At 72.2% G+C, this 56,798-nt stretch carries 50 protein-coding genes (2 of these 50 cut by a window edge); 14 read left to right on the plus strand and 36 right to left on the minus strand.

Annotated features, from left to right (window positions below; all coding sequences use genetic code 11):
• On the minus strand, window positions 1-843 hold the 5' portion of the coding sequence (locus HNR40_RS57680) for an IclR family transcriptional regulator domain-containing protein (protein WP_184973827.1). 621 nt of this gene lie to the left of the window's left edge; the window shows 843 of its 1,464 coding nt (coding positions 1-843); it begins with the start codon at window positions 841-843; its stop codon lies beyond the left edge, outside the window.
• Window positions 844-936: 93 nt separating this feature from the next.
• Between HNR40_RS57680 and HNR40_RS47620 the strand changes: the two genes are divergently transcribed.
• From HNR40_RS47620 to pcaDC, 7 genes are read left to right on the plus strand one after another with little or no spacing between them, the layout of a single operon-like run.
• The gene (locus HNR40_RS47620; RefSeq protein WP_184973829.1) at window positions 937-1,683 is read left to right on the plus strand and encodes a CoA transferase subunit A; all 747 of its coding nucleotides are present in this window, start codon (window positions 937-939) and stop codon (window positions 1,681-1,683) included.
• On the plus strand, window positions 1,680-2,306 hold the full coding sequence (locus HNR40_RS47625; protein ID WP_184973831.1) for a CoA transferase subunit B: 627 nt from the start codon (window positions 1,680-1,682) through the stop codon (window positions 2,304-2,306). Before HNR40_RS47620 ends, HNR40_RS47625 begins: the two co-directional genes overlap by 4 nt.
• Window positions 2,303-3,448: a thiolase family protein gene (locus tag HNR40_RS47630; protein WP_184973833.1), complete on the plus strand. Its 1,146-nt coding sequence runs from the start codon at window positions 2,303-2,305 to the stop codon at window positions 3,446-3,448. Before HNR40_RS47625 ends, HNR40_RS47630 begins: the two co-directional genes overlap by 4 nt.
• 5 nt (window positions 3,449-3,453) lie before the next feature.
• Entirely contained in the window at window positions 3,454-4,185 is a 732-nt protein-coding gene (gene pcaH / locus HNR40_RS47635) for a protocatechuate 3,4-dioxygenase subunit beta (protein WP_184973834.1), read from the plus strand.
• On the plus strand, window positions 4,182-4,706 hold the full coding sequence (locus HNR40_RS47640) for a dioxygenase family protein (protein ID WP_184973836.1): 525 nt from the start codon (window positions 4,182-4,184) through the stop codon (window positions 4,704-4,706). The genes pcaH and HNR40_RS47640 overlap by 4 nt, the downstream gene beginning before the upstream one ends.
• Window positions 4,693-5,778, plus strand: coding sequence for a lyase family protein (locus HNR40_RS47645; RefSeq protein WP_281395851.1), 1,086 nt, complete (start codon window positions 4,693-4,695; stop codon window positions 5,776-5,778). Before HNR40_RS47640 ends, HNR40_RS47645 begins: the two co-directional genes overlap by 14 nt.
• Window positions 5,775-6,854 carry a bifunctional 3-oxoadipate enol-lactonase/4-carboxymuconolactone decarboxylase PcaDC gene (gene pcaDC, locus HNR40_RS47650; protein ID WP_184973838.1) on the plus strand — a complete coding sequence of 360 codons (1,080 nt, stop codon included), beginning with the start codon at window positions 5,775-5,777 and terminating at the stop codon, window positions 6,852-6,854. Before HNR40_RS47645 ends, pcaDC begins: the two co-directional genes overlap by 4 nt.
• Window positions 6,855-6,868: 14 nt before the next feature.
• On the opposite strand, the gene HNR40_RS47655 is transcribed toward pcaDC, so the two are convergent.
• Entirely contained in the window at window positions 6,869-8,086 is a 1,218-nt protein-coding gene (locus HNR40_RS47655) for a serine hydrolase domain-containing protein (protein ID WP_184973839.1), read from the minus strand.
• A gap of 118 nt (window positions 8,087-8,204) precedes the next feature.
• Entirely contained in the window at window positions 8,205-10,601 is a 2,397-nt protein-coding gene (locus tag HNR40_RS47660) for an alpha/beta hydrolase family protein (protein WP_184973841.1), read from the minus strand.
• A 161-nt stretch (window positions 10,602-10,762) separates the two neighbouring features.
• On the opposite strand from HNR40_RS47660, the gene HNR40_RS47665 reads away from it, so the two are divergent.
• The gene (locus HNR40_RS47665; RefSeq protein WP_221341700.1) at window positions 10,763-11,806 is read left to right on the plus strand and encodes a sialidase family protein; all 1,044 of its coding nucleotides are present in this window, start codon (window positions 10,763-10,765) and stop codon (window positions 11,804-11,806) included.
• A gap of 4 nt (window positions 11,807-11,810) precedes the next feature.
• Here the strand turns inward: HNR40_RS47665 and HNR40_RS47670 are convergent, their stop codons facing one another.
• A complete protein-coding gene (locus HNR40_RS47670; RefSeq protein WP_184973844.1) occupies window positions 11,811-13,145 on the minus strand; it encodes an aminotransferase-like domain-containing protein in 1,335 nt (444 codons plus the stop codon).
• 89 nt (window positions 13,146-13,234) lie between these two features.
• Between HNR40_RS47670 and HNR40_RS47675 the strand changes: the two genes are divergently transcribed.
• Window positions 13,235-14,008 carry an enoyl-CoA hydratase-related protein gene (locus tag HNR40_RS47675; protein ID WP_184973846.1) on the plus strand — a complete coding sequence of 258 codons (774 nt, stop codon included), beginning with the start codon at window positions 13,235-13,237 and terminating at the stop codon, window positions 14,006-14,008.
• On the opposite strand, the gene HNR40_RS47680 is transcribed toward HNR40_RS47675, so the two are convergent.
• The 11 genes from HNR40_RS47680 to HNR40_RS47730 all read right to left on the minus strand — a co-directional run bounded on the left by HNR40_RS47680 (window position 13,928) and on the right by HNR40_RS47730 (window position 27,966).
• Window positions 13,928-16,414 carry a GH116 family glycosyl-hydrolase gene (locus HNR40_RS47680; RefSeq protein ID WP_221341701.1) on the minus strand — a complete coding sequence of 829 codons (2,487 nt, stop codon included), beginning with the start codon at window positions 16,412-16,414 and terminating at the stop codon, window positions 13,928-13,930. The genes HNR40_RS47675 and HNR40_RS47680 overlap by 81 nt on opposite strands.
• Window positions 16,411-17,220 (minus strand): carbohydrate ABC transporter permease, encoded by an 810-nt coding sequence (locus tag HNR40_RS47685; RefSeq protein WP_184973847.1) that lies wholly within the window; start codon window positions 17,218-17,220, stop codon window positions 16,411-16,413. Before HNR40_RS47685 ends, HNR40_RS47680 begins: the two co-directional genes overlap by 4 nt.
• Window positions 17,217-18,101 carry a carbohydrate ABC transporter permease gene (locus HNR40_RS47690; protein ID WP_221341702.1) on the minus strand — a complete coding sequence of 295 codons (885 nt, stop codon included), beginning with the start codon at window positions 18,099-18,101 and terminating at the stop codon, window positions 17,217-17,219. The genes HNR40_RS47685 and HNR40_RS47690 overlap by 4 nt, the downstream gene beginning before the upstream one ends.
• Window positions 18,098-19,408, minus strand: coding sequence for an ABC transporter substrate-binding protein (locus HNR40_RS47695; RefSeq protein ID WP_184973849.1), 1,311 nt, complete (start codon window positions 19,406-19,408; stop codon window positions 18,098-18,100). The genes HNR40_RS47690 and HNR40_RS47695 overlap by 4 nt, the downstream gene beginning before the upstream one ends.
• Before the next feature lie 14 nt (window positions 19,409-19,422).
• A complete protein-coding gene (locus HNR40_RS47700; protein WP_184973851.1) occupies window positions 19,423-20,496 on the minus strand; it encodes a glycoside hydrolase family 172 protein in 1,074 nt (357 codons plus the stop codon).
• 124 nt (window positions 20,497-20,620) lie between these two features.
• Complete coding sequence (locus tag HNR40_RS47705; protein WP_221341703.1) at window positions 20,621-22,372, minus strand: glycoside hydrolase family 183 protein; 1,752 nt, start codon at window positions 22,370-22,372, stop codon at window positions 20,621-20,623.
• Between the two features lie 70 nt (window positions 22,373-22,442).
• Window positions 22,443-23,423 carry a LacI family DNA-binding transcriptional regulator gene (locus HNR40_RS47710; protein WP_184973853.1) on the minus strand — a complete coding sequence of 327 codons (981 nt, stop codon included), beginning with the start codon at window positions 23,421-23,423 and terminating at the stop codon, window positions 22,443-22,445.
• Between the two features lie 310 nt (window positions 23,424-23,733).
• Entirely contained in the window at window positions 23,734-25,512 is a 1,779-nt protein-coding gene (locus tag HNR40_RS47715; RefSeq protein WP_184973855.1) for an ABC transporter ATP-binding protein, read from the minus strand.
• Window positions 25,509-27,233, minus strand: coding sequence for an ABC transporter ATP-binding protein (locus HNR40_RS47720; protein WP_312896801.1), 1,725 nt, complete (start codon window positions 27,231-27,233; stop codon window positions 25,509-25,511). Before HNR40_RS47720 ends, HNR40_RS47715 begins: the two co-directional genes overlap by 4 nt.
• A gap of 80 nt (window positions 27,234-27,313) precedes the next feature.
• Window positions 27,314-27,676 (minus strand): RNHCP domain-containing protein, encoded by a 363-nt coding sequence (locus tag HNR40_RS47725; RefSeq protein ID WP_184973858.1) that lies wholly within the window; start codon window positions 27,674-27,676, stop codon window positions 27,314-27,316.
• Complete coding sequence (locus HNR40_RS47730; protein WP_312896802.1) at window positions 27,676-27,966, minus strand: RNHCP domain-containing protein; 291 nt, start codon at window positions 27,964-27,966, stop codon at window positions 27,676-27,678. The genes HNR40_RS47725 and HNR40_RS47730 overlap by 1 nt, the downstream gene beginning before the upstream one ends.
• Window positions 27,967-28,272: 306 nt before the next feature.
• Between HNR40_RS47730 and HNR40_RS47735 the strand changes: the two genes are divergently transcribed.
• Window positions 28,273-28,986 (plus strand): hypothetical protein, encoded by a 714-nt coding sequence (locus HNR40_RS47735; RefSeq protein ID WP_184973860.1) that lies wholly within the window; start codon window positions 28,273-28,275, stop codon window positions 28,984-28,986.
• Here the strand turns inward: HNR40_RS47735 and HNR40_RS47740 are convergent.
• The 8 genes from HNR40_RS47740 to HNR40_RS47775 are packed head-to-tail and all read right to left on the minus strand — an operon-like array spanning window position 28,983 to window position 38,320.
• Window positions 28,983-29,141: a hypothetical protein gene (locus HNR40_RS47740; RefSeq protein ID WP_184973862.1), complete on the minus strand. Its 159-nt coding sequence runs from the start codon at window positions 29,139-29,141 to the stop codon at window positions 28,983-28,985. The two genes, HNR40_RS47735 and HNR40_RS47740, sit on opposite strands and share 4 nt — an antisense overlap.
• Before the next feature lie 7 nt (window positions 29,142-29,148).
• Window positions 29,149-30,762, minus strand: coding sequence for a GMC family oxidoreductase N-terminal domain-containing protein (locus tag HNR40_RS47745; protein ID WP_184973864.1), 1,614 nt, complete (start codon window positions 30,760-30,762; stop codon window positions 29,149-29,151).
• Window positions 30,759-31,499: an SDR family NAD(P)-dependent oxidoreductase gene (locus tag HNR40_RS47750; protein ID WP_221341704.1), complete on the minus strand. Its 741-nt coding sequence runs from the start codon at window positions 31,497-31,499 to the stop codon at window positions 30,759-30,761. The genes HNR40_RS47745 and HNR40_RS47750 overlap by 4 nt, the downstream gene beginning before the upstream one ends.
• Window positions 31,492-32,988 carry a sugar ABC transporter ATP-binding protein gene (locus HNR40_RS47755; protein ID WP_184973868.1) on the minus strand — a complete coding sequence of 499 codons (1,497 nt, stop codon included), beginning with the start codon at window positions 32,986-32,988 and terminating at the stop codon, window positions 31,492-31,494. Before HNR40_RS47755 ends, HNR40_RS47750 begins: the two co-directional genes overlap by 8 nt.
• A gap of 3 nt (window positions 32,989-32,991) precedes the next feature.
• On the minus strand, window positions 32,992-34,026 hold the full coding sequence (locus HNR40_RS47760; protein ID WP_184973870.1) for a sugar ABC transporter substrate-binding protein: 1,035 nt from the start codon (window positions 34,024-34,026) through the stop codon (window positions 32,992-32,994).
• A 32-nt stretch (window positions 34,027-34,058) separates the two neighbouring features.
• Entirely contained in the window at window positions 34,059-35,021 is a 963-nt protein-coding gene (locus HNR40_RS47765) for an ABC transporter permease (RefSeq protein ID WP_184973872.1), read from the minus strand.
• 9 nt (window positions 35,022-35,030) lie between these two features.
• Complete coding sequence (locus tag HNR40_RS47770) at window positions 35,031-36,476, minus strand: benzaldehyde dehydrogenase (protein WP_184973874.1); 1,446 nt, start codon at window positions 36,474-36,476, stop codon at window positions 35,031-35,033.
• Between the two features lie 35 nt (window positions 36,477-36,511).
• Window positions 36,512-38,320, minus strand: coding sequence for a thiamine pyrophosphate-dependent enzyme (locus HNR40_RS47775; protein ID WP_221341705.1), 1,809 nt, complete (start codon window positions 38,318-38,320; stop codon window positions 36,512-36,514).
• Between the two features lie 142 nt (window positions 38,321-38,462).
• Here HNR40_RS47775 and HNR40_RS47780 point away from each other — a divergent pair, with 142 nt between their 5' ends.
• Window positions 38,463-39,281, plus strand: coding sequence for an IclR family transcriptional regulator (locus HNR40_RS47780; protein ID WP_184973876.1), 819 nt, complete (start codon window positions 38,463-38,465; stop codon window positions 39,279-39,281).
• 165 nt (window positions 39,282-39,446) lie between these two features.
• On the opposite strand, the gene HNR40_RS47785 is transcribed toward HNR40_RS47780, so the two are convergent.
• The 6 genes from HNR40_RS47785 to HNR40_RS47810 all read right to left on the minus strand — a co-directional run bounded on the left by HNR40_RS47785 (window position 39,447) and on the right by HNR40_RS47810 (window position 46,632).
• Entirely contained in the window at window positions 39,447-40,142 is a 696-nt protein-coding gene (locus tag HNR40_RS47785) for a B3/B4 domain-containing protein (protein ID WP_184973878.1), read from the minus strand.
• Window positions 40,143-40,217: 75 nt separating this feature from the next.
• Window positions 40,218-41,123 carry a dihydrodipicolinate synthase family protein gene (locus HNR40_RS47790; RefSeq protein WP_184973880.1) on the minus strand — a complete coding sequence of 302 codons (906 nt, stop codon included), beginning with the start codon at window positions 41,121-41,123 and terminating at the stop codon, window positions 40,218-40,220.
• Window positions 41,120-42,136, minus strand: a complete 1,017-nt coding sequence (locus HNR40_RS47795) for an oligopeptide/dipeptide ABC transporter ATP-binding protein (protein ID WP_184973882.1) — start codon at window positions 42,134-42,136, stop codon at window positions 41,120-41,122. Before HNR40_RS47795 ends, HNR40_RS47790 begins: the two co-directional genes overlap by 4 nt.
• Complete coding sequence (locus HNR40_RS47800) at window positions 42,129-44,081, minus strand: dipeptide/oligopeptide/nickel ABC transporter permease/ATP-binding protein (RefSeq protein WP_184973883.1); 1,953 nt, start codon at window positions 44,079-44,081, stop codon at window positions 42,129-42,131. Before HNR40_RS47800 ends, HNR40_RS47795 begins: the two co-directional genes overlap by 8 nt.
• Window positions 44,078-45,037: an ABC transporter permease gene (locus HNR40_RS47805; RefSeq protein ID WP_184973885.1), complete on the minus strand. Its 960-nt coding sequence runs from the start codon at window positions 45,035-45,037 to the stop codon at window positions 44,078-44,080. Before HNR40_RS47805 ends, HNR40_RS47800 begins: the two co-directional genes overlap by 4 nt.
• Complete coding sequence (locus HNR40_RS47810) at window positions 45,034-46,632, minus strand: ABC transporter substrate-binding protein (RefSeq protein WP_221341706.1); 1,599 nt, start codon at window positions 46,630-46,632, stop codon at window positions 45,034-45,036. The genes HNR40_RS47805 and HNR40_RS47810 overlap by 4 nt, the downstream gene beginning before the upstream one ends.
• 164 nt (window positions 46,633-46,796) lie before the next feature.
• On the opposite strand from HNR40_RS47810, the gene HNR40_RS47815 reads away from it, so the two are divergent.
• Both HNR40_RS47815 and HNR40_RS47820 read left to right on the plus strand, forming a co-directional pair.
• The gene (locus HNR40_RS47815) at window positions 46,797-47,498 is read left to right on the plus strand and encodes a FadR/GntR family transcriptional regulator (RefSeq protein ID WP_184973889.1); all 702 of its coding nucleotides are present in this window, start codon (window positions 46,797-46,799) and stop codon (window positions 47,496-47,498) included.
• Window positions 47,495-47,851, plus strand: a complete 357-nt coding sequence (locus tag HNR40_RS47820) for a hypothetical protein (protein ID WP_184973891.1) — start codon at window positions 47,495-47,497, stop codon at window positions 47,849-47,851. The genes HNR40_RS47815 and HNR40_RS47820 overlap by 4 nt, the downstream gene beginning before the upstream one ends.
• On the opposite strand, the gene HNR40_RS47825 is transcribed toward HNR40_RS47820, so the two are convergent.
• A complete protein-coding gene (locus HNR40_RS47825; protein ID WP_221341707.1) occupies window positions 47,842-48,696 on the minus strand; it encodes an esterase-like activity of phytase family protein in 855 nt (284 codons plus the stop codon). The genes HNR40_RS47820 and HNR40_RS47825 overlap by 10 nt on opposite strands.
• Window positions 48,657-49,019 carry a hypothetical protein gene (locus tag HNR40_RS54005; protein ID WP_221341708.1) on the minus strand — a complete coding sequence of 121 codons (363 nt, stop codon included), beginning with the start codon at window positions 49,017-49,019 and terminating at the stop codon, window positions 48,657-48,659. The genes HNR40_RS47825 and HNR40_RS54005 overlap by 40 nt, the downstream gene beginning before the upstream one ends.
• Window positions 49,020-49,178: 159 nt before the next feature.
• Between HNR40_RS54005 and HNR40_RS47830 the strand changes: the two genes are divergently transcribed.
• Entirely contained in the window at window positions 49,179-50,567 is a 1,389-nt protein-coding gene (locus tag HNR40_RS47830; protein WP_184973893.1) for a glycoside hydrolase family 16 protein, read from the plus strand.
• Here the strand turns inward: HNR40_RS47830 and HNR40_RS47835 are convergent.
• The 5 genes from HNR40_RS47835 to HNR40_RS47855 form a co-directional block, all read right to left on the minus strand.
• Window positions 50,560-53,088: a M48 family metalloprotease gene (locus HNR40_RS47835; protein ID WP_184973895.1), complete on the minus strand. Its 2,529-nt coding sequence runs from the start codon at window positions 53,086-53,088 to the stop codon at window positions 50,560-50,562. The genes HNR40_RS47830 and HNR40_RS47835 overlap by 8 nt on opposite strands.
• Window positions 53,085-53,546 (minus strand): hypothetical protein, encoded by a 462-nt coding sequence (locus HNR40_RS47840; protein ID WP_184973897.1) that lies wholly within the window; start codon window positions 53,544-53,546, stop codon window positions 53,085-53,087. Before HNR40_RS47840 ends, HNR40_RS47835 begins: the two co-directional genes overlap by 4 nt.
• Before the next feature lie 87 nt (window positions 53,547-53,633).
• Window positions 53,634-53,780 carry a hypothetical protein gene (locus tag HNR40_RS47845; RefSeq protein WP_184973899.1) on the minus strand — a complete coding sequence of 49 codons (147 nt, stop codon included), beginning with the start codon at window positions 53,778-53,780 and terminating at the stop codon, window positions 53,634-53,636.
• Between the two features lie 48 nt (window positions 53,781-53,828).
• Complete coding sequence (locus tag HNR40_RS47850; protein ID WP_184973901.1) at window positions 53,829-56,306, minus strand: PEP/pyruvate-binding domain-containing protein; 2,478 nt, start codon at window positions 56,304-56,306, stop codon at window positions 53,829-53,831.
• On the minus strand, window positions 56,303-56,798 hold the 3' portion of the coding sequence (locus HNR40_RS47855; protein ID WP_184973903.1) for a TetR/AcrR family transcriptional regulator. It continues 218 nt past the right edge of the window; 496 of the gene's 714 nt are visible here — the last part of the coding sequence; its start codon lies off the right edge, out of view — the gene reads right to left on this strand; it ends in the stop codon at window positions 56,303-56,305. Before HNR40_RS47855 ends, HNR40_RS47850 begins: the two co-directional genes overlap by 4 nt.

Genomic DNA, 56,798 nt, shown 5'->3' on the forward strand with positions numbered 1-56,798 from the left:
CATCGTCTGTACGGCCCGCCGCACCGTGGCCCGCGCCAGCCCCGTGACCTGGGCCGCCTCGGCCAGCGTGAGCCCGCCGGGCGCGGCCCCGAGGGCGACGAGCACGCCGAGCCCGCGGGCCAGCGACTGCAGGTAGGCGGCGCCCATCTCGTCCTTGGGCAGACGCGACAAGTCGGCGCCCGGCACGAGCCGGCGGGGCGGCTCGAGGCGTAGCGCGGCCTCCATGGCGTCGACGGCGCGCCGCAGGTGGGGCAGGGCGTGTTCGCGCAGGCCGTCGGCGGTGTGCCGGCTGGTGTGGCTGATGACGCTGACCGCGCAGACGGCCTCGCCGCCGGGTTCGTGGACCGGCATGGCGACGGCGACCAGGCCGGGCTCGACGAGCTGGTCGTCCACGGCCCAGGGCACGGCGGCCCCGAGCAGCACGAATCCGGCGGCGCACCGCTCGGCGGCCAGCACGTCGCCGACGCGCAGGGCGACGGTCATCGTGCGCCGCCGGGTGTAGCGGGCGACGAAGCGGACGCTGCCGCCGTCGGGGACAGCGAGGGAGACCGACTCGTCCAGCGCTTCGGCGAGGGCCTCGGCGTGCGGGCCGAGCGTGGTGGGCAGGCCGCTCGCGGCGAGGTAGGCGGCGCCCAGCTCCAGCAGCCGGGGCGCGAGCAACACGTCGCGGCCGTCGGCCCGCAGGTAGCCCAAGGTGACCAGGGTGGCCAGCACGCGGTCGACCGTCGCGCGGGCCAGCCCGGTGGATTGCACCAGGTCGGTGGCGCGCCAGCGGCGTTCCGGCGCGGCGGTCAGCACCCGCAGCACCGTCAGTCCGCGTTCGAGCGCTCCGCTCGGCTCCATGAGTCCTCCTTTGACAGCCCGGCGGGGCGGTCCCCATACTCGAAACCGACTCATAGTGAACTTTAGTTCACTCTGCGAACGCTTGGAGCGACAATGGACAAGGTGGTCGGCTCCGCCGCGGAGGCGCTGAGCGGTGTGCACGACGGCGCCTCCTTCGCGGTCGGCGGCTTCGGCCTGAGCGGCATCCCGGCCGTCCTGATCGAGGCCCTGCTGGACAGCGGCGTCACCGGGATCGGCGTGGTCTCCAACAACTGCGGCACCGACGGCGGCGGCCTCGGGCTTCTGCTGGCGGCCGGGCGCATCGCCCGCGTCACCGCTTCCTACATCGGGGAGAACAAGGAGTTCGGCCGGCGCTACCTGGCGGGTGAGGTCGAGGTCGAGCTGACCCCGCAGGGCAGCCTCGCCGAACGGCTGCGCGCCGGCGGCTGCGGCATCCCCGCCTTCTACACGCCCGCCGGGGTGGGCACGCCGGTCGCTGAGTCCGGTCTGCCCCTGCGCCACCACCCCGACGGCTCGGTCGCGCTGACGGCGCCGCCCAAGGAGGTGCGGGAGTTCGACGGCGTGCCGTACGTGCTGGAACACGCGATCACCACCGACTTCGCGCTGGTACGCGCGGCGCGCGGCGACCGGCACGGGAACCTGTCCTTCCGCAAGGCGGCGCGCAACTTCAACCCGCTGGCCGCGATGGCCGGGCGGATCACGATCGCCGAGGTGGAGGAGCTGACCGACCTGGATCCCGACGAGGTGCACCTGCCGGGCGTCTTCGTGCAGCGTGTGCTGCCGCTGACCCCGGAGCAGGCCGCGGCCAAGGGCGTCGAGTGGCGCACGGTGCGGGCATGAGCTGGAGCCGCGACGAGATGGCCGCCAGGGCGGCGGCCGAGTTGCGCGACGGCGACTACGTCAACCTCGGGATCGGGCTGCCCACCCGCATCCCGTCGTTCCTGCCGCGCGGGATCAGGGTCACGCTGCACTCGGAGAACGGCGTGCTCGGCGTCGGCCCCTACCCCTCGGCCGACGAGGTGGACCCCGACCTGATCAACGCGGGCAAGGAGACCGTCACCGTCCTGCCCGGCGCGGCCTTCTTCGACTCGGCGCTGTCGTTCGGCATGATCCGCGGCGGGCACATCGACGTGGCGGTGCTCGGCGCGATGCAGGTCTCGGCGGGCGGCGACCTGGCCAACTGGATGGTTCCCGGACGCCTGGTCAAGGGCATGGGTGGAGCCATGGACCTGGTGCACGGCGCGCGGCGGGTGCTCGTCGTCACCGAGCACACCGCCAAGGACGGCAGCCCCAAGCTGGTGCGGGAGTGCACGCTGCCGCTCACCGGGCGGGCCTGCGTGCACCGGGTGATCACCGACCTCGGCGTCCTGGACGTCACCCCCGAGGGCTTCGCGCTGGTCGAAACCGCGCCCGGCGTGAGCGTGGACGAACTGCGCGGCCGTACAGGAGCAGTGATCGGATGAGAGCCGTCTACATCGCCGACGCCGTGCGCACCCCCATCGGCCGGTACGGCGGGGCGCTGGCCGAGACCCGCCCCGACGACCTGGCGGCGCACGTGGTCAGGGCGCTGGCCGAGCGCACCGGGCGCGAACACGTGGACGAGGTCCTGCTCGGCAACGCCAACGGCGCCGGTGAGGACAACCGCAACGTGGCCCGCATGGCGGCGTTGCTGGCGGGGCTGCCGGTGAGCACGCCGGGCGCGACCGTCAACCGGCTGTGCGGTTCGGGGATGGAGGCGGTCATCCAGGCCTACCGCGCCATCGCGATGGGCGACGCCTCGGCGATCATCGCGGGCGGCGTGGAGTCGATGACCCGCGCGCCCTGGGTGATGCCGAAGCCCTCGCGCGCCTTCCCCGCCGGGGGCGCGGAGCTCGTCTCGACCACGCTCGGCTGGCGGCTGGTCAACCCGAGGATGCCCGCCGAGCACACAGTGCCGCTGGGCGAGGGCGCCGAACTGATCGCCGACCGGTACGGCATCGCCCGCGACACCCAGGACACGTTCGCCCTGGAGAGCCACCAGAAAGCCGCAAAAGCCGATTTTTCCCGAGAAATCGTGCCGCTAGGCGATTTTTCGGCCGATGAGGGCATCGGACGCGACACCTCGCTGGAGGCCCTCGCCAAACTCAAACCCGCCTTCCGCCCCGGCGGCACGGTCACCGCCGGCAACTCCTCCCCTCTCAACGACGGCGCCGCCGCCCTCCTGCTGACCGACGAGGAAGGGCTCGGCGGCCGCGAGCCCCTCGCCCGCATCGTGGCCACCGGCGTCAGCGCCCTCGAACCCGCCTACTTCGGACTCGGCCCGGTCGAGGCCGGCCGCCGCGCCCTGGCCAAGGCCGGCCGGAGCTTCGGCGACCTCGCCGTGGCCGAGCTGAACGAGGCCTTCGCCGCCCAGGTCCTCGGCTGCCTGGCCGAACTGCCCGAGCTCGACCCCGGCATCGTCAACCCGCGCGGCGGCGCGATCGCCCTCGGCCACCCCCTGGGCATGTCCGGCGCGCGGCTGACCGGCGCCCTGGCCCACCAGCTCGCGGAGGCCGGATCGGGCACCGGTCTCGCCTCCCTCTGCATCGGCGTCGGCCAGGGCCTGGCCGTCGTGCTCGAAAGGTGACCCGGATGCTGACGCAGGACGACATCGACCGCGAGATCGCCGAGTGGCCGGAGCCGCCCGAGCCCTCCGGCCACCCGAGGCGCGACTACGCCCCCTACCGCAGCAGCGTGCTGCGCCACCCCAAGCAAGCCCTGGTGGCGGTCAAGGACCCGGACGCCGCCGAGCTGCGCGGACCCGTCTTCGGCGTCACCGACGTGACCGCCCTGGACGCCGACCTGACCAGGCAGCACGCGGGCGAGCCGCTGGGCGAGCGCATCACCGTCGAGGGCCGGATCACCGACCGGCGGGGCCGCCCGATCCGAGGGCAACTCGTGGAGATCTGGCAGGCCAACGCCTCCGGCCGCTACCCGCACCAGATCGACGACCACCCGGCCCCGCACGACCCCAACTTCTCCGGCGTCGGCCGCTGCCTGACCGGCGAGGACGGCTCCTACCGGTTCACCACGATCAAGCCCGGCGCCTACCCCTGGCGCAACCACCACAACGCCTGGCGGCCGGCGCACATCCACTTCTCCGTCTTCGGCAGCGCCTTCACCCAGCGCCTGGTCACGCAGATGTACTTCCCCGGCGACCCGCTCTTCCCCTACGACCCGGTCCTGCGCTCGGTGACCGACGCCGCCGCCAGGGAACGGCTGATCGCCGCCTACGACCACACGCTGTCGCAGCCGGAGTGGTCGCTCGGCTACCGCTGGGACATCGTGCTCGACGGGCCCGCCGCCACCTGGACGGAGTCATGACGTTCCCGCCCACCCCCTCCCAGACCGTCGGCCCCTTCTACGGCTACGCCCTGCCCTTCCCCGGCGGCGGCGACCTGGCGACCGGCGGGATCACCGTGCACGGCCAGGTGTTCGACGGCGCGGGCGCGCCGGTGCCCGACGCGCTGCTGGAGTTCTGGCAGGCCGGCGCGGACGGTTCGCTGCGCGGCGCGCCGGGCAGCCTGCGCCGCGACCCGGTCACCGGGGCGGTCATCGGCCGGCACGGCGCGGACTTCACCGGGTTCGGCCGGGTTTCCACCGACGCCGACGGACACTGGCTGCTGCGGACGGTGGCGCCGGGCAACGGGTACATCAGCGTGTGCGTGTTCGCGCGCGGGCTGCTGCATCACCTGTTCACCCGGATCTACCTGCGGCCCGGCCCGTTCACCGACTCGATCGAGCGGGGTGGGACGCTGCTGGCCGTACCGGAGAGTGCGGGTGTGTATCGGTGGGACCTGTGGTTGCAGGGCGAGAAGGAGACGGTCTTCCTTGAGTTCGGCTGATCTGGGGTTGTTGTCGCCCATGCGGGGGGCGGGCGAGGCCACCGGCGACCAGGCGGTGCTGCGGGCGATGCTGGAGGCGGAGCTGGCGCTGGCCAGGATCCAGGCCCCGGCGGAGGCGGTCGCGGCGATCGAGCGGGCGTGCGCGGCGATGGCTGAGCTGTCCGACCTGGCTGCGTTGGTTGAGCTGGCGCGGGCCGGTGGCAATCCGGTGATCCCGCTCGTCGAGCGGCTGCGGGCGGCGGTCGGTGAGCACGCGCGGTGGGTGCACGCGGGCGCCACCAGCCAGGACATTCTCGACACCGCGCTCATGCTGATCACCCGGCGCACGCTCGGCCCGCTGCTCGCCGACCTCGACATCGTGATCGGCGGGCTGATCCGGCTGGCCCGCGACCACCGCGACACCCCGATGGCCGCGCGCACGCTCACCCAGCAGGCCGTGCCCACGACGTTCGGGCTCAAGGCGGCCGGATGGCGCAAGCTCGCGATCGACGCGCGCCGCCGCCTGGCAGTGCTCGAACTGCCCGCGCAGCTCGGCGGGCCCGCCGGGACGCTCGATCCGGCGCTGACCGCCGCGTTCGCCCGCGAGGTCGGGCTGGCCGTGCCGCTCCTGCCCTGGCACGTCCTGCGCGCCCCGGTCGCCGACCTGGCGGGCGCGCTGGCGTTCACCTGCGGGGCGCTCGGCAAGCTCGCCGCCGACGTGCTGGTCCTCTCGCGGGGCGAGATCGGCGAGCTGTCGGAGGGCGTCGGCGGCAGCTCGTCGTCGATGCCGCACAAGCACAACCCCGTCCGCGCCGTCATGATCGCCGCCGCCGCACGCCAGGTCCCCGCACTGACCTCCATCCTGTACGGCTCGCTCGCCGCGGAAGACGAACGGCCACCGGGCGCCTGGCACGCGGAGTGGCAACCGCTGCGCGAGGCGCTGCGCCTGGCGGCCGGGGCCGCCCGCGACGCCGCCGAGCTGGTGTCCGGCCTGCGCGTGCATCCGGACCGGATGCGCGCCAACCTGGCCGTCCCCGGATCCACCGGCGCCGCAGCCGACCTGGTCACCCGAGCGCTGGAGGACACGCCATGAGGCACCGGATCGACGGCCCGGCGGACGGTGAGCCGCTCCTGCTCGGCCCGTCGGTGGGCACGACCGCGCGGCTGTGGGAACCCCAGGTGCCCGAGCTCGCCCGGCGCTTCCGGGTGATCCGCTACGAGCTGCCCGCCCTCGACTCCGTCGGCAAGCTGGCCGAGGCGGTGATCGGACTGGCCGACACGCTGGGGATCGGCGCGTTCCACTACGCGGGCGTCTCGCTCGGCGGGGCGATCGGCGCGCAGCTCGCGCTGACGCGTCCCGATCGGGTGCGTTCGCTGGCGATGATCTGCTCGTCGGCGCGGTTCGGCGAGCCGGAAGGCTGGCACGAGCGGGCCCGGCTGGTGCGTGAGCAGGGAACGGCTCCGCTGCTCGACGCCTCGGGCCGGCGCTGGTTCGCCGCCGGTGCGGGCACCTCGCCGGCCAAGGAACTGCTGGACGACCTGGCCGGGTTCGATCCCGAGACGTACGCCGCGTGCTGCGAGGCGCTGGCCGCGTACGACCTGAGGGGGTCGCTCGGCGCGATCGCGGCGCCCACGCTGATCGTGGCCGGGCGCGAGGATCCGGCCACGCCGCCCGCGCACGCCCGGCTGCTGGCCGACGGCATCCCGGAGGCGAGCCTGGTGGAGATCTCCGGAGCCGCGCACCTGGCCACCGTGGACCGGCCCGCGCAGGTCACCGCCGCCCTGCTGGCCCATCTGCCTCCGGCCGACGGCATGCGGGTACGGCGCGAGGTCCTGGGCGACGCGCACGTGGACCGGGCCGTCGCCCGCACCACCGCCTTCACCCGCGACTTCCAGGACTTCATCACCCGCTACGCCTGGGGCGAGATCTGGACCCGCCCCGGGCTCGACCGCCGTACCCGCAGCTGCGTCACGCTGACCGCGCTGGTCGCCGGAGGGCACCTGGAGGAGCTGGCCATGCACGCCCGCGCCGCGCTCCGCAACGGCCTGTCCCCCGACGAAATCGGCGAGGTGCTGTTGCAGAGCGCGGTCTACTGCGGCGTCCCGGCGGCCAACGCGGCCTTCGCCGTGGTCCAGCGCGTGCTGGAAGAGCCTCCGTCAGGAGCCTGACGGAAGCGGCGGCGTCAGGAACGTGACGGAAGCGGCGGCGTGTCCAGGTTCGGCAGCGTGAACGTGGCCGACTTGGCGGCGGACTGGTCGGTGCCGCACAGCGCGGTGAGCAGGTGCCGCGAGTGGGCGATCTCGCCCGGCTCGGCGGCCGGGTGCCAGGTGAGGTTGACGCCGGTCGAGACCTGGCGCCGCAGGTCCTCGGTGGTGAGGGAGTTGGTCGCCATGCCGATCACGCCGCCGTCGTGGCCCCAGACCTTGCCGCCGCAGGGCAGGTTCAGCGAGACGAGGCCCAGGCCGTAATCGACCGTCGCCGGAGCGCCCTCACCCGGCAGGATCGGGACGGTCTGCTTCATCTGCGCCAGCGAGGCCTGACTGACCAGCTTGCCGCCGAGCAGCGCCCGGTAGAAGCGATTGAGGTCGGACATCGTGGACACGATCGCTCCGGCGGTCGAGCCCCACGACATGTTGAACACCGTGTAGTCACGCGGCGGGTCGAAGTAGCCGAACACGGACGTGTAGGCCCTGGCGTGCGGGCGCGGCAGGTACGGCGTGCGCGGGAAGGTCGTGTCCCTCAGCCCCGCCGCTCGGATCACGGACCGGGTGATGTGGTCCTCGGCCTCCTCGCCGGTGACCTTGGTGATGAGCAGCCCGAGGACGATGTAGTTCGTGTTGGAGTACACGCCCGGCACCTGTCCGGGTTCACCCGTCTTGCCCACGCCGAGTCCGAGCGTGACCAGCTCCTGCTTGGAGTACTGGCGGACCCGCATGGCCTCCAGGTCCTCCGGAACCCTGATCAGCGCCTCGTCGTAGTCGCCGACGTGGCTGGTGTGGTTGAGCAGCATCCGCACGGTGATGCGCGGGTCGGGCAGCAGGCCGGGCAGGTACGACTCCACCGGCGCGTCGAGGCGGATGCGGCCCCGCTCCACCAGCCGCAGCACGGCGGTGGCCGTGAAGCTCTTGGTGATGCTGCCCACGCGGTGGCGCATGTCCGGCCGCATCGGCCGGCCGGTCGTCACGTCGGCGCGACCGGCCGCGCCCCGCCACTCCTGGCGCTGGTATCGCACATCGGAGTAGATCCCGTAGACGCCGCCCTTGGGCACCTCCTCCAGCGTCTGCCGCAACGCCCGCCGGTCGAGCCCCGGGTCGGCGGCGGCCGGGGTGGCGGTGACGGTCGCGGTGGCCAGGATCGCCGACCCTGCCACGACTGCGGTCAACAGCTTCCTCGCGAGCATGATGAGCCCTTTCACGGGGTTACGCGGGACGTCTCCGAGCATCCCAGCTCGAAGATCGTCCCGCCTCCGGCCCGATGCCGAACCCCGCCTCCTTCCCGAGGAGGAGAGATAGGCGCGGCTACGAGCTCACCTGGTCGGGGGCCGCGACCCGGGCGACCGTGACCGCGGGGCCGCCGGGCCGTTCGGTGAGGATGGCCACGGATTCCTGGTACGCGGGGTCGAGCCAGTAGTCGGAGTGCCAGTAGGCGATGGGCAGCCGTTCGCCGTGCTCGGGGCGGGCCGGGTCCCAGCAGTGGCGATCGACCACATGGCCGCTCGCGGGACGGGTGACCGAGCCCATGAGCGGCCCGGTGGCCGACTCCGTCAGCTCCGCGGTGGCCCACTCCGTGACGTGCCCGGTGATCGATCCCTGCTTTCTGGGGGTTTCCTCGGGGTCGGCTGCCGCGTTCGGGATGCGGTGGAAGATGGGGCCGCCGATCGGGTCGCTGCGGCGGTACAGGTTGATCCACTTCACCTCCCGTGCCACCTCCTTCAGGCAGTCGGGGCCGAAGTAGGCGGGGAAGAAGGCCGCGTACAGGCGACGCAGCGGAGAGCCGTGCGTGAGCAGGCTGACGCGCTTCTTCATCTGCGGGGGAAGCTGCATGATCGCGGCGACCGCGATGACGCTGCCCTGGCTGTGTCCCGACAACAGGACCCGGTCGGTGTCGCCGGGGGCCAGCGTGCGCAGGCGACTGAGCAGGTCGGGGATGACCCGCTCGGTGTAGCAGGGCGGGGCGAGCGGGTGGATGGCCCGCGGCCAGAACGTGCAGATGTCCCACAAAATGCCGACCGTACGGCGCAGCCCGTTGTCGCTGTACGCCCGCCTGCCCAGCAGAACCAGCCCGACCAGCAACGCGGCCAGCGCCCAGCTGCCGAGGGTGGCCATGAGCCCGGCGACCCCGCCCACGGGGATGAGCAGGTTGCGCTGGTAGATGACGGTCACCACGGCGAACCCCACCAGCCCGAACCCGGACAGCACCCCCAGAACCAGCCCGGCCTTGTCGGTCAGCGAGGCCAGCGCCCACATGTGGGCCACCGTGGCCTGGTTCTCCGCCCCGTACTGCTTCGCCAGCTTGGGCCCCAGCTCGGCGGCCACCTTGAGCCGGACGCCCACCAGCACGATGCCGACGACCACCGCGCCCACCCCCACGACGGGCAGCAGCGCGGCGGTCCACCAGGTCTCGTCACCCAGGAAGAGGCGGCGCCCGGGTCCGGCGGCGGTTATCCCGGTGTTCATCGAGTCGGGCACCCCGAAGAACGAGGCGGTCCAGAACACGACCCCGAGCCCGAGCGCGTTCACGCAGGCGGTGGCCGCCATCAGCACGAACCAGCTCGCCATCCCGCCCACCGGCCGCCGCGCCTCCGGCTGCCGGTCCATCAGCGCCAGGCCCAGAACCACCGCGAGCAGCAACAGCGCCACCCCCAGCGTCAGCGCGAACTGCACCTGCCCCAGCACACCGGTCGGCAGCCGGTAGGCCGGAGCCCCGTTGGGCAAGCCGTTCAGCGCCACCAGAAACGTGACCACGAACGCCCCCAGCCCCGCCCACCGCACCACGACGCACACCACGTCGAGCCCCCGCCCGTCGGAGCCCGACCGGGGGTTGACACGCCGCGCCACGCCGGGCAGGAGCACCAGCAGCACCGCGGCGACCTGCACGCCCGCGTTGGCGAGCGTCAGGGCCAGCCCCACCCCGGTCCCCGTGTACGGCAGGGCCACCACCAACCCGATCGACCCGAGCGCGAACGCGAGATGGAGCGCCCGCAGCCGTCCCACCGGCGCTTCCCCGTGCCACAGCCGGGGCTGGGCGAGCAGGGCGGCGGCGGGCTCGGCCCCGTTGGACGGCATGTCCGTGGCCTCGTCCCGCTTCCAGGTGCGCCGGCCGATCACCCACAGCAGCACCACGACGGCGAAGGGCACCAGCGCGGTGAGCGCGAGCCGGGGCGAGATCTCCCTCGGCCACAGCGCGTTCAGCCACTGCACCCACGACGGCGCGCCGGGCAGCGTGCAGCCCCGGCCGGCCGCCGCGCACTGCCAGCCGATGAGGTCCACCGCGGACTTGGTCACCGCCCCGACCAGCGCCCCGGTCAGCAGCAGCGCGTAGAGCCGCAGCCCGGCCTCGGCCACGTTCCGCAGCAGGACCCCCCACCGGGACGCGGCCGCCGGGCGCGGCAGCATGAAGTACGCCAGATTGACCAGCGCGAACGGCAGCAACAACAACCACAGCGCGATCGTCTTGCCACCGGAGGTGAGTCCGCCCCACGCGTACGCCTCCCTGCGCCGGATCCCGGGCAGGTCGGCGTCCGGGCTGGTCGGCTGCCCGCCGGGCCACCACCGCCGGTAGAACCCGGCCTCGTCGTCGCCGCAGACCTGCCGGGGATGGGGGTGGTTGAGGATGTCGGCCGGAGGGGTGCCGGAGACCCCGTGCACGCGCAGTTCGGTCACCCCGGCCGTGGTGGTGTCGTGGAAACCATCCATACCCTGCACGGTCCGGCATATCCGGGCATGACGCATGAGTAGGCCCTACTCATGCGCCATCGACAGCTCCGACACGGAAGCCGGCCGGGCATCGTGGACGGCGAGGGCGGGTGCCGCTGGTCCCTAGCGGCGAAGGCGGGTGCTGCGGAATGATCGAACGCATGGCAACGGTGGTGTTCGCCGCAGGCACGGATTATCCGGTGTTCCGCATCCCCGCGATCGTCCGCGCGCAGGACGGGACCCTGGTCGCGTTCGCCGAGGGACGGCAGGCGATCAGCGACACCGGCAACATCGACGTGGTGTGCCGACGTTCCTCCGACGGCGGCCAGAGCTGGGGCCCGCTCCAGGTCGTCACCAATCACGGCGACGACACCGCGGGTAACCCGGCCCCGGTGGTCCTGCCGTCGGGCCGTATCCTCCTGCTCACCTGCCGCAACGCGGGCGCGGCCACCGAGCACGAGATCATGCGCGGCACCGCCGCCCCCCGCCGCGTCTATCTGCAGCGCTCCGACGACTCCGGCGCGACGTGGAGCGCGCCGGCCGAAATCACCGCCGCCGTGAAACAACCGGCCTGGCGCTGGTACGCCACCGGCCCCGGCCACGGCATCGTCACCGCCTCCGGCCGGATCGTCGTCGGCGCCAGCCACTCCCGCCCGCCCGCCGCCGGTGACACCGGATCGGACCCCAAGCACTACGGCGGCCACTGCGTCTACTCCGACGACCAGGGCGCCAACTGGCGGATCGGCTTCACCTCCTCCAACCCCAACGGCTACGTCAACGAGAACGAGACCACGCTGGCCGAACTCCCCGACGGCCGCCTCTACTTCAACTGCCGCGACCGAGGCGGCACCGGCCCCGGCAACCGCGCCGACGCCTACAGCCGCGACGGCGGCCAGACCCTTGAGGTCTCCTACCGCGCCCAGGCCACGATCGTCACCGCCGACGTCCAGGCCAGCGTCCTGGCGCTGCCGGGCGGCCGGCTCCTGTACTCCGGCCCGTCCCACCTGACCGACCGGGCCGCGATGGGGCTGCGGGTCAGCGAGGACGCGGGGCAGACGTGGCAGTTCCTCCGGCACGTGTCCGGGGTCCCGGCCGCGTACTCCGACCTGGTGCATCTTGGTGACGCCGGGGTCGGGCTGCTGTACGAGACGGGCAACTGGTCACCGTACGACCGCATCACGTTCACCACCCTGCCGGGCATCTGACCGGTTACGGGGGGATCGCCTCGATCGTGGCCCGGAGGCGGCGCAGCGCGGGGCCGAGTTCGGCTCGTGGCGGGGTGCCCAGTGCCAGGCGGAGCGCGTGCGGGCGGTATGGGCCCGTGGCGAAGGCGTCGGCGGTGGAGACGAGGATGCCTTCCTCGGCGAGCGCGGCCGCGACGCGGTCGGGGCGCTGGTGGGGCTCCAGGCCGAGCCATACCAGGTACGACGCCGGGTGTGCCGTGACGTCCATGCCGGACAGCGCGGCACGGGCGATGTCCTGCCGGGCGGCGGCGTCCTGTCGCCTGAGCTTTTCCAGGCGGGTGACCGTACCGTCGGCGATCCAGGTGGTGGCGAGCGCGGTGATCAGTCCCGGTGCGCCCCAGGCCGCCGCGCGCAGGCTCCTGGTGACCGGCCGGATGTGCCGATCCGGCACTACGGCGAAGCCGAACCGCAGCCCGGTCGCCACGTTCTTCGACAGACCGGCGAGGTAGCAGGTGCGTTCGGGGGCGAGGGCCCGCACGGGAGGGGGCGGGGCGGGTTCGAGGAACGCGTACGTGCCGTCCTCGACGATCACGCAGTCGTGGGCGCGGGCGATGGCGACGAGGCGGGCACGCTGCTCCCGGTCGAGCACCCAGCCGAGCGGGTTGTGCACGGTGGGGATCGTGTAGATCGCACGGACGGGCCGGATACGGCACAACTCGTCGAGCGCGTCGAGGTCGGGGCCGGTCGCGGTCACGGGTACGGGAGCGAGTTCGAGACCGTGTGCCGAGGCGAGCAGCCGGATGCCGGGATAGGTGAGCGCGTCGACGGCCACGACGTCACCGGGCCGGGTGAGCGCGCGCAGCACGGTGTCGAGCGCCTGCTGGGTCCCGCCCGCCAGCAGAACGTTGGCCGGCGCCACGTCGATCCCACGGTCGAGCAGGTAGGTGGCCACCACCGCGCGGTCGTGCCGCCGCCCGCCCGGCGGATCCTGGCGGAGCAGCGACTCGATCTCGCCGGAGGTCGCGAGGTTCCGCAGGGCCAGGCGCAGCAGGTCGGCCTGGTCCGGGTCCAGCGGCTGGTTGAACGACAGGTCGGCCATCCGCGGCACCGGCAGGGCCCGCGAAGGCTCAAGCCCGTCGTAGCCAGATCGGACCCGGACGTACGTCCCGCGTCCAGGTTCACCCACGACCAGGCCCATGGCGGCGAGCTCGGCATAGACCCGCGTGGCCGTGGCCAGCGCGACGCGCCGTTCCCTGGCCAGCTCGCGGTGTGTCGGGAGCCGGGCGCCCGCGGGCAGCGTGCCGGCGCGGATCGCCGCGGCGAACTCGTCGACGATGGCCTTGTACGACGCCGGCCGCATATCGGACCTTGTATCTAGGACAATAAATGGATTGTCCTATTTTACGGCTCCTAGCCTCGTGCGTACACGACGATCGAACGGAGCCGGGCATGACCGTCCACATCGACCAGGACGACCACCTCGTCACGATCACCATCGACCGGGAACGCAAGCTCAACGCGCTCGACTACCCGACGATCGACGCGCTGCTCGCCGCCCTCGACCGTGTCGACGCCGACGACTCCGCCCGCGCGGTCGTCCTGACCGGCGCGGGTCACCGGGCGTTCAGCGCCGGTGCGGACATCCCGGCTCTGGCGGGGAGCATCGCGGGCGGGACCGAACAGGCCCTCCGCGAGATCGTACGGCGTGGCCAGGGCCTGACCCGGCGCATCGAGGAGTTCCCGAAGCCGGTGATCGTCGCCGTCAACGGCCTCGCCTACGGCGGAGGTTGCGAGATCGTCGAGGCCGCCCCGCTGGCGATCGCCGCCGAGCACGCGACGTTCGCCAAGCCCGAGATCACCCTCGGCTTCCCGCCGCCCTTCGGCGGTTCCCAGCGGCTGCCGCGCCACGTCGGCCGCAAGCGCGGCCTGGAGATGATCCTGACCGGCGACCCGATCCCGGCCGCCCGCGCCGCCGAGCTCGGCCTCGTCAACGCGGTGGTCCCGGCCGGCGAGCTCCTCTCCGCCGCCCGTGCCCTGGCCGCCCGGATCGTCCGCCACGCGCCGACGGCGGTCGCGGCCTGCCTGCGCGCGGTCACCCGGGGCGTCAACCTGCCGATGGACGAGGCGCTCGCGGTCGAGGCGTCATCGTTCGCCGCCACCGTGCCCACCGACGGCGTCCGCACCGGGCTCCGCCGTTTCCTCGACCGAAACGTCAGTGGGTAGCTCGCCGTACAGGCAGGTGATGTGGATGCCGCTGTCGTCGCGGGTCAGGTGGCCCCAGCCGGTCGGCAGCAGCAGGGGCCACCGGCCGGGTCCCCGTTCCCGCACCGTGAGCCGCCCTGTGCCCGCGTCCCAGGTGACGCCGGACATCGCGTCCAGCACCGACCATCCCGCCATGGCGCGCACGTAGTGATCGCCGCATTCGATCTGGTTGTACGGGTTGCGCCGCCGCCCGTCGTACCGGCGCCAGAGCCCGCCCAGGATGGCGTCGGCCTCCTCGGTCAGTCCCTCCCACAGGCAGTGCGCGGCGACCTGGTACTCGCTGCCGGTCCACACCTCGTCGCAGTACCGGGTCGGCACCTCGGGCCGCCCGCCCCTCGGCCACGTGCACATGAGCAGCCCGGTGTCGCCACCATCGGCGAAGACCCGGTAAGGGTGCTCGAACCCCTCGAAGCCGGTACGCAGGTTGTGCCGGACGATCGCCCGCAACGCCGAGACCACGTGCTCCCGAGGCAGCACGTGGCCGAGGCCGAGCTGGTGTGCCCACCACTGGCCGATGAGCTGGTCGGCAAGGCAGCCGACGCCCCACTGGTAGTCGGTGCCGGGCTCGGGCTCCTGGATGTAGTACTCGCCGTCGAAGAGCCGCTCGTCGTACACGGCGCTGCCCCGGGCGAACAGTTCGGGCAGGTCGTCGCCGAGCCCCATCTCGGCGGCGGCACGCAGCGCGGCCAGCCACAGTCCGCCCATGTACGGGTTGAGGCCGTTCAGGTCGATGTCGTGCGTGGACGGCTGCACGCCGCGCAGCACGCCGGTCGCCTCCGGGTCCCAGGTGCGGCGGATGTGGCCGAGCAGCCGCCGGAGGGCGGGGCGGTGGTCGGCGGGGTCGCCGTGCCGTACCTCGCGGAAGGTCTTGAGGATGGCGCCGAGCATGCCGTCGAGTGCGGGTTCCGCAGGGCCGCCGATGGGGACGTCCCAGAGCTGGCGCAGGTAGGCGGGGGCGAGGACGCGGTGCGGGAGGTAGCCCTGCGGCGCCTGTGTGATGCCGAACTCGGTGGCCCGCATGTCGCGCTCCAGCGTGGGGAAGAGCTTGGCGACGGCCTGGGCGTAGTTCCACACGTGGGTGCAGTTGAGCGGGCACGAGCCGCCGACGTCACCTGACCACATCGAGGTGGAGGCGCCGAGCACGCCCTCGAATCCGTAGAAGGTGCCGTCGGCGGCCTGGAAGCAGGAGGGGCTGCGCAGGATCGCGGCCTGCGCGGCGAGGTGTTCGGCGGTCTCCACGGGCAGATCGGCGAAGGTGTCGGTCCAGCGCAGCGAGTCGTCGCGCAGGGCGGTCCAGTTTTCCTGGGTGTGGGCGGCCACGTCGAGGGCGTCGGGGAAGCGGATGGCGTAGGCGTTGCCGAGCCAGAAGCGGGTCGGGCCCCAGGCGGGGTTCGGCGGGCCGAACTGGATGAAGTCCGCGTATCTATTGGGGAAGTGCCAGGCAAGACAAAGACGGATCTGGGCGCTCGCGCCGGGTTCCAGCATGACCGGCGCCACCAGGCCGCCGTTCCAGGTGTGACCCTCGGGCGAGGGACCTGACCAGGTGCGGCCGATCTGGGGGTCGGGCGACCAGGACGCGTGCCGTACCCGATCGGCATCGCCGTAGACGGCGCGTCCGGCAAGAAACGACAGAAACTCCTCCGGATGCGCCCACTGCGGCAGGAAGGACGCGTGCGGCGAGTCGGCCGACAGCACCGCCTGCCCCGCGCCCGGCGCGGAAGGATCCACGCGCGTGTTGTCCATCACCAGCGCGCTCCACCCGCCGTGGCGGCGCACGCGGTTGGTGTTGCCACCGTAGCCGGCCGCGCGCACGCCCTCGACCGCGGTGGTCCCGTCGTGCCCCACCGGATTCTGTACGGCCGCCGCCAGCCACACCTGCGCCGGCACGGCCCCGTCGTTGGCCAGCGTGAAAGTGAACATCGCCACCGGCAGCGAACTGCGCTCCACGTCGAGCGGGATCAGCGGGTTGAACGCCTCCAGCTCCGCCCGCACCGGCAGCCCGTGGTACTCGATCCGGGCGAACGGATACAGCCCGCGAAAGGTCGTCCCCGGCACCCCCGGATGCCGCGCCAGCATTTCCCGCTGCCACGCGGGCACGTGGTCGTCGTTGACCAGCGGCGTTCCCTCCGCCCCCGGCTCGGGGGGCGGCGCCTGCAGGATGACGGTCCTGTTGGTCGGCGGCTCCCACGTGCTCACCCGCAACGCGAAGAAGGTGTACGGCAGGCCGCCGAGATGGTTGCCCGAGTTCTGGAGCTGCCACTGGCGCAGCCCCCCGTCGGCGCAGATCGCGAGGTTGCCGGTGCCGATCCCGCCCAGCGGCATGGCCACGTGCCGCCCCCGCTCGTGCGGGATGGGCCGGGCCCTCACTTCAGCCCCGAGATGCGGATGCCGGCGATGATGTGCCGCTGGAAGCACAGGAACAGGACGATGACCGGCAGCGCGGCCAGCGTCGAGCCCGCCATGAGCAGGCCCATCTCGGAGCTCCGGTCGGAGCGGAAGGTGGCCAGATACTGCTGCACCTGGAACAGCTCGGGGTCGGTGATCGTCAGCACCGGCCAGATGTAGGCGTTCCAGAACGCCAGGAACGACGTCACCCCCACGACCACGAAGGCTCCCTTGGACAGCGGGACGAAGATGTGCAGGAAGACGCGCCACGGTCCGGCGCCGTCGAGCTGGGCGGCCTCCTCCAGCGCGACCGGCAGCCCGAGGTAGTACTGGCGCAGAAAGAAGACCTGCAGGCCGGAGGCGGCGCCGGGGATCACCAGGACGGCCAGCGAGTCCAGCATGCCGAGCTGGGTGACGACGACGAACGAGGTCAGCATGATCGCGATGCCCGGGACGAACATCGTGGTGATCACGACGAACCACAGCGTGCGTTTGAGCGCGAAGTCCAGCCGGGCGAAGGCGTAGGCGCCGAGCGCGTTGACGGCCAGGCTGAGCATCGCGAACAGGACAGCGCCGGTGAACGTGACCGCCAGCGAGCGCAGGAACGCCGCGTCGCCGAGCAGCAGGGCGTAGTTCTCCCAGCGCCACATCTCGGGGAAGAACTGGAACGGCGTCGCCACGACCTCGGTCTTGGCCTTGAACCCGGCCACCGCCATCCAGGCCAGCGGGAACAGCGCCGCCACGGTGAACAGGGCGGCGGTGCCGTACCTGATGACGCGGCCGATCATCCGTCCATCGCCTTCTCCGATCGCACGAGACGGAAGATGACCGCCGAGACCGCGCCCAGCACGGCGAAGAGCAGCAGGGCGGCGGCGATCGAGTAGCCGATGTAGAGGTCGTTGGTGAAGTGGCGGAAGATGAACAGGTTGGGCAGCGTCGTGGAGTCGACCGGGCCGCCCTGCGTCATGACCAGCGGCAGCACGAGAAACTGCAGCGACGCCGCGAACCCGGTGACCAGCAGGAACAGGATGATGTTCTTCATCAGCGGCAGCGTGATCCGGAACATCTTGGTCCACGGGCCGGCGCCGTCCAGCGAGGCGCACTCGTAGTAGGTCTCGGGGATGTCGAGCAGCCCGGCCAGCATGATCAGGGAGGCGACGCCCACCCCGAGCCAGACCGCCGGCACCGCGACCGCGGCGAGCGCGGTGCCGCTCTCGCCGAGCCAGGCCGTGTCCTCCTGTTTGCCCAGCAGGGCGAGGAACCAGTTGAGCAGGCCGCCGCGGTGGGTGTAGATGAGCGAGAACACGATCGCGGCGATCACCTCGGAGATCACCGCGGGGATGTAGATCGTCACCTTCATGAACGCGGCCATCCGCCGGCTGAGCGACTTGACCAGGACGGCGAAGACGAAGGCCACGGCCACCTGGGCCGGCACCACCATGGCCGAGAACGCCAGCCCGCGCAGCACCGCGCCGACGAACTCGTGGTCGGTCAGCACGTCCAGGTAGTTGCCGAGGCCGACGAAGACGGGCGACTCGTAGAAGCTCCAGGTGTAGAAGCTGATGTACGCGGCGTGGACCAGCGGCCAGACGACGAAGACGCCCAGCAGGGCCAGGAGCGGCGCCAGCATGAGCAGCGCCGTCCCGGTGTCCCTTCTGCGCCTCGTCAAGAGCCCTGGCCCGCGAGGTCGTTCTTCGCGATGAACTCCTTGATCTCGGCGTCGGCCGCCTTCAGCGCGGCGTCGATGTCCTTGCCTTGCAGCGCCTTCTCGATGGCCTTTCCGAAGGCGAGGCTGATGGCCCAGTCGTAGGTCGGCTCCGGCTTGGCGCGGGCGACGACCTGGTCCTCGATGATCTTGGCCCAGGGGTTCTCGGCGGCGGCCGGGTCGTTCTTGACCGCGTCGGCCACGGCCGCGCGCGGCGAGTACTTGGAGAACTTCGTGGTCTTGAAGTAGTCGACCAGCAGTTTGGTGTCTCCGGCCAGCAGCCAGCTGATCGCGTCGGCGGCGGGCTGGGCGTGCTTCGACTTGGCGTCCACGACGAGCGTCCAGCCGCCGAGGGTCGCGGTCGGCTTGGCGCTGTCGCCGTCGAAGGACGGCAGCGCGGCGGCGGCGATGTTCGGGACGAGCTGCGGATAATCGGACAACAGGACGCTCGCGGCCCACGAGCCGCAGACCATCATGGCCGCCTTGCCCTGGCCGATCGGGTTGGCGTCGGCGTAGGGCGCGAGCGGCTGCTTGGGCATGATGCCCTGCTGGTAGAGGGTCTGGTAGACCTGCAGAAGCTGCCGGTACGCCGGGTCGCTCGCCCGCGGCGCCGCCCAGTCGTCGCTGATGGGCAGGTGGGAGGCGGCGTTCCACTGCATGCCCCAGGTGGACCACGCCATGTCGATGGCGTTGCCGGCGGTCACCACGCCCGAGACGTCCCTGGTCGTGAGCCGCTTGCCGTAGGAGATGAGCTCGGCCCAGGTGGCGGGCGGCCGGTTGGGATCGAGCCCGGCCTTGGCGAACAGGTCCTTGCGGTAGAACAGGACGGCCGACGGCTCGACCAGCATCGGGTAGGCGTACTTGCGGCCTTTGTACTCCACCGAGCGCAGCACGGGCTCCTGCAATCCGGTCCATTTGGCGGCCGGGATGAGCGGGTCGAGCGCCTGGATCTGGCCGGTGCGGGCGAAACCGGGCGCCTTGTTGTAGTTGAGCGTGTAGAGGTCGGGTGCCTTGCCCGCGGCCTGGGCCGCCTTCATCTTCTGGTCCCAGGCGTCGGCCGGGACGATCTGGTGCTTGAGCACGACCTTGTTCTGCGCCTTGTTGTAGGCCGCGACGGCCTTCTTGTACCAGGCGTCCTCTTGATCGGTGAACTTCTGCTGCCACAGCGTGATCTCGGTCCTGCCGCCGGGCTGTTCGTCCGCGCCGGGTCCGCAGCCGAGCGCCAGCACCGCCGCGCCCGTCAAGCAGGCGGTCAGCCGGATGACTCGCACGTCTCCTCCTGTTCTCAGACCAGCCGGGCGCTCACGGGCGGCAGGGTGAACGGCCGGTGCGGCAGCTCCTGGTACCAGTACGCGATCGAGGACAGGTCGTCGCTGCGCCGGTTGGCGTGCCCGTGCTCGATCGTCACGCGGATCGAGGTGGTGAAGGGCACGGGGTCCTCGATGTGGAAGCGGTACAGGGAGATCTGGCCGCTCCAGTTCTCGCCGCCCGGGAGCGTGATCCCGTGATAGGGCGCGTGGTACGGCCGGCTGGGGCACCACGCGGTGTTGAAGTAGTCCTCGGTGCCGGTGCCGTGCAGGCTCGGCGGGAAGGCCTCGCCGTCGATGAAGATCATGTCGTCGCCCTCGCCGTACCAGTTCCAGTCGGCCGTCTGGCGAAGGTTCGTCACGTTGAGCACGCAGCCGACGTAGTGGCCGCGGCCCTCGGCGTCGAGGATGACGTAGTTGCCCGCGCCGTCGGCGTTGACGCCGTCGAACAGCCACGAGGAGTTGGACAGTTCGCCCTGCTCCAGGCCGTCGGCCGGGCACTCGCGCCGCCACTGGGCGTGGAATCGCCCCAGCCCGTCACCCAGCTCGTCGAACTCGTCGTAGTCGATGTAGTAGTAGAACCACAGCACCTCCGACTCGCACTCGCTGACCAGCTCGAACCTGGCGCCGTCGGCGAAGGGCATGTGGAACCAGCAGTTGAACGCCTTGCCGTCCTGCGGGCTCATCTGGAGCGGGGCGGAGACGAAGTCGGCGGTGCGCGCGTGGCCCATGCCGAAGAAGTCGCCGAGCGGCACGAACACGCTGGGGTGCGCGGAGCCGTCCCAGTAGATCTTCAGCACGAGCTTGCGCAGGAAGTCGCGGTCGGCGGTCTCGGGGGTGGCGGGGTCGCGGGGGGCGACGGTCATCCAGATGTGGTTGACCGAGCCGGCCCCGCGCAGGTCGGCCAGCGTCGCGGTCTGGCCGGGCTCGATCGTGATCCTGTCGTCGTTGCCGCCGGTGCGGTCCCAGCTCGACGCCCGGCGGCGGCGGTGCGCGCGTAACCTCGGCAGATCGCGGAGGCTGCTGCCGTGCTGGCCGTAGGTCACGGTCATCTCTCCTTGAGAAATCGATTGCTGACGTCGTACCTCGACTGGCGGGGCGCGTCAAGGGGCGCTCCGCTGCTTGGCCGGGCTGATTGCGGGCTTGTGCTGGGGTTTTGTCGGAGGAATCGATTTCTCAGCCGCGGACCAGCGAGACGTCGTCGAACTGGAGCCACATGTCGCCGTTGTCGGTCCAGATCCCGGCGAACACCTCCACCGAGGTGCGCGGGCCGCTGTCGAACGCGACCTGGTGCCGGGTCCACTGACCCACCGCGCGGAAGTTCGTCTCGCTGAACGGCGGGCCGCCCGGGTCCCTGACGCCGAAGAAGCCGTTGTCGTTGTTGCCCGAGGTGCGCAGCCAGCCGGTCAGGACATAGCGGGTGTTCGGCGCGACCGACACCGTCTGATACAGGTCATGCCAGCCCCGGTTGTAGCGGGCGAAGGCATTCCTGTCGGCGGTGAAGGACCAGGTGCCGTTGTCGATGCCGCAGTTGCCGTGGCAGGCCCACGGGGTGGCGACCGTGCCGGTGGTCTGGCGTTCGAAGCTCGGATCGCGGACCAGGTTGGCGTTGGTGATGGCGGCGTCCCTGGTCAGGGTGATCCTTATGAGGTAGACGTTGTACGGCGTCCACTCCGACAGGGTCAGGTAGAGGTCCTGGCCTTGTGACCAGGGGTGCATGAAGCCGCCGTACAGGCCGGGGTAGTCGGCGGAGCTCGCGATGAGCGCCGGGGCGCTCCACGGTCCCGTCGGGGCCGCCGCCGAGCGCAGGACCACGTCGCTGCCCTGCAGGTAGGTCATCAGCCACTTGCCGGTGTACGCGTTGAACTGCACCGACAGCTCGGCCACGGGTGCGTTCACCACCGGGGCGGCCAGGGCGTCCTGGCCCTGCTGCCACTGGGAGCCGGTCCAGTATTGGTAGGCGGCCTTGTCGAGGATCTGGCGCTCGGGGACCCGGGCCAGGTAGGCGGCGCCGCTTCGGCCGTTGGGGGTGGCGAACAGGTGGACATATCCGTCTCGGCGGACCATGGCCGCCATCTGGAAGTGGTTGGCGCCGGTCGGGTTGTCCCAGCGGGGGGTGCCCGGGGTGGTCGCCGTCCAGTTCTGGCCGTTGTCGTCGGAGTAGGCGATGCCGGCGTAGTTGGTGTCCCATTGGCCGGGCTGGCCCCAGTGGCGTACTGACATGTACCCCATGTACTGCCGCGTCCCCACCGACACCCCGGCCGTGGGGATGACGGTGATCTCGTCACCGTCGACCTTCCTGCTGGGGATCAGCTCCTTGGCATGCCCCGCCCGATCGGTGGCCGCACTGCTGAAGGCCATCCCGTCAGCCAGATCACGGTCGTTGCTCCGCAGAAGCACCTGACTACGCCAGTCACCCCCGTTCGCCCCCGGCGGCGCCCACCCATCACCGAACGTGTCCCCGAACGCGGCCAGCACCTCCCCCGCCCCGTTGTCCCACATGACGCCAAGATCAGTGGCATTGACCTTCCAAGCCAGGTCCGTCCCCGAAACCGACCCCGCCCCCGTCACCTTCCCCACCACAACGGCCGCCGACCGCCCCACCCCCCGCATCGCGTCGCCCCCAACCACCCGCCTCTCTCCCCCACTCGCCACCGCCTGCGAGCCCCACCCTCCCGGCACCGCCTCCCCACGCCCGACCCGGCGACCCGCCTCGTCCCAGGCCGCCGAACCCGCGTGCCGTCCTCCCGGCGAGGCCTTCCCCCGCTCCTCCGGGTGTCCCGCTGGGGCGCCTTCCCAGCTCGGCACCGCTTGCCGGGGTCCGGGTGAGGCCCCTTCCCGCGTCTCCGATGCGGCGTGGGGGGTGGTGGTGAAGATCAGGGCGAGCAGGGTGCCGGCGACCGTCCAGGTATGTAGGCGTGTCTCCATGTGCCCAGCCTCCTTGGGAAATCGATTTCCCGCATTGTCAAGCGGCCCGGCGACGCCGTCAAGAACTCTGTCACACCAGTACGGCAGACAGCACCACGTGCCGAGGCGGGAACCCCTCCCCCGACACGCGGCGCAACAACAGCTCCACCGCCAGCCGCCCCATCTCGTACGTGGGCTGCGAGATCAGCGTCATCGCGTCACTCAGCCCCAGCGCCCACCGCATGTCGTCGAACACCGCCAGCGTGATGTCCTCCGGATAGCGCAGGCCGTACTCCCGCAGAGCGGTCGCCGCGCCGAGCGCCATCAGGTTGTTCGACACGAACAGCGCGTCCGGCCGGGGTTTGAGACGCAGCAGGTCGGCGGCGGCGGCGCGGCCGCCCTCGATGCGGTAGTCCCCCCGCACCACCAGCTCGCGACGGTAGGCCAGCCCGGCGGCCCGCAGCCCGTGCCGGTACCCGGCCAGCCGGTCCACGGCGGTCGTCACCTCGGTCGGCCCCGCGATGAACCCGATCCGACGGCACCCCTGATCCACCAGCCGCAGCACCGCGTCCTGGGCTGCTTTGACGTTGTTGACCCCGACCCGGTCGACTTTGGCCGTCTGCAGCCGCCGATCGACGGTGACGACCGGGATGCCGCGTTCGGCGAGCAGCGAGATCGAGGTACGGGTCGCGGAGGCCGGTGACAGGATCACCCCGGCCATGTTCTCGGCGGCGGCCACCTCGATGTAGCGCTGCTCCTTCTCCAGGTCCTCGTCGGTGTTGGCCAGCATCACCGAGTACCCCGCCTTGCTCGCGGCATCCTCCGCGCCGCGCACCATCGAGGTGAAGAACGGGTTCGTGATGTCCGAGATGATCAGCCCGAGTAAGGTGGTGGCACGGGTGCGCAGGAACCTGGCCTGCGAACTCGGCCGATACCCCAGCTCCCGGACCGCCGCCAGCACCCGCTCCCGCAGCTCTTCGGCCACCGTGGGCCCGTGGTTGAGCACCCGCGACACCGTGGCCGGAGAAACCCCGGCCCGACCGGCCACATCCTTGATCGTGATCTGCGCCACCGCACCTCCAGTCCGCCTGGAAATCGATTTCCCCCGAGTCTCCCACGCCCACCGCCCCACCCGCCTGCAGACCCGCATGCGCAACTGCCCACAAGCCCGCACGCCCTCAAGCCCGCGTGCCCGCGTGCGCAGCTGCCGACAACCGCGCACGTCCGAGCCACGGCGGCTTGGAGGTGCGACGGACGCCGAGACCCAAGAACGCGGAGGCCCGGGGCGCCATGGCAGCAGGGGGACGAGCGCTTGACCGGATGGCCGGGGGTTGTCACGTCGGGACGCCGGGGCAGTGCCCGGGGACTGCCGGGCTTGGGGGTTATGGGGTGGGGTGGGTGTGGAGGGCGGCGTAGGGGCCGTTGGCGGCGAGGAGTTCCTCGTGGGTGCCCTGTTCGGTGATGGTGCCGTCCTGCAGCATCAGGATCAGGTCGGCCTGGCGGATCGTGCTCAGGCGGTGGGCGATGACGAAGCTGGTGCGGTTGCGGCGGGCTCGGGTCAGCGCCTGCTGGATGAGGAGTTCGGTACGGGTGTCGACCGAGCTCGTGGCCTCGTCCAGGACGAGGATGACCGGGTCGGCGAGGACGGCCCTGGCTATGGTGATCAGCTGGCGTTCTCCCGCGCTCAGGGCGCCGCCGTCCTGGTCGATGACGGTGTCGTAGCCGTGGGAGAGGGTGCGGATGAAGTGGTCGGCGTGGGCGGCTCGGGCTGCGGCCTCGACGTCGGCGGCCGTCGCGCCGGTGCGGCCGTAGGCGATGTTGTCGCGGATGGTGCCGCCGAACAGCCAGTTGTCCTGGGGGACCATGCCGGTCGCCGCGCGTAGCGTGTCGCGCCTCGTGTCGCGGATGTCCACCCCGTCGACGGTGATACGGCCGTCCGTCACGTCGTAGAACCGCATCAGCAGGTTGACCAGGGTGGTCTTGCCCGCGCCTGTCGGGCCGACGACCGCCACGGTGCTGCCCGGCTCGACGACCAGCGAAAGGTCCCGGATCACCCGCTCGGGCTCGCGAACGGCCGGCCTGGACGGGTTGGGGGTGGCGGGGCCGTACGAGAAGGAGACTGTGTCGAAGACGACGCGGCCGCGCGTCGGCGCGGCCGTCCCGGGCGGGTCCGGGGGCTCTTCCTCGGCGTCGAGGAGGTCGAGGACCCGCGCGCCCGACGCCACCCCCGACTGGATCACCCCCGCCAGCCCGGCCAGCGCGGTCAGCGGCCCGCCGAACTCGCGCGAGTACTGGATGAACGCCTGCACGGCCCCCACCGTCAGCCCTCCGGCGGCCAGTTGCAGGCCGCCGACGACCGCGACGAGCACGTAGCCGAGGTTCCCGGCGAGTCCGGTCGCGGGGCCGATGATGCCGCTGACGAACTGGGCGCGGGCCGAGGAGTGGTAGAGGCGGGTGTTGTGTTCGCGGAAGGACTCGGCCGACTCCTCGCCTCGGCCGTAGGCGGTGATCAGGGTGTGGCCGGTGTAGGCCTCCTCGACGTGCGCGTTCAGCTCGCCCGTGGCCTGCCACTGCCGCGCGAACTCCACCTGCGCCCGCCGCCCCGCCACCCGCGTGAGCTGGACCGACAGCGGCACGGTCACCAGCGCCACCGCCGCCAGCAGCGGCGAGATCCAGAACATCATCCCCAGCGTCCCCGCGATCAGGAACGTGGAGTTGGTGATCTGGCCGATGCTCTGCTGCATGCTCTGCGCGAGGTTGTCGACGTCGTTGGTGGTACGGCTCAGCACCTCCCCCCTCGGCTGCCGGTCGAAGTAGGGCACCGGCAGCCGCCCGAGCTTCTCCTCGACCTCCCGGCGCAGGTGGAAGATGACGCCCTGGACGAGCCGGGTGGTGTAGCGCCGCTGGAGTATCCAGAACGTGGCCGAACCGGCATAGACCGCGAGCGCGCTCAGCAGCGTGAGGGACAGGGCGCGGCCGTCGATCCCCTGCTCCGGCCGGGTGATCGCGCCCGTGACGACCAGGTCGGTGGCGCGGCCGAGCAGCAGCGGGCCGGTGACGTTGAGGACGATGCTGGCCAGGCCGAGCACCCCAACCCCCCACAACGGGCGCAACGGCCGCAGAAGCGTCAGCAGGCGCCAGGCCGTCTTGCCGAAGCTCATCCGACCAGTTCCTCGCCGAGCTGAGAACGGACGATCTCCCGGTAGACGGGGCTGTCGCGGACGAGTTCTTCGTGGGTGCCCGCGCCCGCGACGCGGCCCTCGTCGAGGACCACGATGTGGTCGGCGTCGAGGATGGCGCGCACGCGCTGGGCGACGACGATGACGGTGGCGTCGGCGGTCTCGGCGGCGACGGCCTGCCGTACCCGCGACTCGGTGGTGTGGTCGAGGGCGGAGAAGGGGTCGTCGAGCAGATACACCGGGGTGCGGCGGACCAGCGCGCGGGCCAGGGACAGCCGCTGGCGCTGGCCGCCGGAGAGGTTGGCGCCGCCCTGGGCGACGGGCGCGTCGAGGTCCGGCACGAAGTCGCGGGCCTGGGCGATGCCGAGGGCGTGCCAGAGCTCGTCGTCGGTGGCGCGCGCGTGGCCGAGGCGCAGATTGGTGGCCACGGTGCCGGAGAACAGGTGCGGGCGCTGCTCGACCATGCTCGCCGACCGGGCGAGGAGGTCGGGGTCGAGGGTGGTGGCGTCCTCGCCGCCGAAGAGCACCGTGCCCTCCGTGGGGTCGGACAGGCGGCGGATCAGGCCGAGCAGCGTGCTCTTGCCGCTGCCGGTGGAGCCGACGATCGCCGTCGTCGTGCCGGGGCGGCCGACCAGGTCGACGCCGTGGAGCACGTCGTCCTCGGCGCCCGGGTAGCGGAAGCGCACGCCGCGCAGCTCGACGCGTCCTGGGGCGCGCATCCGGCGGACCGGGCGCGCGGGCGGCGCCAGGCTGGGCTCGGTGTCCAGCACCTCGGCGACGCGGACGGCGCAGACCTCGGCTCTGGGCAGGTTCATGATGACGAACGCGGCGGTGAGCACGGCCGTCTGGATCATGGCCAGGTAGGTGAGGAACACGGTCAGCTCGCCGACGCCCAGACCGCCGCCGCCGACCCGCTGAGCGCCCGCCCAGATCACGAAGACGCCGCAGACGTTGACCAGGTTGACGACCAGCGGCATCAGCGCGACCGACGTGTAGCCCAGGCGGGTCGAGACGTCGGTCAGCTCCGCGTTGGCCCGCCCGAAGCGCGCTCGCTCGGCGTCCTGCCTGACGAACGCGCGGGTCACCCGGACGCCCGCGATCTGCTCCCTGAGCACCCGGTTCACGGCGTCGACGCGCTCCTGTACGGCCCGCGACAACGGCCGCATCCTGCCGACCAGCACCGCCGTGACGACGCCGAGAACCGGCACGAGCGCGACCAGCAGCCACGACAGCGCGACGTCCTGCAGAACGGCCATCACGATCCCGCCCACGGCCATGACCGGGGCCGCGACGATCGCCGTGAGCAGCGACAGCGCGAACGTCTGGATCTGCTGCACGTCGTTGGTGGTGCGGGTGATCAGCGAGGGTACGCCGAGCGCGCCCACCTCCTGCCCGGACAGCCGCCCGACATGCAGGTAAACCGCCTCCCGAAGGTCACGGCCCACCCCCATGGCCGTACGCGCGCTCAGATGGACGGCGGCGAGCGTGGCAGCGCCCTGCACCAGGGACACGCCCGCCATGACCGCGCCCAGCCGCAGGATCAGCCCCGTGTCACCGGCGAACACGCCGTCGTCGATGATCACAGCGTTGAGCGTGGGCAGGTAGAGCAGTGCGGCCGTCTGCGCCACCTGCAAGAGGACGACGGCGGCCACGGCGCGGCGCCGCGGGCGCAGGTGCCCGGCCAGCAGCCGCCAGAGTGCCACGTCGCGCCTCCCTTCACGATCGACTGTAGGGAGGCGCGCGTGGGGTGAGGAAGCGGTTCCGCCCCGGGCGTAGCGGCCGCTCAGATGGTCAGCCGGCTCCCCGACAGCGGCCGCATGGCCAGCCGCAGGAGAGCCAGCGCGTTGTCGTCGCCGGCGATGCGGTTGGCGCTGAGCACGCCGCACCGGCGGCATTCGTGGATCAGCAGCCACTCGCCGTCGTCGCGTACGGTCACGCCCAGCGCCTCCATCCGCCCGCCGCACCCGGCGTCACGGTCGCCCGGCACCCGCCGGTCGAGGTGAAGGCTGCCGAGGCAGGACGGGCAGTGGTTGCGGTGCGCGGTGCCCGGCGCGTGCATGGACACGTCCATCCGGCACGAGGCGCACCGGAACGTCGCCACCCGCGGCTCCTTACGCCGCTGCGGCCGCCTGGTACGTCCGCGCATCACAGCCTCCCGAACGGCTCGAACGGGAACGGCGGCGACGCCAGCGGGCGTACGGCCATCCGCATGAGGATGAGGACGTTGTCGTCGCCGCGCGCGGGCGATGAGACGAGCTGTCCACACAGCTCGCACCGGTGCACGACCACCCAGTCGCCTTCGGACGGCACGGCGACCGCGATGGGCGCCATGCGGGCCCCGTCGATCTCGTGTACGGCCGTCAGGCATTCGGGACAGTGTTGACGCCGGTCGTCCGAGGTGACCCCGCACCCCGGACAGGAAAAGTGTTCGGACACGTTGGAGGTGCTCCTTGCCGAGAAACCGTGGAACGACAGCAAGGAAGCGCCGAGCCGCCTAGCTCAGCATGCGATGCGGCAGCCCCGGGACAGCATGAAAGCCCGAGACACGGTAGGCGCGCTCGGCGCGGACCGGGGCATACATCACTGCTTCCTGGGGCACGGCGGCCCGGTTGATTCACCATCACGGACATTCGCGACGCTACCAGCGCCCCACCAACCCCAACCACCGATTTTCCTTCCCGGCCAACCGAACCCGCCTCTCCCCCGTCCTCTCTTCTGTCTCACCCACCCCGAGGGGGCACCATGCGCGTCCACCTGCTCGTCCCCGCCGTCGCACTGCTCGCCGTCTCGTCCGGCTTCCCCATGAGCGGCGAGAGCGCCGGGGTGGTGACGTACACGTGCACCACGACCTCTACCGGGCAGACCCAGGAGATCCGGGTGAACGTGGAGCTGACCGTGCCACCCACCGCGAAGGTGGACGAGCAGATGACGATCGGCTGGCGCGGCTCGTACGTCGGGGGCGGCGAGCTGATCGCACCTGTGCCCAGGCTCAAGCTGTACGTCTACGCGGGCATCAGCAAGATCGACAGGTTGACGTCGGCCACCGGAGTGGCCACGCTGCCCGCGATCGCCGCCGGGGTGCCACTCCCGTTACCCGAGAGCGTCGTCGAGCTCAAGACGACCCCCAAGCAGCCGGGCAGCGGATCGGTGCACCCGGCCTCCTTCAACTTCGGCACCTCACCCAGTGCGCGGGCGATCGAGTGCGAAGTGAAGGACCGCGGGACCGGCTCGGACTACCCGCTCACCGTGGAAGGGACGGCCCCCGTAGACGCCGAGACCGAGCGGCCCGATGACGCCCGGACCGATGAGCCGGTGGATGAGGTGAAGACGCCCGTCGGCGGGGCCGACACGGGCGGCGGTGGTGAGGCCGGGCCGGATGGGCGGATCGTGGTGTTGGCCGGGCTCGTGGTGCTGGCGGGGGTGGGGATGGGCGTGCGGGTGGGGTCGCGGCGCTAGCCTCGGCGGTTGCGGCGGTCGAGGATGAACCACCAGGCGAGGCAGATCAGGCCGAGCACGCACAGGCTGGCGATCAGCAGCGGCGAGGTGACCAGGAAGGCCAGGACGATCGCGATGACCGCGATGACGATCGGCAGCGTCGGAGTGGGCGTCATGTGCTGATTATCGGGCGGACCGGATGGCGTCGGCGACTCTGGTGGCCAGGGCCATGACGGTGAGCGACGGGTTGACCGAGAGGGAGACGGGGATCAGGGAGGCGTCGCCGACGTACAGGCCGGTGACGCCGATCGCGGCGCCGTCGAGGTCGACGGCGCCGCCCATGGGGACGCTGCCCTGTACGTGGGAGGTGGTCAGGCCGGTCCACACGACGCGCCGGGCTCCGGCGGCGGCCAGGGCCTCGACGGCGAAGGCCAGGCCGTCGGCGAGGCGGCGGCGTTCCACGGGGGCGAAGCGTTTGCGGAAGACGTCGCCGGGCCCGGCCGTGGCGGTGTTGAGGTCGTTGGCCATGACGAGCAGCCCGGCCCAGTGGCGGTACGCGCGCACGGTCTCGGCCAGCGCCTCGCCCCACAGCGGCAGGCCGGAGGCGTCCACGAGGCTCATGGCGAAGGCCACCGGGTCCTGGATGGTGGTGCCTTCGACGACGAAGTCCTCCTGGTAGTCGAGGCAGTGCGCGGTGATCGGGTAGACCATGTGGCAGTCCTGCGGCTCGTCGAACAGGCCGTAGACGAGCCGGGCCGGGTGCAGGCCGAGCGTGCCGGGCAGGGCGGGGAAGCCGGGGCTGCGCTGCAGGATCTGCGGGGTGTTGAGCGCTCCGGCGGCCAGGACGACGACGGGCGCGCGGGCGACGCCGCCCGCGTGGACGACGCCGGTGACCTTGCCGTTCTCGATGAGGACCCGGTCCACCTCGGCGCCGGTGGCCAGGCGGATCTCGCCGCGGGCCAGGGCGGGGGCGAGCCACGTGTTGAGGGTGTTGCGGCCGGAGTTGGTCGGGCAGCCTTGCAGGCAGGAGCCGCATCGGCTGCAGTTGTAGTCGGTGTAGGACTCGACGGGGGTCAGGTCGGTGCCGAGTGCCTGGAAGCCGGGCCGTACCCGGTGGACGCTGGGCGGCCAGTCGGCGCGGACCCGCACGCCGAGCGCGGCCTCGACCCGCTCGTAGTAGGGCGTGAGGTCGAAGGGGAGCTCGGTCGCGGGCGCCCGCAGCGCGACCTTGGTGTTGATCACGGTGGTGCCGCCGACGCAGCGCCCGGCCAGCAGGGCGAGGGGGCGCTCGCCCTCGACGTCGGCGAACCTCGCGGGCCACCACAGCCGATGGTTGGCGCGCAGCTCGAAGCGGGTGTGGTCCGCGGCGCCGCGCAACTCACCGGCCTCAAGCACCAGCACGTCCAGCCCGGCGCGGCCGAGCTCGGCCGCGATCAGCCCGCCGCCCGCGCCCGACCCGACGACGATCACATCCGCCGTGTCGTCTCCCCGGTACGGCTCCCGCCGCTCGTCCAGGAAGTCCCAGTCCTTACGCAGCCGCGCCCCCTGCGGCGGCCGGAACCCGATCGCCTCATGCCCGGTGGGCCCGGTGTGTCCGGGGGCGGAGTAGTCCCCGTAGTAGGCCTCGACCGCGATCGCCCGCACCAGATCGAAGGCGGGACTGCCCACCTGCCCGGCGAGGTCGGCGCGCTCCAGTGAGGCCAGCGCGGCGGCGAGGCCGGGCGGGTCGGTCCTGGCGGCGTACTCGGTGACGCCGATGTCCGCCGATCCCGGCACGAGCCGGTCGAAGACGTTCACAGGAAGGCTGCCCCTCCGTCGACGTTGAGGGTCTGCCCGGTGAGGAACCCGCTGCCCGGATCGCACACATAGAGCAGCGTCGACACCAGATCGCCGGGCTCGGCCACCCGGGGCACCCGCTGCGTGGCCGCCACGCGCTCGAACCCGCCGTCCGCGCCGGTGCTGCGCGTTGCGGTCTCGGTCCTGGTCAGGCCGGGGGCGATGACGTTGGCTGTGATGTTCTCGGGTCCGAGCAGGGTGGCGAGTGAGCGGGTCATGCCGATGAGCGCGGCCTTGGAGGCGGTGTAGGCGACGAGGTCGGGCGGGCCGACGAACACGGCGCCGGAGGCGATGCTGACGACCCGCCCCCAACCGGCCTCGCGCAGGTACGGCAGCGCCGCCTGCGTCACCGTGAAAGGCCCTTCGACGTTGATCCGGAGGATCCGCCGCAGGTCGTCCAGCGTCGTCTTCTCGAACGGGATGGGCGGGTAGACCCCGGCGTTGTTGACCACGATGTGCGGCCCGCCCGCCTCGGCGGCGACCAGCGCCATCGCCCGCGCGACCTGCGACGGTTCGGTCACGTCGACGGTGACGGGCAGGAACGCGGCGCCGATCCGCCGGGCGGTCCCGCTCTGGGACGCGACGTCGAACCCGGCGACCCGCGCCCCGGCGGCGGCCAGCGCGGCGGCGAACTCCCGGCCGAGCCCGCCGGCCGAGCCGGTCACCACCGCGGTACGTCCGGCGAGACGATCACTCACTGTTGGCTCCATGGGCGAGGTGGAGGATCTCGTGGTCGGTCAGCCGCTCGCCGGCCAGTTCGGCGGCGACGCGGCCCTTGCGGAAGACCAGCACCCGGTCGCAGACCTGGGCCAGCTCGGCCGGGTCGGTGGAGGTGAGCAGCACGACCCGGCCCTCCGCGGCCAGTTCCCGCACGATGGCGTGCATCTCGGCCTTCGCCGCGACGTCGACGCCGCGGGTGGGGTCGTCGAGCAGGACGACGCCGGGCGCGGCCTCCAGCCACTTGGCGAAGACGACCTTCTGCTGGTTGCCGCCGGACAGCCGCCCGGCGAGCTGGTCGGGGCCGCTCGCCCGGATCCGCAGCCGCGCGGTGGCCGCGGCCGCGCGCTCGCGCAGGTCCTTCGCGCGCACCCATGCCCCGGTACGGCCCAGCGCGACGGTCCGCACCTGGGCGATGTTCTCCCAGAGGGGTTTGTCCAGCATGAGGCCGAGGCGCTTGCGGTCGCTGGGCACCACGGCGACGCCCGCCCTGATGGCCTGGCGCAGGCCGCGCGGGCGTGGACCGCCTCCGGGGTAGGCGAGCGTGCCGGCCGAAGGAATGCGCAGGCCGCAGACGACCTCCAGGACGGCGGTCTGGCCGGCGCCCGCGATGCCGGCCAGGCCGACGATCTCGCCCTGCCGCGCCTCCAGGTCGACGCCGTCGAGGTGGCCGGGCACGTGGACGCCGCGCAGGCGGAGGCCGGCCGTACCGGCGTCGAGAGAAGGGGCGGGACGGGCGGCGGGGGCGGTGGGGCGGTCGCCGACCATGGCGCGCACGATCTTCTCGAGCGTCAGCTCGGCCATCGGGACGGCGCTCAGCGCGTTGCGGCCGTCCCGCAGGACCGTGACCTCGTCGCACAACCGCACCACCTCCTCCAGCACGTGCGAGACGTAGGCGACGGCGACCTGCCGTGAGCGCAGCGCGGCGAGGATGCGCAGCAACCGGGCGGCGGCGTCGGCCTGGAGCGCCGAGGTGGGCTCGTCGAGGATGAGCACCGCGGGATCCTCCAGCAGCGCCCGCGCGATCTCGACGAGCTGGCGTTCGGCGAGGGTGAGCTCGCCGACCCTGGTGGTGGGCGGGCGGGTGAGCTCCAGCTCGTCCAGGACCGGTCCGGCCTTGCGCGCCATGGCCTTCCTGTCCAGCAGGAGGCCGCCGCGGCGCAGGTCGCAGGCGGGGAACAGGTTGGCCAGCACGTCCAGGTCGGGGAAGAGGCTGGGCTCCTGGGAGACGACGGCGACGCCCCGCCGTACCGCGTCGCGGGTGGTGGAGAAGCGCACGGGCGCGCCGTTCAGCAGGAGCTCGCCCTCGTCGGGCGGCAGGGCGCCGGCCAGGATCTTGACCAGCGTGGACTTGCCGGCGCCGTTCTCGCCGAGGAGCGCGTGGACGCTGCCGGGGCGCAGCTCGATGCGGGCGCCGTCGAGGGCGCGCACGCCGCCGAAGCGCTTGCCGATGCCCGAGGCGAGGTACATGGGCTATTTCGCCTCGCTCATCGGCCGCAGCCTGCCCTGGATACCGCTGAAGAACTCGTCCGCTCGGCTCTTCAGCCACTCCCGCTTGGCCTGGTCGGAGGCCTGCCTGGCGGTGATCTCGTCGACGTTGTCCTTGGTCACGAGCAGGTGGCCGGGGTCCACCCAGCCCTCGGGCAGCGGCTTGCCCGCCTTGGCGGCCTCGGCCAGCATGCGGATCGCCACGTAGCCCTTGAAGTAGTGCTCGGGCGACATGGCGGCGAAGCTGGTGCCGTCCTTGACCGCGGCCAGCGTCTTGGGGTCGAGGTCGAAGGCGGCCACCAGGTACGAACCGCCGGCGGTCTGCTTGGCCTTGGCCAGGTTGTACGCGTCCTGGTCACCGGTGCCGAGGAAGGCCAGCGCCTTCGGATGGGCCTTGACCAGCCCGTTCCAGATCTCGAAGTTGGCGGCCGGGTCGTTCTTGGTCTCGAACGGGCCGAGCACCTTCACCCCGGGCAGCTTCTCGGCGAAGGCCTCCTTCATGCCGTTGGCCCGCTCGTCCAGCACGGGCACACCCGGGTTCGGCGTGCCGAGCACCACTTCGCCGGAGGCGTCCGGCGGCAGGAGCTTGATGGCTTCGAGCGCGAGCTGCTTGCCCGCGCCCCGGTTGTCGTTGCCGACGTAGAGGCCGACGTTGCTGCCGGGGGCGGGCACGGTGTCCACACCGACCAGCCGGATCTTCCGCGCCGCCAGGTCGGCCAGCGGCCGTACGAACAGCTCCGGCGCCAGGTCCTCGATCGCGATGCCGTCGGGCGCGGTACGGCCGAGGTCGCCGAAGAGCTTGACCTGGGCGGGAGGGTCCACCGAGTTGGGTGCGCTGATCTGGAGTTCGACGCCGCCGACGGTGTCGGCGCCGAACTGCCCGCCGGCCGCCATCTCCTGGGCGAAGTCGGCGTCGGTGGTGGCCAGCGAAAACCCGATCTTCGGGGCGCCGGAGGAGGTCGGGCCGCCGCCGGAGCAGGCGGCGGTCAGGACGAGGACGGCGATCAGGGCGCGTTTCACAGCGTTTCTCACAGTGTTTGTCACAGTGTTTGTCACAGTGCCTCCCTAGAGCTGGCGGAGCCGCGGCGGCGTAAGAGGGCGTCGAGCGCGACGGCGAGGAGGATGACGATGCCCGTGGCGAACAGGCTCCAGTTGATGGGGACGCCGAAGTACACCAGGCCGCTGGCGACCGTCCCGAGGATCACGGTGCCGAGCACGGAGCCCCAGACCGTGCCGGAACCGCCGCGCAGCGGGGTGCCGCCGATGATCGCGGCGGCGATGGCCTGCAGCTCGTAGCCCTGGCCGATGGTCGGCTGGCCGGAGGCGAAGAAGCCCAGCGTCAGCACGCCGGCCACCCCGGCCAGCGCGCCGGACAGCACCAGCACCTGGAGGCGTACACGCGGGATCGAGATGCCGGAGAAGCGGGCGGCGTCGGGGTTCGAGCCGATCGCGCGCACCCGGTAACCGAACGGCGTGGCCTTGAAGACCACGGTCAGCGCTACGGCCACCGCCGCCAGCACCCAGATCGAGGTCGGCAGGCCCAGCAGGTCGCCGCCGACCACCGTGAAGAAGGCGTCGTCACGCGGCAGCCCGGCCACCTGGCGGCCCTCGCTCAGCGCCAGGGCCAGGCCGCGGAACACCGACAGGGTGCCCAGCGTCGCGATGATCGACGGGATGCCGAGCGTGTTGCACAGCGCCCCGTTGACCAGGCCGAGCACGCCGCCCACGGCCACGGCCGCCACGGCGGCCAGCCACGGGTTCACGCCCGAGCGCATCATCATGCTGCCCGCGATGAGGCTGAGCGCGTAGGTGGATCCGACCGAGAGGTCCAGCTCGCGCATGGCCAGCAAATACGTCATGCCGCAGGCCAGCACGCCGACGAAGGACGCCTGCCGTACCACGTCGACGAGCTGCGCGCGGTCGAGGAAGGCGGGGTGGAACAGCCCGATGGCCACCACGAGCACGACGAGCACCACGACCACGCCGAACTCGTCCACACCGAGGACACGCTTCACGCCGTCTCCCTAGAACGGGTAGGTCTCGATCGGGCCCTGGACGGTGATCCAGCGGGTCTCGGTGAACGCCTCGACGTTGGCGGCGGCGCCGCCGAAGCGGGATCCGGTGCCCGAGTGGGCCACGCCGCCGAACGGGGCGACAGCCTCGTCGTCCACGGTCTGGTCGTTGACGTGCGCGATGCCGGTCGGGATGCGTTCGGCCAGGTCGAGGCCGCGCATGGCGTCGCGGGTGAGGATGGACAGCGACAGCCCGTACTCGCTGCCGGTGGCCAGCGCGACCGCCTCGTCCTCGTCGCGGAAGGTGAGCACGGGCGCCACCGGGCCGAAGACCTCCTGGGTGTAGACGGGGCTGTCGGGGGTGAGGCCGGTCAGCACCGTCGGGCGGTAGAACAGGCCGTCGTAGGTGCCGCCGGTGACCACCTCGCCACCCGCGCCGACGAGCGCGTGGACCTTGTCGCGCTGTCCGGCGTCGATGAGCGGGCCGAGCGCCACGTCCTGGGTGAACGGGTCGCCGACCGGCAGCGCGGCGGCCTTGGCGGCCAGCTTCTCGACGTATTCGGCGGCCACGGACGTGTGGACGAGGTGGCGGCCCGCGGTCATGCAGATCTGGCCCTGGTGGAAGTAGGAGCCCCAGGCACCGGCGGAGACGGCCCGGTCGAGGTCGGCGTCGTCCAGCACGATCAGCGCGGAATTGCCGCCGAGCTCCAGGTGTGCCCGCTTGAGGTGGCGGGCCGCCGCCTCGCCCACCTTTCTGCCCGCCGCCGTGGAGCCGGTGAAGGAGATCACCCTGACGTCCGGGTCGGCGACCAGGGCCTGTCCCACGTCCGGGCCGCCGGGCAGCACGTGCAGCAGTCCCTCGGGCAGGCCCGCGTCCTCGAAGACGCGGGCGATCGAGACGCCGCCGCACACGGCGGTGCGCGGGTCCGGCTTGAGCACGACCGCGTTGCCCAGGGCCAGGGCGGGCGCGACGGAGCGAATGGCCAGGATGAGCGGGGCGTTGAACGGCGCGATCACCCCGACCACGCCCGACGGCACCCGCCTGGCCAGGCTCAGCCGCCGCTTGGCCGTGGGCAGGATCTCGCCGATCGGCCGGGAGGCCAGCGCGGCGGCCTCGTGGCACTCCTGGGCGGCGATGTGGGTCTCGAAGCCCGCCTTGCCGCGGATGGAGCCGGACTCACGCATGATCCACTCGTGGAGTTCCGCCGCGTGCTGCTCGAAGGCCAGGCCCGCGCGGCGCAGCACGGCCGCGCGTTCCTCGAAGTTCGTTCTGGCCCATTCCGGCTGTACGGCCCGGCCGCGCCGGGCGGCGGCCGCGACGTCGTCCGGGGTGGCCAGGCCGATGGTGCCGAGGCGGGCGCCGGTGGCGGGCTCGGTGACGGGGGCGGTGGCTGCGGCGGGCGTCCAGGTGCCGCCGAACAGGCGTCCCGTCCAGGTGGACGGGTCGAGCAGGGTCATGGGGTGGGCCTCCTGCAGTTGTGGCCTTCGCTGGGTCAGGGGGCTATGGCGATGTCGAGGAGCAGCGGCTGAGTACGGTCCAGGAGGCTGGGGATGACGCCGTCGAGGACGTCCAGCAGCTCGTCGTGGCCGGTGATGCGGCGGGCCGGGCAGCCGAACGCGGTGGCCAGGCCGCTCAGGCTGACCTCCTCGAAGGGGGGCCACGGAGGCTTGCCCGCGTCCGCCGCCTCGGCCAGCTGGTCCATGACCGCGTACCTGCCGTTGGCCAGCACCACGAACAGGGCGCCCACCCGGTAGCGGGCGGCGCTCCAGAGGGCCTGGATGCCGTAGATCGCCGAGCCGTCGCCGACGACCGCCACCACCGGGCGGTCGGGGAGCGCCATACGCAGCCCCACCGCGGCGGGCAGCGCGAAGCCCAGGCCGCCCATGGCCGCCGACACGAAACCCAGGGGGCGCCTGGCCGGGAGCAGCCGGTGGAGCTCCGGCCTGGAGGACGGGGTCTCCTCGACCACGATGGTCTCGGGCGCGAGCCGTACCGCCAGGGCCGCCAGGACGTGCGCGGCCCGCAGCGGCTCGCCCACGCCCGGGTCCACCAGGCCGTGCGCGTCGGCGCGGTCCTGCTGGGCGGGCACCACCCAGCGGGGCTCCCAGGTTCCTTCCGCGGGCTCGTCCGTCGCCCACCGGCCGCCGCTCAGCATGGGCCCGCCGTCACCCGCGGCGGGTCGCCCGCTGGCGGCCCAGCGCGGGTCACCGGGTGCGGGCGTACCGAATCCGGTGTCGTGGGGTTCTTCGGCTGCCTGCTCGGGCTGGGGGTGCGGGGTGCCCGGGGCCGTCTTGTGTGGCGGAGTGGGGCGGGGGTGGAGGTGGGTGGGCAGGTGTTCGCAGACGGTGGCGGGCGAGGCGAGGATGGCCAGGTCGGCGGGGGCTCGGTGGGCCTCGGACGGGTCGTCGGTGACGACCGCGATCCGGGTGCCGGGGGTGACGATGTGACCCGGCTGGTAGGGGTTGTGGCGGAAGACGGGGGCGCCGACCGCGAGCACGAAGTCGTGGCCCGACAGGATCGTGCGCTGCTGGGCCCGGCCCGGGGGCAGGACTCCGGCGTACTGCGGGTGGTTCTGGGGGAAACCGGCCCTGGCGCCGAACGACTCCTGCCAGACCGGGCAGGCCAGCCGCTCGGCCAGCGTGACCAGGGCGGCCCAGGTGCGCGGGTGGTCGGCCCCGGCCCCGGCGACGATCACCGGGGTGGCGGACTCGTTCAGGAGCGCGGCCAGTTCGATGGCGGCGTCCAGGGCGGTCGCGCTGGGCCGTAGCAGCGTGCGGGGGGCGGCCACGACCTGGTCGGGCGGCATGACGCTGAGCCAGTCGTCCATCGGCACCACCACCAGGGCGGGCCCGCGGGCGGTCTGCGCCTCGTGCCACGCGCGCGCCACCGCCCCCGGCACGTCCTGGGCCCGCGCGGGCTGTGTCCGCCACACGGGGTACTCGCCCGCGAGCCCGTCGAGACGGCCGGTCAGGAACGGCTCCAGCGCCAGGTGCCGCCGGTCCTGCTGGCCGACGATCACGACCAGCGGCGCGCGGTTGACGCGGGCGGTGGCCAGGGCGCCGACGGCGTTGCCGAGCCCGGCGGTGGTGTGCACGATCGCCAGCGCCGGGCGGTCGGTGGCGATGGCGTGGCCGGTCGCCATCCCCACCACGGAGCCCTCGTGCAACGCGAGCACGAACGACAGGTCGTCGGGCAGCCCGGTGAGCAGGGACACCTCGCTGGAACCCGGGTTGGCGAAAAGGGTGGTCATGGCATAGCGCCGAAGCACGTCAAAGGTGGCGTCTCGGACCGTCTGCATCATCGCCTCGATGTTCGTATGCCGCACAGTCGTTCGCACAGTGTGCGTTTCCGTGACGGTAGGCGGTGATCGGGGTCACGTCAATGGATTGTTGTTCGCTGTCCATACGAATGTACGGATGGCGAACACGTTCTATAGTTACTTCATGGTAAGTAGGGACACTTCCGAAAACCGGGCGCCGGAACACGTGCAATCGCTGGCCAGAGGCCTGTCAGTGATCCGCGCGTTCGACTCCGAGCACCCCGCGCTGACGCTCGCCGAGGTGGCCAGAGCCACCGGACTGACCCGGGCGGCGGCCCGCAGGTTCCTGCTGACGCTGGCCGACCTGGGCTACGTGCGGACCGACGGGCGGTTCTTCACGCTCACGCCGCGGGTCCTGGAGCTGGGGTACGCGTACCTGTCGAGCATGTCGCTGCCCGAGGTCGCCCAGCCGCACCTGGAACGGCTGGTGGCCGAGGTGCACGAGTCCGCGTCCGTGGCCGTGCTCGACCAGGAGGACGTGGTCTACGTGGCCCGCGTCGCCACCTCGCGGATCATGCGGGTGACCATCAACATCGGCACCCGCTTCCCCGCGCACGTCACCTCCATGGGCCGGGTCCTGCTGGCCTGGCTTCCCCCCGCCGAACTCGACGCCTACTTCACCCGCGCGGAGCTGCGGCGGCACACCTCACGCACGCTCACCTCCCCGATCCAGCTCCGCGCCGAGCTCGATCGGGTACGCGCGCAGGGGTGGGCCATGGTGGACCAGGAACTGGAGGAGGGCCTGCGGTCGCTGGCCGCCCCCATCCGCGACTCGACCGGCCAGGTGGTGGCCGCGGTCAACGTCTCCACCCACGCCAGCCGTACCACCCCGGAGTCGGCCCGCCGCGACCTCCTGCCGTCCTTGCTGGCTACGGCGGCCCGCATCGAAACCGACCTCCACGCCACCGGCACCCCCCGCTTCCACGGCCGTCTCCCCTCCTAACCCCCTCCCCCGCACCCCTCGCCCCACCACGCGACACCCCGTTTCCCGGGAACCCCAAGGCGGGCAGCACCCTGCCCCGACGCGCGGAAAGGGCCAGCGGCATCCCGCCTCGGGCAGGCCTTGAGGAGCCCCGGGAGTCGAGGCGCGCTCAGGAGATCGGGTGGGTCAGGTGAGGGGGAAGCGGGGGTTGGTGGCGGTGAGGAGTGCCGAGGTGGGGGTGGTGTGCCAGATGGCGGTCAGTTCGTCGGAGACCGTCTGGGTGAGCTTGGCGACGTCCGTGGCCGCCGTGTCGTGCAACGCCTCCGCCACCACCAGCACCGTGGACGTCTCGGCCCGCACCGCCGAATACCCGCTCTGCCGGTTCGTCCACCGCCTCGCGTGCGCCCGCCCGGCCGCGTCGGCGAAGACGACCTCGCCGGGCTCCGGGTTCTCCATCTCCTGGGAGAACGTCTCGTAGGTCTCGTCCCCGGCAGCGGGCCGCACGGTCAGGTCGCCGGTCACCCGCGCGAGGTCGATGGCGGCCACCGGCACCGCGAAGGCCAGCGAGATCGCGTTGCACAGGTCGATCAGCGGGTGGATGCGCGGGAGTTCGCCCTCTTTCCTGAAGCGCCGCAGCAACGCCTCGGACGCGCACCGGTACTGGGTGGGCTTGAAGCCCATCGCGGCGAACGTCCGCCGCCAGGCCTGGATCTCCGGCAGGTCGGACTCGGTCCGCCCGGACAGCCGTTCGGCGGCGATCGCGCTGTATCTGGCCACCTGCTCGCCGACCTCGGCCGTGGCGTCGACGCCCTCAACGCGGACGACGCCGGCGGCCAGGCCGGGGTGGGCCGACCACATGGCGGCGGAGTGCTGGAAGTACATGGCCCATCAGCCTGCCGTGCCTCCGCCCCGGTCGACAAGACCAATCAGGGTGGCGCGAGCCGTACCATCACGCGGTCACAACAGGCCGGCGGCGGCGAGGAGTTTCTCGATGCGGCGGGTTTCGTCCGCGTTGAGGGGGATCTGGGGCAGGGCCGTGGTGGGGTGGTCGATGACGCCGCGCAGGCACAGCGCGGCCTTGAACGCGCCGAGCCCGGCCGAACTGCCGCCCATGCGTGACCCGCCGACGCGCACGATCTGGAAGAGCCGCACCAGCCGCTCCTGTTCCTCCTTGGCCGCGGCGGCGTCTCCGCGGGCCGCGGCGCTGGTCAGGCGGACGTAACCGTGCGGGTCGACGTTCCCCAGCCCGGGTACGACGCCGTCCGCCCCCATGGCCAGGGCGGAGTCCACGGTGATCTCCGACCCGGTCAGCACGCTGAAGCCCGCCGGGCGGCCGAGGATGACCTGGCGCATGGCTCCGTCGTCGCCGCTGGAGTCCTTGAGCCCGGCCAGCGCGCCGTCGGCGGCCAGGTCGAGCAGCAGGTCGGCGGTGAGCTTGGTGTGGACGGACACGGGCAGGTCGTAGGCGTAGACGGGCAGGCCGCCCCGATCGGCGAGGATGCGGAAGTGGGTGCGGATCTCGGTGGGGTGGGTGCGGGTGTAGAAGGGCGCGGTGGCGACGAGGGCGTCGGCTCCGGCGGCGCGGGCGGCGCGGGCGTGTTCCAGGACCCTCGGCGTGGTCATGTCGATCACCCCGGCGAGCACCGGCACCCGCCCGCCCACGTGGCCCACGACGGTCTCCAGCACGAGCGCGCGCTGGGCGTCGGTCAGGTACGCCACCTCCGAGGAGGAGCCGAGCACGAACAACCCGTCCACGCCCCCCTCCAGCAGATGGTCGATCAGCCGGACGAGCGAGGTGGCGTCCACCTCGTGCTCCGGCGTCATCGGGGTACATACCGGCGGAATCACACCGGTCAACATCATGCGCGCTCCTGGATCAGGTCGAGGTCTGTCGCCCCCGCGGTCACGGGGTGGTGGCAGTGGAAGAGATGACGGCCCTCATGATGTACGGCGGGCATCTCCGCGGCACAGGCGTCGTCGGCCCGCCAGCACCGGGTGCGGAACGGGCAGCCGCTCGGCGGCCTGGTCGCCGACGGCACCGCGCCGACCAGCGGGATCGGGTTGATCGGCGAGATGAGCCCGGGAGTGGCCGAGAACAGCGCCCGCGTGTACGGATGCCGCGCCCCGCCGGGCACGTCGGCGGCGGGAGCCTGCTCGACGATCCTGCCGAGGTACATGGTGACCACCCGGTCGCTCATCCGCCGCACGGTCTGAATGTCATGCGAAACGAACACGAGCGCCAGACCCAGCCGGGCCTTGAGGTCGAGCAGCAGGTTGAGTATCTGGGCACGAACGGACACGTCGAGCGCGCTGGTCGGCTCGTCGGCGACGACGAGGCCGGGCTCCAGCGCGAGCGCCCTGGCCACGGCGACCCGCTGCCGCTGCCCGCCGGACAGCTGGCCGGGCAGCGCGTCGGCGGCGCTCTGGGGCAGGCCGACGAGGTCGAGCAGTTCGCGTACGCGCTCGTCGCGCTGGCGCGGGGTGCCGCGGCGGTGCACGTTGAGCGGGTCGCGCAGCACCTGGGCGACGGGCAGGCGGCGGTTGAGCGCGGTGGCCGGGTCCTGGAAGATCATGCCGACGCCGGTGCCGATCAGCTCGCGGCGTTCGGACTCCTTCGTGGCCCACAGGTCCCGGCCCTGGACGCGTACGGTGCCCTCGGTCGGCCGCTGCAGCCCGACCAGCACCCTGGCCAGCGTGGACTTGCCGCACCCCGACTCGCCCACGACGCCGACGGTCTCGCCGGGCGCGACGGCCAGGTCGGCGGCGGTCAGCGCGTAGACGCGGTCGCGGGAGAACAACCCGCCGGAGCGGGCCTTGTGCACGACGTGAACGCCCGAAACCTCAGCTACAGGAACGGAGACGGCTGGTTCAGACATGCTCTTCTCCTCGGACTCCCGCCGGGGTGAGCGCGGGGTGGTGGCAGGCCACGGCGTGCGCGTGCGCGTCGCCCTCCAGCGGCGGCCGCGAGGTGTGGCAGAGCCCGCCGGCCATCGGGCAGCGGTCGGCGAAGCGGCACCCGGCGGGGAAGCCGGCCGGCGAGGGGACCACGCCGGGGATCTGGGTGAGCCGTTCGGCCCCCGACTCCAGTGACAGCACCGATCCGAGCAGCCCGCGGGCGTAGTGGTGCGCGGGCGCTCCGACCAGCGTGGCGGTGGCGCCGGTCTCGACGATCTGCCCGCCGTACATGACGACCACGCGGTCGGTGACGTCGGCGACCAGCGCGAGGTCGTGCGAGACGAGGACGAGCGCGAACCCGAGCTCCTCCCGCAGCCGCAGCAGCAGCTCGATGACCTGGGCCTGCACGGTGACGTCGAGCGCGGTGGTGGGCTCGTCGGCGACGATCAGCTTGGGCTCGCGCGAGAGCGCCATGGCGATGAGGACCCGCTGCCGCTGCCCGCCCGACAGTTCGTGCGGGTAGGCGGAGAGCGTGCGGGCGGCGTCGAGGCCGACCATGGCCAGCAGTTCGGCGGGCGGGCGCCGGCCGCCGCGCCGGGTGAGCTGCTTGAGCTGGGCGCGGATGGTCATGGCGGGGTTCAGCGAGGACAGCGCGTCCTGGTAGATCATCGCCATCTCGTGGCCGAGCAGCCGTCTGCGGGCGCGGCGCGGCAGGGCGATCAGTTCGCGCTGGTCGAAGCGGATGTGCCCGCTGACCCTGGCCTCGCGCGGCTGCAGGCCCATGATGGTCAGCGCGGTCAGCGACTTGCCGCAGCCGGACTCGCCGACCAGGCCGAGCACCTCGCCGGGCCGTACGTCGAAGGAGATGCCGTCGACGATGTCCACGCCGCCGTGGCGGTGCTCGAAGCCGATCGCGAGGTTCTCCACGGCGAGGATGGGCGGCCCCGTGGGCAGCGGGCGGGCCCGCTCGGCCAGGCGGCGCGCCGCCTCCTCCAGGCCGGGCAGCTCGGTGATCTGGCCGGAGCCGGGCACGGCCCGTTCGAAGGCGTCGTCGTCGCGGGCGGGCGGCGCGGTGCGGGCTGCGGGCGCGGCCCAGGCGTCGGAGATGCCCTCGGACAGGATGTTCAGCGAGAGCACCGTGAGCAGGATCAGCAGGCCGGGGAAGACCGTGGCCCACCAGCCGCCGAGCAGCACCATGTTCTTGCCGTCGGCGATGACGCTGCCCCAGGAGGGGTCCGGCGGGCGTACACCGGCGCCGATGAACGACAGCGACGCCTCGAACACGATCGCGTCGGCGACCATCACCGTGCAGAAGACCAGCACGGGCGCGGCGGTGTTCACCGCGACATGCCTGATCACGATGTACGGCGTGCGCGCCCCGATGACCCGCTCCGCGGCGACGTAGTCCTCCCCGTACTGGGCCAGCACGTTGGCGCGCACGACGCGGGCCACGGACGGCATGTACAGGAAGGCCATGGCCATGACGAGCACCGGGACGCTGCCGCCGAAGACGGCGACGAGCACGGCGGCCAGCGCGATGCCGGGGAAGGCCATGACCACGTCGAGCAGGCGCATCAGCGTCTCGTCGACGGCCTTGCGCGAGGTGGCGGCGATCGCGCCCACGACCGCGCCGGCCAGCAGGGCCAGGCCGGTGGCGCCGAGGCCGATGAGCAGGGAGAAGCGCGCGCCGTACAGGAGCCTGGACAGGATGTCGCGGTTGGCGCTGTCGAGCCCCATCCAGTGCGCGGCCGACGGGCCGCCGCCGGCGGCCTCCTGGAAGTACGGCGAGTGCGGCGCCAGCAACGGCGCGAACAACGCGGAGAGCACGACCAGCGCGATCACCACGACGGCCGCCCACGACAGCGGCGGCAGGCGGCGGAAGGCGACGCCCGGCCGGGCCAGCCGATCGGCGAGTCCTCGTCTCATGCGGCGCTCCTGAGGCGGGGGTTGACCAGCAGATACAGGATGTCGACGACCAGGTTGACCAGCATGAACCCGATCGCGATGGTCAGCACCACGCCCTGCACCACGGCCGGGTCGCCGTCGCGGACCGCGTTGATCATGAGCTGGCCCATGCCGGGCAGGCCGTAGATCTGCTCGATCACGACCGCGCCGCCGATGAGGTAGCCGATGCGCAGGCCGAGCACGGTCAGCGGGTTGATGAGGGCGTTGCGCAGCACGTTGCGGCCGACCACGACGACCGGCGGCAGGCCGCTGCCGATGGCGGTGCGGACGTAGTCGCGGTCGAGCTCCTCGACCATCGAGGTGCGCACGATGCGGATGAGCTGGGCGGCGACGGGCAGCGACAGCGACAGGGCGGGCAGCGTCATCGAGCGCAGCCAGCCGGCGGTGGAGTCGGCGGGGTTGATGTAGCCGCCGGTCGGGAACAGCCCCTCCCCCACGGCCAGCCATTGGATCATCAGCAGCGCCAGCCAGAACGCCGGGGCGGCCACGCCGATCAGCGAGACCAGGCGGATCACCTGGTCGGGCCAGCGGTCGCGGAACAACGCCGCGGTGACGCCGAAGACCAGCGCCAGTACGGTCGCGACGGCCAGCCCGAGCAGGGTGAGCTGGAGCGTCAGCGGCAGCGCGGTGAGCACGGACTCCAGCACCGGCTTCTTCGTGAGCACGCTGGTGCCCATGTCGCCGGTGGCCAGTTCGCCGACGAAACGCACGTAGCGCACCGGCAGCGGGTCGAGCAGGCCGTTCTCCAGCTGGAACTGGCGGATCTGCTCGGCGGTCGGGTTGGCGCCCTGGAAGTAGGCGTACTCGGGCTTGCTGGAGGAGAAGCGCATCACGATGAAGACGAACGCGATGACGCCGAGCAGCAGCGGGATCAGGATCAGGACGCGGCGGAGCAGCATCCGGGCGACGAGGATCATGTCCTCTTGGCCTGCAGGAGGTTGATGCCCGGGTAGGCCTGGGCGCGTACGCCGGACAGCTTCTTCGGGTCCCAGGCGGTCATGAGCTCGGTGTGGACGACCGGGTAGAGGACGGCCTGCTCAGCGATCACATCCAGATATTTCTGGACCAGGGTGGTCTTCCGGGCTTTGTCCGGCTCGCGGGTGGCCTCGTCCATCATGCGGAACAGGTCCTTGGCGTCCTTGCTCGCCTCCCAGTGGGAGTACTTCATCCACAGGCCGTCGGGCACGTAGTTGTAGTGCAGGATCAGGTCGGCGTCCATGCCGAACTGGTTGGGGTTCGAGGCCGCCGCGACCACCTGGTAGTCCTGCATCTGGTCCATCTTGGCGAACAGCGCCGCGGTGTCCTGCGGCTCCAGCGTGGTCTTGACGCCGATCGCCTCCCAGGACGCGGCGATCGTGGGCAGGCAGTCGGCCAGCCAGCTCACGTTGACCGCCATGAGGTTGACGGTCAGGTTGGTGACGCCCGCCTCCTTGAGGAGCGCCTTGGCCTTGTCCGGGTCGTGGTCGTAGACGACCGCGGCGCGCTTGTGGTCCGGGTGGCCCTCGTTGAGGAACGAGCTGGAGGGCGTGCCGTGGCCCTTGAGCGCCACGTCGATCATCTTCTTGCGGTCGATGGCGTAGTGGAGCGCCTGCCGTACGCGCACGTCGTCGAAGGGCTTGGCGGCGGTGTTGAACATGAGGAAGAGGTGGTTCATGCCCTTGCCGCCCTCGACGTTCAGGCCCTGCTGCTTGAGCCGGTCGATGTTGGCGTAGGGGATGTTGTCGGCGATCTGGGCCTCGGCGCCACCGCCGGAGATCTTGGCCACGCGGGCGGCGGCGTCCACGATGGTCAGCCAGTTCATGCGCTTGGCGGTGGCCGGGCGCGGGCCGTTGTAGCCGGCGAAGGCCTCGAAGGCGGTGTTGGACTTGGGGTTGTGCGCGGTCATCTTGTACGGCCCGGAGCCGACCGCCTTGCCGCCCTTGGCCGCGTCCCAGCCGCCGGCGGCGCCGAAGACGTGCTTGGGCATGATCTTGGCGATGGTCAGCCGCGGCGCGGCGTCCGGGAAGGGGAAGTTGAAGACCAGCTCGACGCTGCGCTCGCCGGTCTTCTTGACCTCCTTGAGCCAGGCCTTGAAGAAGTTGCCGACCAGCACGTTGGCCGCCGGGTCCAGGACCCGCTCGAAGGTGAAGACCACGTCGTCGGCGGTCACGGGCTGCCCGTCGTGCCACGTGGCGCCCTCGCGCAGGGTGAAGGTCCAGCTCGTCGCGTTGAGGTCGGCCGGCAGCGCCGTCGCCAGCGCGGGGTACGGCTCGCGCGTGATCGGATCGGTGTCGAGCAGGCCTTCGTAGATGTGGGTGATGCCGGCCATGGCGAAGGCCGACGCCGTCTGGGTGGGGTCCCAGCTCTGGTCGTTGCCGTAGCCGATGACGGCGGTGATGAGGTCCTTGTCCGATCCGGCGCCGACGGAGCCGGTCGAGGCGGGGCCGCCGCTGCAGGCGGCGACGGAGGCGACGACCAACGCCGAGGCGCTGGTGTAGCGCAGGAAGTCGCGGCGGCTGAACTCAGAGCTCACGGATGCCTCCTGGGGGATACGCTGGCCGGATGTGGCCAGGGGTAGAACGTGGGACATCCCATGTCCTATCTTGTGCGTAACGTGGACGCTAAGCCGGGAGACAGCTTGCGGTCAACGGATGGTTTCCGGAATGTTACGCAGTGATCGCCAAGAAGGGGCTCTACATGCGTTCACGACCCAGCCGTGCCGTCGAGGCCCAGGAGGCCGTCAAGGAGATCATTCTCGGGCGCGGCCTGGCCGCTGGAGACCCCCTGCCGACCGAGTCCGAGCTCATGGAGGAGCTCGGCATCAGCCGCAACTCGGTCAGGGAAGCGCTGAAGGCGCTCCAGGCCGTCGGCATCGTGGACATCCGCCACGGCTTCGGCATGTTCGTCGGCCGGATGTCGCTGGCCGGCCTGGTGGACGAGCTGACCTTCCACAGCCGCATCACCCTGCAGGACGGCCGCAGCCACATCGCCCACCTCGTCGAGATCCGCGAGATGCTGGAAACCGGCTTGGTCCAGAAGCTCATCGACCTCGGCTCGGATGCCGACCTGTCGGCCGCCGCCGAGGCCATGGCCAGGATGGAGGAGGAGGCCGAGCGCGGCGGGGTCTCCCCCGAGATCGACCGGCTCTTCCACGACGTGCTCTACCGCCCGCTGGGCAACCCCCTGGTCAGCCAGCTGCTCGGCGCGTTCTGGGACGTCTACCACCAGTTGCGCGACCAGATCGGCGCCCCGGACGAGACCCCAGCCGACGTCGCCCGCCGCCACCGCGACATCTACGCCGCGGTGACGGCCGGCGACAAGAGCGCAGCGATCGCCGCCGTCCACGCCCACTTCGAGGGGGTACGCAACCGGGTGGCCCGGCTAGGCTCCGTGGGATGAGCTTCGATCTGGCCGTGTGGTTCGAGGACGAGCCGATCACGCCGATGCGTGCCACGGCCAAGTTCCTCGACTGGTGCGAGGAGCCCTCGGAAGACCACTCCTCGCCGGACCCGCGGGCCGAGGTGGCGGCCTTCCTGGACGAGCTGACCGCCCGCTACCCCGACCTGACCGCGGACAACTACGCGGGCTCGCCCTGGGCCGAGCCGCTGACCGTGGCCGAGGACATCGTGCTGGCCAGCGCCGTCTTCCCGCGGGCCGCCGAGGTGTGCAGGACGGTGTTCGAGCTGGCCGGGCGGCACGGGCTGCTCGTCTTCGATCCGCAGTCGGGCAGCCTGCACGTCCCTCAGAGGTAGACGCGGGGGTCGGCGCGCAGGCCGCGCGTCAGCCGTACCTTGATGAACTCGTTGTCGTCGGCCGCGCCCGCGGTGCGGCCGGAGGAGAACGGGAAGTTGTTGTCGTTCAGGATGCCCAGCGTGCGGTCGTCGAGGATGATGACGTCCTCGATGGTCTGGAACGGGAAGGTGAAGGTGCCGCCGCCCGGGGCCGCGAGGTCGAGCAGGTCGGCCACCTGGGTCTTGTCGAGGGCGCCGTCGCCGTCCCTGTCGCGGGTGTCGGCCAGGTAGACGCGCTTGAAGCGCGCCTCGGCCCCCTGCAGGTTGTCCCGCTCGATGATCAGGAACCGGTGGCGGTCCACGGCGATGGCGTCGCCGATCGCGTGCGAGGGGTCCTCCATGCGATAGGTCCAGCGGCGCTCGGCGTAGGAGCGCACGCGCAGGTCGAACTCGTACATGCGCAGCGTGCCCGCGGGGTCGCCGGTCACGGTCCCCTCCAGCAGCGGGTAGAGGCGGCGCCCGTCGACGGACCTGGCCATGCCCTCGAAGCCCTTGCTGCGGCCGAGGTTCGGCTGCCCGCCGTTGAGGTCGGGGTTCTCCGGGGCCTTCACGCCGGGCAGCGGGACCGGAGCGTCGAGCAGTTCACCGCGCTCGTTGGCGTGGAGCAGGAACGGGCCGAACTCGTCGCCGAACCAGTAGGTGCCGTCCAGCGAGCGCACGATCGACTCGACGTCGAAGTCGGCGCCGGTCAGCTTGCGGTCGGGGCGGACGAGCGGGAAGGGCACCACCTTGCGGGGGTCGGACAGGTTGAAGCCGCCGCGCAGGCTCAGCTTCTTCGTCCGGAAGTCGGGGCGCACGTGGTGCACGCGCAGCAGGAAGTCGGCGCTGTTGGCCCGGGAGCCGAAGCCGTGTCGGACAGGACGTCGTAGCCACCGTCGTGGCGGCGGGCGATGCCGCTGAAGCCCTGCACGGGCTGGCCGGGGAAGGGCGGGGTGATCCCGTTGACGGGCGCCGTGCCCAGTTGCGCGCCGGACCGCTCGCTGCCCGGCACGTACGTCTGCGCGGGCAACGACGCGAACCCGGCCAGCGCGGCCCGGCCGAAATCGCGCTCGGGGGTGGCGGCGGCCGGGACCGCGGCGGTCCCGAGGGCCAGCGCGCCGGCGCACATCAAGATGGCGAAACGTCTCATGGCGCGCACCCTAGGCCGGTCAGGTGACGGGCTGCCCAACAACAAGCGAACCGCCTCTGCGCGAGAGCGCTCTCATTGAGGTTGACACGGCTTTAACCGTATGTTTCCTTCAGGTGTGAGAGCGCTCTCTGCACTATCCACCCCCCGCTAGGAGCAGTGATGCCGCGCCGTCGTCTCGCCGTCGCCGCCGCCGCCTTGTCGGCCGCCTTCTCCCTCGTCCTGTACGCCGCTCTCGCCGCCTCGGCCGCCGTGCCGCCCCCGCCCGCCGGGTGGTCGCTGGTCTGGGCCGACGACTTCAACGGCCCCGCCGGATCGTTACCGGACTCCGGCAACTGGATCATCGACACCGGTCACTCCTACCCGGGCGGCCCCGCCAACTGGGGCACCGGCGAGATCCAGAACTACACCGCCAACCCCTCGAACCTCAGCCTCGACGGAACCGGCAACCTGCGCATCACCCCGCTCGGCGCCAACCGCGACTGGACCTCCGCCCGCATCGAGACCCGCCGCTCCGACTTCAAGCCCGCCGACGGCCGCGTCCTGCGCATCGAGGGCCGCATCCAGATGCCCAACGTGACCGGGCAGGCAGCGCTCGGCTACTGGCCGGCGTTCTGGGCGCTCGGCTCGCCGTACCGGGGGAACTACTGGAACTGGCCGGGCATCGGCGAGTTCGACATCATGGAGAACGTCAACGGCATCAACTCGGTGTGGGCCGTGCTCCACTGCGGCGTCGCGCCCGGCGGGCCGTGCAACGAGTTCAGCGGCCTCGGCGCCAACCGCGCCTGCCCGGGCGCCTCCTGCCAGTCGGCGTTCCACACCTACCGGTTCGAGTGGGACCGCAGCGTCTCGCCCAACCAGTTGCGCTGGTACGTGGACGGCCAGCAGTTCCACTCGGTCAGCCAGTCGCAGTTCGACGCCGCCACCTGGAACAACATGACCGGCCACGCCGGTTACTTCATCCTGCTGAACGTCGCCATGGGCGGCGCCTTCCCCGACGGCGTGGCCGGCTTCTCCACCCCCACGGCGGCGACCGTCTCGGGCCGTCCGATGGTCGTCGACTACGTGGCCGTCTGGCAGAGCGGCACCACCGGCCCCACCCCCACCGGCCCCACTCCCACCAACCCGCCGGGTGACGTGGACGCCCGCTCCACCATCCAGGCCGAGCGCCACCAGGCCCAGTCGGGCACCATCGTCGAGACGACCACCGACACCGGCGGCGGTCAGAACGTCGGCGCGATCACCAACGGCGACTGGCTGAGGTTCGACAACGTCAACTTCGGCGGCACCGCCGCCACCCAGTTCCGCGCCCGGGTCGCCTCCGGGGCCGCGGGCGGGGTGAGCGGGCTGGTCCAGGTCCGCCTCGGCAGCCCGACCGCGCCGCCGATCGGCGACTTCGCGCTGGCGAACACGGGCGGATGGCAGAGCTGGCGCACCATACCCGCCAACGTCTCACCGGTGACCGGCACCCACACCGTCTACCTGACCTTCAGCAGCGGCCAGCCGGCCGACTTCGTCAACGTCAACTGGTTCACCTTCTCCACTACCTGACCCGCACGCAGTACGCGTTGAGCGGGGTGGTGAAGTCCCGCAGACGGTACTGGGTGGCACGGGCGTCGGCGTAACCGGCTCGCCCGAGCGTCACCAGGAAAGGGCTCCGGCTGGCGCCGAGCCTGACGAAGGCGGTCGCCCACGTGGCGTAGAAGCCGTCTCCGACGATCGGCGCCAGCGAGGCGCTCGCCATCGCCGCGCACGCCTCGCGGTCGGCGACCGTGCCGGGCGGGCCGGGCGGCGGGACGGCGTTGCCCGGGCTGTCGAAGGTGCTGTTCTGCCGGGAGTCGGCGAAGCCGTACTGGAGCAGCCAGGCCGGCGCCATCCCGGCGACCCACAGCACCGACGCGCCCAAAGCGGCGACCGCCAGCGTACGGCGCAGCCACGCGCGCGCCGGGCGCACCAAGGGCCGGACGGGAGCCGGCGACGCCAACGCCACGAGCGCGCGCACGCCGCTCACCGCACCCGCTCCCAGCAGGCTCACCGGCACCCCGAAGCCGAGCACGCCGATACACAGCGCGGTGAACTGGGACAGGAGGTCCGTCGCCACGCACTCCCCGGTGGAACACGTCCGGGCCAGCGGCTCCCAGACGATCGCCACCGAACAGGCCAGCCCCCCGGCGACCGCCGACAGGACGGCGTGCGAAGCACCCAGCCCGCGCCCGGTGAACGCCGACACCACGACCGCGGTGGTCGCCTGCAGCAGCCCCATGACGACGATGATCGCGGCGGCCACCGCCATCATGTCGCCGAGCGAGTCGGTACGCACGCCAGGATCGAACCCGGCGATCAGCGACAGCAGCATCGGCTCCGGCGTGGCCAGTTCGGCCGCCACGACCAGCGCCGTCAGGACCGCGGCGGGGGCGAGCGCCACGAGCGGCCGGACCCGGGCGGCCGGCAGGGCGAACTCCAGCGGCGAGTCCAGATACAGCCGCCGCCCCCGCGCCCGCGAGGTATACAGCAGCCAGGAGCCCAGCGGATACAGCGCGGCCAGGAGCAGGACGGTCAGCCGCCCCGAGTCGAACACCGACACCAGCATCGCCCAGACGGCCGTGCCGGTCGCGCGCGTCTCCAGGCCGATGGCGGCGGACATGACCCAGACGCCGAGAAAGGACCCGAACAGCAAGGTGGCCGGCGCCAGGGCGCCCAGATAGACGGGGACCAGCGTGCGCGACCTCGCCACGGGCAGCCACGCGTCGGCGCACGCCGACAGCCAGCGCACGAACGCCACGCACAGCACGAGCAGGAAGCCCGCCATGACGGCGGCGGCCACGGGCGCGGCGGCGATGGACTCCGCCCAGGACAGGCGCATCCGGCTCGGCGCGCCCAGCAGGCCCAGGACGACGCCCGCCGCCAGCGCCACCCCCGCCGCGACGCCCCTGGGCGCCGGCCGGCCGGCCGCCATGGCCGCGAGCGTCGCCCGGAACGCCCCGGCCAGCAGGATCGCCGCCACCGGCAGACCCGCGAGCAACGCGCTCACCTGATAGGCGAGCTGGTCCACGTTGCTCAGCCAGAGGCTGACGAACTCCATCAGATGCGGCAGCACCAGCCCGGCCGCGATCCCGGCTCCCAGCGCCTCACCCGGCATCCACCGCAGCAGCCGCCCCGGCTGCCGGACCACCTCGGCCCGGTCGGCCGCGCGCGGATGCAGGCGCAGCAGCCTGACCAGGCTGCCCTTCACATCGCCCCAGGAGTCGACGGGCATGCCGCCGGACATCGCCGCCCGCACGTCCGCGTAGTGCTCGCGGGCACGCAGCACCGACGCCGCCAGCAGGACGACCAGGACGGTGCCGAGCAGGGTCCTGATCGACAGGGGCGCCAGCCGTACCGGGTCGGTGATCGCGGTGTGGATCAGCAGCGGCGCGCCGACCAGCACCGCGAAGACCCACACGGCCGAGAGTGTGAGGTTGGTCAGGTCCACGTCGCGGTTGCGGAGGTGGGCGAGCTCGTGCAGGACGATCGCCTTCAGGTCGCTCCGGTCGCCGCGCCGCCCGGCCTCGTGGAGCGTTCCGATGTTGAGGCGGAGGTAGTAGCGCGGGTAGCGGCCGAACGCGCGGCCGCCCGGCGTGCCGCGGTTGGCGTCGAGAAGCACCTCAGGTGTACGGCGCAGCCCCTCCTCGGCCGCCAGCCCGGCGACCAGGCCGGACAGCTCCTCCCCCGCGGGCACCAGGTGCTGGCGGGCGATCGTCAGCCGGGGCCTGACCAGATACAGGAGCACGATCGCCGCGGCCACCACCAGCATGGCCCCCAGCGCGACCGCGGCCCGTTCCAGGCCGACCGCGCGCAGACAGCCGAGGTAGCCCGCGGCCAGCGTCCGCGCGTCCTGGCCGCCGGTCCGGGCGGCGGCGTCGGCGGCGAGGTCGCAGGGCGCGTAGGCCGCCCGCCACTGCGAGGCGCCGCCCGCGACCAGGTCGAAGGAGGAGGCCGCGGCCGCGAGCACGATCGTGACCAGCAGGATGAAGCGGGAGGTGGTCGCCGCCGGTAACAGGAACGGGTTGCCAGGACGCTCCCCGCCGTTCACTGGGGAGGGGTCCAGTCTCGGCGGCTCCAGCGGTCCACGGCGCGTTCGGCGATGGCCTCAGCCTGGTCGCGGCCGGCGGCCTCCAGTTCCTTGGCGATGCGCCGCCTGGCCGGGTCGGCGGAGTCGCCCAGTTGGGGCACCGGCGTGTCGGGGCCGCCCACCCTGCGGCGCTCGCGCCAGCGCCGCAGCCTGGACCTGCCGTCGCGCACGCTCATGACCACCATCTCGGTCATGAGCCCGCCGACGACGCCCCACAGCAGGTTGGTGAGGGTGGGGTCGCCCAGGTCGATGCCGGAGGCGCCGGGCTCGTCGCGGGCCCGGCGCGCGCGGCGGGCGGCTCCGGGGGCGGCGAAGTACACGCCGCTCATCAGGTCGAAGTCGGGGAGTTCCTGAGGGGCGAACTCGGCCACCAGCGCGCGTACGAGCGCACGGCGATCACCGTCACTGTCCGTCGTCACGCCCGCACTGTAGATCGGCCCGCCGCCTCCGGAGAAGCATTGACCGGCAGGTGGCAACCGGCGCCATGCAATCGGTCAACAAACGGGTCAGAGCGGACGGGACTCGTCCGCTGGGGGACGCTCACCCCCCGGCAGGTATCCGTCGTCGCCTGAGGCAGCCGGCGCCCGGTCGAGGGCCAGCTTGGCGCGCCGGTAGACGACGCACCGTTCCTCCCATTCCATCTCGTCGGTCATGACGGCCATCGTGACCACAAAAGGTGATCGCTCGCATGCGTCTTGTCATCAATTGAGGACTTCCACGGTCCCCCGTTCACCGTCGACGCGGATGCGGTCGCCGTCGTGGATGCGCGCGGTGGCGTTGCCGGTGCCGACGACGGCCGGGATGCCGAGCTCGCGGGCGACGATCGAGGCGTGGGAGAGCGGCGCGCCCATGTCGGTGACGACGGCGGCGGCGCGCGGGAACATGGGCGTCCAGCCGATGTTGGTCAGCGTCGTCACCAGGATCTCCCCCGCCTTCAGCCGCTCGCCCTGCTCGGGGCCGGACAGCACACGGGCCACGCCCTCGACGACGCCGGGCGCGCCGGGGAAGCCGGACACCGTGTCGGCCGGGGGCGCCTGGCCGCCGCGGGCGTCGTAGAGGTCGACGCGCCGGTCGGGAGAGGCGGCCCAGCGGACCGGGTCGAAGGGGCCGACGATCAGCATCGGGTAGATCGGCAGGGCGGCGTACTTCCGGTAGGTGGCCCGCCGTACCGGGATCTTCGCCAGCGGCGACCGGTCGCCGCGCAGCACGTCGAGGATCTCGTCGATCTCCAGGGAGAAGACGTCGTCGCCGAGCCCGGTCAGCTCCCCCGCCCGCAGCACGAACGCGCGCATCGCCCAGAAGACCCGCATGTTCTCCGAGCGGGCGTCCTCCCGGTCTCTGACGATCGCGTTCCACCTGTCCACCCGCTCGCGCATCGCCGCGCCCCTGCGCGGGTAGCGGCGGTCGAAGCGGGCCCAGGCCGCCGCGCGCGCCTCTTCCTGCCGGGCGAGCAGGTCGCGGGCGTCACCGGACGCGACCTCGGCGAGCTGCCTGTCGATCCAGCCGGGGTCCTCGCCGGGCCTGGGCACGCTGACCTCGAACTCGTGCGCGCCGCGATGCCCGTAGACGGCGGCGAACTCCGCCCGGTCGATCTCGCCTCTGGCCAGCTTGTCCAGGCCGATGATCGGGCCCATGCTGGCCAGCTCGCCGCCGGCGTTGGCGCCGGTGAGCATGGCCTCGGCGTCGCTCTCGCCGACCATCTTGCGCAGCTTGTCGCGGGTCATGACGAGCGCCGCGCCACCCTGGCGTCCGGCCGCCTCCAGCATCCGGCAGGTCTCCACGACGTACGGCCGCAGCTCCTCCTCCCAGAAGGCGGCCAGCGCCGCGGGCTCGGAGATCAGCCCGGCGCGCTCGCGCAACTCCTCACAGCGCGACCGGGCGGTGGCCAGGAAGGGCCGCAGCCGCTTCACGTTGGCGGCGACCCGGCGGCGCAGCCCGACCGCCATCGGCAGCATGGCCTTGATCAGCTGCCACCGGGAGGCGGGCAGCAGCGGCACGTCGAGACCCGACGGGATCTTGCCGAAGACCTGCTCGATCGCGCCGAGCCTGCTGCTCATGCCGAACGCCTTGGCGGCGGAGATGGCGATGCTGAGGTTGAGGTAGAAGCGGCCGCCGATGTTGCCGACCAGGCGGTAGCCGGGGATCGCCGACGCCGACATGGCCTCGCGGATGAACAGCCGCACCAGCGACCAGGTGACCGGGGTCATCACGTCCGGGATGGCCTCGCCGAGGTTGCCGCTGGTCCACAGGTACTGGCCGGTCCGGCTGTCGTTCCACTCCTCCACCTCCTCGGCCAGGCCGGTGATCGGGCGGGCCTGGACGACGAAGAGCTCCTCGCCGCGTCTGGCCCACTCGACGTCCATGGGCGTGCCGTACAGGCGCTGGATCTCCTCGCCCAGCGCGGCGAGGCGCAGGACCTCCTCGTCGGAGAGCACGCGCACGGAGCGGCGCGCGGCCGGGACCTCCCGCTCGCGCGTGCCCTCGGGCTCGCGCACGGTCATGACGGCCTTGTCGGCCACGGTGTACGAGCGCACGCGCCCGTCGGCGACCACGGCGGCGTCGGGCGTCACCTGGCCGCCGACGACGGCTTCGCCGAGACCCCAGGCCGCGTTGACCACGCTCTGCCCGCGCGCGCCGGTGACGGGGTCGGCGGTGAACATGACCCCGGCGGCGTCGGCGTCGACCAGCTCCTGGACGACCACGGCGAGCGCCACGTCGTCGTGCGGGACGTGGTTGCGCTCGCGGTAGGCGACGGCCCGCGGGTTCCAGAGCGAGGCCCAGCAGCGGCGGACGGCGTCGAGCAGGTCCTCGCGGTGGACGTTCAGGTAGCTGTCCTGCTGGCCGGCGAAGGACATCTCGGGCAGGTCCTCGGCGGTGGCCGACGAGCGCACCGCCACCGCCACCGCGCCGTCGCCGTCGCCGTCGCCGAGGTCGGCGTGGGCGGCGAGGATCTCGGCGGCCAGGTCCGGCGGGATCTCGTGCGTGGTGAACAGCTCCTGCGCGCCGGGAGCACCGAGCCGCTCGCGGAAGGGCGCGGTGAACGCGCGGTAGGCGTCGGTGGTGATGTGGAAGCCCGGCGGGACCGGCAGCCCGGCGCGGCTCAGCCGGGCCAGCGACGCGCCCTTCCCGCCCGCGACGGCGAGATCGGCGGCCGCGTCATCAAGGGGGAGAACGTTCATGGCAGCTGCCCTTCGAGTGCGGACTCAAGCTTGCGCCCGGCCACTCCCGCGACGTGCCCGACGTAGGCGCTGACGGCCTCCGCGATGGCTCGGGCGTCGCGCGGCGACGGTTCGCGGCCCGCTTCGAGCGCGCGGTGCGCGGTGTCGGCCAGCAGTTCCGCGAGCCGTTCCGGCGGCACCCGGTAGGGCTCCGGCGTGAGCCGCGCGGCGGTAAGAAACCCGAAGACGACCGAGGTGAGCACGCTCACGTGCTCGGCGTCGGTGAGGTCGGGGCGGATCGCGCCATGTTTCCTGAGCGCGCCGAGCATCCGGTTCAGCGCCTCGGCCTGGCCGGGATCGGAGGGACGCTCGCGCTTCATCGTGGTCAGCTTGCCGAGCACGTCGGTGTCGGCCAGCAGCACGGCGCGCATGAGCGGCCGCCGCATGACCTCGGCGGCCACCGCCCCGACCAGCTCGCGCAGGGTGCCCGGCGCGGCCCGCCGTACCTCCTCC

Source organism: Nonomuraea endophytica, from assembly GCF_014203235.1.
Taxonomy (GTDB): domain Bacteria; phylum Actinomycetota; class Actinomycetes; order Streptosporangiales; family Streptosporangiaceae; genus Nonomuraea; species Nonomuraea endophytica.

What these genes read in the sequence shown, in the direction of transcription:
- HNR40_RS54005 (WP_221341708.1), bottom strand. Translation starts at nt 49,019, where the DNA reads ATGAGACGTTTCGCCATCTTGATGTGCGCCGGCGCGCTGGCCCTCGGG.
- pcaDC (WP_184973838.1), top strand. Translation starts at nt 5,775, where the DNA reads ATGAGGCACCGGATCGACGGCCCGGCGGACGGTGAGCCGCTCCTGCTC.
- HNR40_RS47725 (WP_184973858.1), bottom strand. Translation starts at nt 27,676, where the DNA reads ATGCGCGGACGTACCAGGCGGCCGCAGCGGCGTAAGGAGCCGCGGGTG.
- HNR40_RS47625 (WP_184973831.1), top strand. Translation starts at nt 1,680, where the DNA reads ATGAGCTGGAGCCGCGACGAGATGGCCGCCAGGGCGGCGGCCGAGTTG.
- HNR40_RS47640 (WP_184973836.1), top strand. Translation starts at nt 4,182, where the DNA reads ATGACGTTCCCGCCCACCCCCTCCCAGACCGTCGGCCCCTTCTACGGC.
- HNR40_RS47775 (WP_221341705.1), bottom strand. Translation starts at nt 38,320, where the DNA reads ATGATGCAGACGGTCCGAGACGCCACCTTTGACGTGCTTCGGCGCTAT.
- HNR40_RS47800 (WP_184973883.1), bottom strand. Translation starts at nt 44,081, where the DNA reads ATGAGACGAGGACTCGCCGATCGGCTGGCCCGGCCGGGCGTCGCCTTC.
- HNR40_RS47685 (WP_184973847.1), bottom strand. Translation starts at nt 17,220, where the DNA reads ATGATCGGCCGCGTCATCAGGTACGGCACCGCCGCCCTGTTCACCGTG.
- HNR40_RS47740 (WP_184973862.1), bottom strand. Translation starts at nt 29,141, where the DNA reads ATGACGCCCACTCCGACGCTGCCGATCGTCATCGCGGTCATCGCGATC.
- HNR40_RS47675 (WP_184973846.1), top strand. Translation starts at nt 13,235, where the DNA reads ATGACCGTCCACATCGACCAGGACGACCACCTCGTCACGATCACCATC.
- HNR40_RS47845 (WP_184973899.1), bottom strand. Translation starts at nt 53,780, where the DNA reads ATGACCGACGAGATGGAATGGGAGGAACGGTGCGTCGTCTACCGGCGC.
- HNR40_RS47790 (WP_184973880.1), bottom strand. Translation starts at nt 41,123, where the DNA reads ATGATGTTGACCGGTGTGATTCCGCCGGTATGTACCCCGATGACGCCG.
- HNR40_RS47665 (WP_221341700.1), top strand. Translation starts at nt 10,763, where the DNA reads ATGGCAACGGTGGTGTTCGCCGCAGGCACGGATTATCCGGTGTTCCGC.
- HNR40_RS47715 (WP_184973855.1), bottom strand. Translation starts at nt 25,512, where the DNA reads ATGAGCTTCGGCAAGACGGCCTGGCGCCTGCTGACGCTTCTGCGGCCG.
- HNR40_RS47820 (WP_184973891.1), top strand. Translation starts at nt 47,495, where the DNA reads ATGAGCTTCGATCTGGCCGTGTGGTTCGAGGACGAGCCGATCACGCCG.
- HNR40_RS47805 (WP_184973885.1), bottom strand. Translation starts at nt 45,037, where the DNA reads ATGATCCTCGTCGCCCGGATGCTGCTCCGCCGCGTCCTGATCCTGATC.
- HNR40_RS47655 (WP_184973839.1), bottom strand. Translation starts at nt 8,086, where the DNA reads ATGCTCGCGAGGAAGCTGTTGACCGCAGTCGTGGCAGGGTCGGCGATC.
- HNR40_RS47705 (WP_221341703.1), bottom strand. Translation starts at nt 22,372, where the DNA reads ATGGAGACACGCCTACATACCTGGACGGTCGCCGGCACCCTGCTCGCC.
- HNR40_RS47850 (WP_184973901.1), bottom strand. Translation starts at nt 56,306, where the DNA reads ATGAACGTTCTCCCCCTTGATGACGCGGCCGCCGATCTCGCCGTCGCG.
- HNR40_RS47795 (WP_184973882.1), bottom strand. Translation starts at nt 42,136, where the DNA reads ATGTCTGAACCAGCCGTCTCCGTTCCTGTAGCTGAGGTTTCGGGCGTT.
- HNR40_RS47630 (WP_184973833.1), top strand. Translation starts at nt 2,303, where the DNA reads ATGAGAGCCGTCTACATCGCCGACGCCGTGCGCACCCCCATCGGCCGG.
- pcaH (WP_184973834.1), top strand. Translation starts at nt 3,454, where the DNA reads ATGCTGACGCAGGACGACATCGACCGCGAGATCGCCGAGTGGCCGGAG.
- HNR40_RS47670 (WP_184973844.1), bottom strand. Translation starts at nt 13,145, where the DNA reads ATGCGGCCGGCGTCGTACAAGGCCATCGTCGACGAGTTCGCCGCGGCG.
- HNR40_RS47755 (WP_184973868.1), bottom strand. Translation starts at nt 32,988, where the DNA reads ATGTACCTCGCCTCGGGCATCGGCAAGCGCTTCGGCGGCGTGCGCGCC.
- HNR40_RS47780 (WP_184973876.1), top strand. Translation starts at nt 38,463, where the DNA reads ATGGTAAGTAGGGACACTTCCGAAAACCGGGCGCCGGAACACGTGCAA.
- HNR40_RS47770 (WP_184973874.1), bottom strand. Translation starts at nt 36,476, where the DNA reads ATGACCCTGCTCGACCCGTCCACCTGGACGGGACGCCTGTTCGGCGGC.
- HNR40_RS47620 (WP_184973829.1), top strand. Translation starts at nt 937, where the DNA reads ATGGACAAGGTGGTCGGCTCCGCCGCGGAGGCGCTGAGCGGTGTGCAC.
- HNR40_RS47660 (WP_184973841.1), bottom strand. Translation starts at nt 10,601, where the DNA reads ATGGATGGTTTCCACGACACCACCACGGCCGGGGTGACCGAACTGCGC.
- HNR40_RS47815 (WP_184973889.1), top strand. Translation starts at nt 46,797, where the DNA reads ATGCGTTCACGACCCAGCCGTGCCGTCGAGGCCCAGGAGGCCGTCAAG.
- HNR40_RS47785 (WP_184973878.1), bottom strand. Translation starts at nt 40,142, where the DNA reads ATGTACTTCCAGCACTCCGCCGCCATGTGGTCGGCCCACCCCGGCCTG.
- HNR40_RS47830 (WP_184973893.1), top strand. Translation starts at nt 49,179, where the DNA reads ATGCCGCGCCGTCGTCTCGCCGTCGCCGCCGCCGCCTTGTCGGCCGCC.
- HNR40_RS47700 (WP_184973851.1), bottom strand. Translation starts at nt 20,496, where the DNA reads ATGACCGTGACCTACGGCCAGCACGGCAGCAGCCTCCGCGATCTGCCG.
- HNR40_RS47735 (WP_184973860.1), top strand. Translation starts at nt 28,273, where the DNA reads ATGCGCGTCCACCTGCTCGTCCCCGCCGTCGCACTGCTCGCCGTCTCG.